The 57671-nt window shown below is 40.2% G+C and carries 56 protein-coding genes (1 of these 56 running past the window's edge); 43 read left to right on the forward strand and 13 right to left on the reverse strand.

Going from position 1 to position 57671, the window contains the following annotated elements; all coding sequences use genetic code 11:
- Positions 1–82: 82 nt before the first annotated feature.
- Positions 83–337, reverse strand: a complete 255-nt coding sequence (locus tag ESB04_RS10695) for a hypothetical protein (RefSeq protein ID WP_129027743.1) — start codon at positions 335–337, stop codon at positions 83–85.
- Positions 338–1149: 812 nt separating this feature from the next.
- On the opposite strand from ESB04_RS10695, the gene ESB04_RS10700 reads away from it, so the two are divergent.
- From ESB04_RS10700 to ESB04_RS10730, 7 genes are all read left to right on the forward strand, one after another.
- The gene (locus tag ESB04_RS10700) at positions 1150–2448 is read left to right on the forward strand and encodes a DNA recombination protein RmuC (RefSeq protein ID WP_164969648.1); all 1299 of its coding nucleotides are present in this window, start codon (positions 1150–1152) and stop codon (positions 2446–2448) included.
- Positions 2449–3487: 1039 nt separating this feature from the next.
- Positions 3488–3916: a hypothetical protein gene (locus ESB04_RS10705; protein ID WP_129027745.1), complete on the forward strand. Its 429-nt coding sequence runs from the start codon at positions 3488–3490 to the stop codon at positions 3914–3916.
- On the forward strand, positions 3904–5196 hold the full coding sequence (locus ESB04_RS10710) for a hypothetical protein (protein ID WP_129027746.1): 1293 nt from the start codon (positions 3904–3906) through the stop codon (positions 5194–5196). Before ESB04_RS10705 ends, ESB04_RS10710 begins: the two co-directional genes overlap by 13 nt.
- A gap of 231 nt (positions 5197–5427) precedes the next feature.
- On the forward strand, positions 5428–5997 hold the full coding sequence (locus ESB04_RS10715) for a hypothetical protein (RefSeq protein ID WP_129027747.1): 570 nt from the start codon (positions 5428–5430) through the stop codon (positions 5995–5997).
- Between the two features lie 2 nt (positions 5998–5999).
- Complete coding sequence (locus tag ESB04_RS10720; RefSeq protein WP_129027748.1) at positions 6000–6812, forward strand: hypothetical protein; 813 nt, start codon at positions 6000–6002, stop codon at positions 6810–6812.
- A gap of 243 nt (positions 6813–7055) precedes the next feature.
- Positions 7056–7415, forward strand: coding sequence for a type II toxin-antitoxin system RelE/ParE family toxin (locus ESB04_RS10725; protein WP_129027749.1), 360 nt, complete (start codon positions 7056–7058; stop codon positions 7413–7415).
- The gene (locus tag ESB04_RS10730) at positions 7412–7753 is read left to right on the forward strand and encodes a helix-turn-helix domain-containing protein (protein ID WP_129027750.1); all 342 of its coding nucleotides are present in this window, start codon (positions 7412–7414) and stop codon (positions 7751–7753) included. Before ESB04_RS10725 ends, ESB04_RS10730 begins: the two co-directional genes overlap by 4 nt.
- Before the next feature lies 1 nt (position 7754).
- Here the strand turns inward: ESB04_RS10730 and ESB04_RS10735 are convergent, their stop codons facing one another.
- From ESB04_RS10735 to ESB04_RS10745, 3 genes are all read right to left on the reverse strand, one after another.
- Positions 7755–7964, reverse strand: coding sequence for a zinc ribbon domain-containing protein YjdM (locus tag ESB04_RS10735; RefSeq protein WP_109322565.1), 210 nt, complete (start codon positions 7962–7964; stop codon positions 7755–7757).
- A gap of 14 nt (positions 7965–7978) precedes the next feature.
- Entirely contained in the window at positions 7979–9832 is a 1854-nt protein-coding gene (locus ESB04_RS10740; protein ID WP_129027751.1) for a YgiQ family radical SAM protein, read from the reverse strand.
- A 612-nt stretch (positions 9833–10444) separates the two neighbouring features.
- Entirely contained in the window at positions 10445–10624 is a 180-nt protein-coding gene (locus ESB04_RS10745; protein WP_129027752.1) for a hypothetical protein, read from the reverse strand.
- Positions 10625–11265: 641 nt separating this feature from the next.
- Here ESB04_RS10745 and ESB04_RS10750 point away from each other — a divergent pair.
- The 13 genes from ESB04_RS10750 to ESB04_RS10810 all read left to right on the forward strand — a co-directional run bounded on the left by ESB04_RS10750 (position 11266) and on the right by ESB04_RS10810 (position 24975).
- Complete coding sequence (locus ESB04_RS10750) at positions 11266–12255, forward strand: glycosyltransferase family 2 protein (RefSeq protein WP_129027753.1); 990 nt, start codon at positions 11266–11268, stop codon at positions 12253–12255.
- A 100-nt stretch (positions 12256–12355) separates the two neighbouring features.
- Positions 12356–13216, forward strand: coding sequence for an EboA domain-containing protein (locus tag ESB04_RS10755; RefSeq protein ID WP_129027754.1), 861 nt, complete (start codon positions 12356–12358; stop codon positions 13214–13216).
- A 64-nt stretch (positions 13217–13280) separates the two neighbouring features.
- Positions 13281–14234 carry a TatD family hydrolase gene (locus tag ESB04_RS10760; RefSeq protein ID WP_235832236.1) on the forward strand — a complete coding sequence of 318 codons (954 nt, stop codon included), beginning with the start codon at positions 13281–13283 and terminating at the stop codon, positions 14232–14234.
- Positions 14234–15115, forward strand: a complete 882-nt coding sequence (gene eboC, locus ESB04_RS10765; RefSeq protein WP_129027756.1) for a UbiA-like protein EboC — start codon at positions 14234–14236, stop codon at positions 15113–15115. Before ESB04_RS10760 ends, eboC begins: the two co-directional genes overlap by 1 nt.
- Positions 15116–15124: 9 nt before the next feature.
- Positions 15125–16270 carry a 3-dehydroquinate synthase gene (locus ESB04_RS10770; RefSeq protein ID WP_129027757.1) on the forward strand — a complete coding sequence of 382 codons (1146 nt, stop codon included), beginning with the start codon at positions 15125–15127 and terminating at the stop codon, positions 16268–16270.
- A 6-nt stretch (positions 16271–16276) separates the two neighbouring features.
- On the forward strand, positions 16277–17479 hold the full coding sequence (eboE, locus tag ESB04_RS10775; RefSeq protein WP_129027758.1) for a metabolite traffic protein EboE: 1203 nt from the start codon (positions 16277–16279) through the stop codon (positions 17477–17479).
- Between the two features lie 4 nt (positions 17480–17483).
- Entirely contained in the window at positions 17484–18851 is a 1368-nt protein-coding gene (locus ESB04_RS10780) for an alkaline phosphatase family protein (protein ID WP_129027759.1), read from the forward strand.
- 59 nt (positions 18852–18910) lie between these two features.
- Positions 18911–19267, forward strand: coding sequence for a hypothetical protein (locus tag ESB04_RS10785; RefSeq protein ID WP_129027760.1), 357 nt, complete (start codon positions 18911–18913; stop codon positions 19265–19267).
- 18 nt (positions 19268–19285) lie between these two features.
- A complete protein-coding gene (locus ESB04_RS10790; RefSeq protein WP_129027761.1) occupies positions 19286–20380 on the forward strand; it encodes a Gfo/Idh/MocA family protein in 1095 nt (364 codons plus the stop codon).
- A 1-nt stretch (position 20381) separates the two neighbouring features.
- Positions 20382–21221 carry a sugar phosphate isomerase/epimerase family protein gene (locus ESB04_RS10795; protein WP_129027762.1) on the forward strand — a complete coding sequence of 280 codons (840 nt, stop codon included), beginning with the start codon at positions 20382–20384 and terminating at the stop codon, positions 21219–21221.
- Between the two features lies 1 nt (position 21222).
- Entirely contained in the window at positions 21223–22428 is a 1206-nt protein-coding gene (locus tag ESB04_RS10800; protein WP_129027763.1) for a parallel beta-helix domain-containing protein, read from the forward strand.
- Positions 22429–22430: 2 nt separating this feature from the next.
- The gene (locus ESB04_RS10805; protein WP_129027764.1) at positions 22431–23474 is read left to right on the forward strand and encodes an SO2930 family diheme c-type cytochrome; all 1044 of its coding nucleotides are present in this window, start codon (positions 22431–22433) and stop codon (positions 23472–23474) included.
- Between the two features lie 4 nt (positions 23475–23478).
- The gene (locus ESB04_RS10810; RefSeq protein WP_129027765.1) at positions 23479–24975 is read left to right on the forward strand and encodes a sulfatase family protein; all 1497 of its coding nucleotides are present in this window, start codon (positions 23479–23481) and stop codon (positions 24973–24975) included.
- A 64-nt stretch (positions 24976–25039) separates the two neighbouring features.
- Here the strand turns inward: ESB04_RS10810 and leuS are convergent, their stop codons facing one another.
- Positions 25040–27862 (reverse strand): leucine--tRNA ligase, encoded by a 2823-nt coding sequence (gene leuS, locus ESB04_RS10815; RefSeq protein WP_129027766.1) that lies wholly within the window; start codon positions 27860–27862, stop codon positions 25040–25042.
- A 129-nt stretch (positions 27863–27991) separates the two neighbouring features.
- On the opposite strand from leuS, the gene ESB04_RS10820 reads away from it, so the two are divergent.
- On the forward strand, positions 27992–28948 hold the full coding sequence (locus ESB04_RS10820) for a sulfite exporter TauE/SafE family protein (protein WP_129027767.1): 957 nt from the start codon (positions 27992–27994) through the stop codon (positions 28946–28948).
- On the opposite strand, the gene ESB04_RS10825 is transcribed toward ESB04_RS10820, so the two are convergent.
- The gene (locus ESB04_RS10825; protein WP_129027768.1) at positions 28945–31068 is read right to left on the reverse strand and encodes an FG-GAP repeat domain-containing protein; all 2124 of its coding nucleotides are present in this window, start codon (positions 31066–31068) and stop codon (positions 28945–28947) included. The genes ESB04_RS10820 and ESB04_RS10825 overlap by 4 nt on opposite strands.
- A 38-nt stretch (positions 31069–31106) precedes the next feature.
- Between ESB04_RS10825 and ESB04_RS10830 the strand changes: the two genes are divergently transcribed.
- The 4 genes from ESB04_RS10830 (at position 31107) to purQ (ending at position 36454) form a co-directional block, all read left to right on the forward strand.
- Entirely contained in the window at positions 31107–32399 is a 1293-nt protein-coding gene (locus ESB04_RS10830) for a UDP-N-acetylmuramoyl-tripeptide--D-alanyl-D-alanine ligase (RefSeq protein WP_317127035.1), read from the forward strand.
- A 181-nt stretch (positions 32400–32580) separates the two neighbouring features.
- Positions 32581–33897 carry an adenosylhomocysteinase gene (ahcY, locus tag ESB04_RS10835; RefSeq protein ID WP_129027769.1) on the forward strand — a complete coding sequence of 439 codons (1317 nt, stop codon included), beginning with the start codon at positions 32581–32583 and terminating at the stop codon, positions 33895–33897.
- Between the two features lie 260 nt (positions 33898–34157).
- On the forward strand, positions 34158–35720 hold the full coding sequence (locus ESB04_RS10840; RefSeq protein ID WP_164969649.1) for a M1 family metallopeptidase: 1563 nt from the start codon (positions 34158–34160) through the stop codon (positions 35718–35720).
- A gap of 56 nt (positions 35721–35776) precedes the next feature.
- Complete coding sequence (gene purQ / locus ESB04_RS10845; RefSeq protein ID WP_129027771.1) at positions 35777–36454, forward strand: phosphoribosylformylglycinamidine synthase I; 678 nt, start codon at positions 35777–35779, stop codon at positions 36452–36454.
- Positions 36455–36582: 128 nt separating this feature from the next.
- Here purQ and ESB04_RS10850 read toward each other — a convergent pair whose 3' ends face one another.
- The 3 genes from ESB04_RS10850 to ESB04_RS10860 form a co-directional block, all read right to left on the reverse strand.
- Positions 36583–37191 (reverse strand): LolA family protein, encoded by a 609-nt coding sequence (locus tag ESB04_RS10850; protein WP_129027772.1) that lies wholly within the window; start codon positions 37189–37191, stop codon positions 36583–36585.
- Positions 37192–37195: 4 nt separating this feature from the next.
- Positions 37196–39673 (reverse strand): FtsK/SpoIIIE family DNA translocase, encoded by a 2478-nt coding sequence (locus tag ESB04_RS10855; RefSeq protein WP_129027773.1) that lies wholly within the window; start codon positions 39671–39673, stop codon positions 37196–37198.
- Positions 39674–39736: 63 nt separating this feature from the next.
- On the reverse strand, positions 39737–40771 hold the full coding sequence (locus tag ESB04_RS10860; protein WP_129027774.1) for a quinone-dependent dihydroorotate dehydrogenase: 1035 nt from the start codon (positions 40769–40771) through the stop codon (positions 39737–39739).
- Positions 40772–40945: 174 nt separating this feature from the next.
- Between ESB04_RS10860 and ESB04_RS10865 the strand changes: the two genes are divergently transcribed.
- The 3 genes from ESB04_RS10865 to ESB04_RS10875 are packed head-to-tail and all read left to right on the forward strand — an operon-like array spanning position 40946 to position 43548.
- Positions 40946–41908: an alpha-E domain-containing protein gene (locus ESB04_RS10865; protein ID WP_129027775.1), complete on the forward strand. Its 963-nt coding sequence runs from the start codon at positions 40946–40948 to the stop codon at positions 41906–41908.
- A 54-nt stretch (positions 41909–41962) separates the two neighbouring features.
- Complete coding sequence (locus tag ESB04_RS10870) at positions 41963–42697, forward strand: peptidase (RefSeq protein WP_129027776.1); 735 nt, start codon at positions 41963–41965, stop codon at positions 42695–42697.
- The gene (locus ESB04_RS10875; protein ID WP_129027777.1) at positions 42694–43548 is read left to right on the forward strand and encodes a transglutaminase family protein; all 855 of its coding nucleotides are present in this window, start codon (positions 42694–42696) and stop codon (positions 43546–43548) included. The genes ESB04_RS10870 and ESB04_RS10875 overlap by 4 nt, the downstream gene beginning before the upstream one ends.
- Here the strand turns inward: ESB04_RS10875 and ESB04_RS10880 are convergent.
- On the reverse strand, positions 43545–44276 hold the full coding sequence (locus tag ESB04_RS10880; protein WP_129027778.1) for an MlaE family ABC transporter permease: 732 nt from the start codon (positions 44274–44276) through the stop codon (positions 43545–43547). The genes ESB04_RS10875 and ESB04_RS10880 overlap by 4 nt on opposite strands.
- Positions 44277–44313: 37 nt before the next feature.
- On the opposite strand from ESB04_RS10880, the gene ESB04_RS10885 reads away from it, so the two are divergent.
- Genes ESB04_RS10885 through ESB04_RS10900 form a run of 4 tightly spaced genes read left to right on the forward strand, consistent with a single transcriptional unit; the run spans position 44314 to position 47078 of the window.
- Positions 44314–45018: an SDR family oxidoreductase gene (locus tag ESB04_RS10885; protein WP_129027779.1), complete on the forward strand. Its 705-nt coding sequence runs from the start codon at positions 44314–44316 to the stop codon at positions 45016–45018.
- The gene (gene tsaE / locus ESB04_RS10890) at positions 45018–45452 is read left to right on the forward strand and encodes a tRNA (adenosine(37)-N6)-threonylcarbamoyltransferase complex ATPase subunit type 1 TsaE (protein ID WP_129027780.1); all 435 of its coding nucleotides are present in this window, start codon (positions 45018–45020) and stop codon (positions 45450–45452) included. The genes ESB04_RS10885 and tsaE overlap by 1 nt, the downstream gene beginning before the upstream one ends.
- The gene (locus ESB04_RS10895) at positions 45449–46669 is read left to right on the forward strand and encodes an alanine dehydrogenase (protein ID WP_129027781.1); all 1221 of its coding nucleotides are present in this window, start codon (positions 45449–45451) and stop codon (positions 46667–46669) included. Before tsaE ends, ESB04_RS10895 begins: the two co-directional genes overlap by 4 nt.
- Before the next feature lie 4 nt (positions 46670–46673).
- Entirely contained in the window at positions 46674–47078 is a 405-nt protein-coding gene (locus ESB04_RS10900) for a hypothetical protein (RefSeq protein ID WP_129027782.1), read from the forward strand.
- Positions 47079–47163: 85 nt separating this feature from the next.
- Here the strand turns inward: ESB04_RS10900 and xerD are convergent, their stop codons facing one another.
- Positions 47164–48072, reverse strand: coding sequence for a site-specific tyrosine recombinase XerD (gene xerD / locus ESB04_RS10905; protein ID WP_129027783.1), 909 nt, complete (start codon positions 48070–48072; stop codon positions 47164–47166).
- Between the two features lie 102 nt (positions 48073–48174).
- Here xerD and aroQ point away from each other — a divergent pair, with 102 nt between their 5' ends.
- The 8 genes from aroQ to mog are packed head-to-tail and all read left to right on the forward strand — an operon-like array spanning position 48175 to position 53893.
- On the forward strand, positions 48175–48600 hold the full coding sequence (gene aroQ, locus ESB04_RS10910; protein WP_129027784.1) for a type II 3-dehydroquinate dehydratase: 426 nt from the start codon (positions 48175–48177) through the stop codon (positions 48598–48600).
- 1 nt (position 48601) lies between these two features.
- On the forward strand, positions 48602–49666 hold the full coding sequence (locus ESB04_RS10915; protein WP_129027785.1) for an aminotransferase class V-fold PLP-dependent enzyme: 1065 nt from the start codon (positions 48602–48604) through the stop codon (positions 49664–49666).
- Position 49667: 1 nt separating this feature from the next.
- Positions 49668–50237, forward strand: coding sequence for a MarC family protein (locus ESB04_RS10920; protein WP_129027786.1), 570 nt, complete (start codon positions 49668–49670; stop codon positions 50235–50237).
- Positions 50238–50239: 2 nt separating this feature from the next.
- The gene (locus tag ESB04_RS10925; RefSeq protein ID WP_129027787.1) at positions 50240–50866 is read left to right on the forward strand and encodes a ribonuclease H1 domain-containing protein; all 627 of its coding nucleotides are present in this window, start codon (positions 50240–50242) and stop codon (positions 50864–50866) included.
- Positions 50853–51569: a tRNA1(Val) (adenine(37)-N6)-methyltransferase gene (locus ESB04_RS10930; protein ID WP_129027788.1), complete on the forward strand. Its 717-nt coding sequence runs from the start codon at positions 50853–50855 to the stop codon at positions 51567–51569. The genes ESB04_RS10925 and ESB04_RS10930 overlap by 14 nt, the downstream gene beginning before the upstream one ends.
- 33 nt (positions 51570–51602) lie before the next feature.
- On the forward strand, positions 51603–52568 hold the full coding sequence (locus ESB04_RS10935) for a glycosyltransferase family 2 protein (RefSeq protein WP_129027789.1): 966 nt from the start codon (positions 51603–51605) through the stop codon (positions 52566–52568).
- A 3-nt stretch (positions 52569–52571) separates the two neighbouring features.
- Positions 52572–53369: a tRNA threonylcarbamoyladenosine dehydratase gene (locus ESB04_RS10940; protein ID WP_129027790.1), complete on the forward strand. Its 798-nt coding sequence runs from the start codon at positions 52572–52574 to the stop codon at positions 53367–53369.
- The gene (gene mog / locus ESB04_RS10945) at positions 53366–53893 is read left to right on the forward strand and encodes a molybdopterin adenylyltransferase (RefSeq protein WP_129027791.1); all 528 of its coding nucleotides are present in this window, start codon (positions 53366–53368) and stop codon (positions 53891–53893) included. The genes ESB04_RS10940 and mog overlap by 4 nt, the downstream gene beginning before the upstream one ends.
- Here the strand turns inward: mog and ESB04_RS10950 are convergent.
- Both ESB04_RS10950 and folP read right to left on the reverse strand, forming a co-directional pair.
- Entirely contained in the window at positions 53890–54705 is an 816-nt protein-coding gene (locus ESB04_RS10950) for an aminotransferase class IV (protein ID WP_129027792.1), read from the reverse strand. The genes mog and ESB04_RS10950 overlap by 4 nt on opposite strands.
- A complete protein-coding gene (folP, locus tag ESB04_RS10955; RefSeq protein ID WP_129027793.1) occupies positions 54683–55477 on the reverse strand; it encodes a dihydropteroate synthase in 795 nt (264 codons plus the stop codon). Before folP ends, ESB04_RS10950 begins: the two co-directional genes overlap by 23 nt.
- A 151-nt stretch (positions 55478–55628) precedes the next feature.
- Between folP and ESB04_RS10960 the strand changes: the two genes are divergently transcribed.
- The 3 genes in view from ESB04_RS10960 to ESB04_RS10970 are tightly spaced (at most 10 nt apart) and all read left to right on the forward strand, a layout consistent with a single transcriptional unit that may run on beyond the window.
- Positions 55629–56207, forward strand: a complete 579-nt coding sequence (locus ESB04_RS10960; RefSeq protein ID WP_129027794.1) for a DUF1599 domain-containing protein — start codon at positions 55629–55631, stop codon at positions 56205–56207.
- 10 nt (positions 56208–56217) lie between these two features.
- Positions 56218–57330 carry a BT_3928 family protein gene (locus ESB04_RS10965; protein ID WP_129027795.1) on the forward strand — a complete coding sequence of 371 codons (1113 nt, stop codon included), beginning with the start codon at positions 56218–56220 and terminating at the stop codon, positions 57328–57330.
- Between the two features lie 2 nt (positions 57331–57332).
- Positions 57333–57671, forward strand: partial view of a shikimate kinase gene (locus ESB04_RS10970; protein ID WP_129027796.1) — the 5' portion only. 183 nt of this gene lie beyond the right edge of the window; the window shows 339 of its 522 coding nt (coding positions 1–339); the start codon lies at positions 57333–57335; the stop codon falls past the right edge of the window.

Below are 57671 nucleotides of genomic sequence, written 5' to 3' on the forward strand. Positions count from 1 at the left end.
ATCTGCTGTTGGACATGTTCCGTAGGGTCATGTCGAATGACAGATAATTGGAATTTGTAATTCCATTAAATGAGTTATTATTTTAGAATAACATCACTTCATAGCTCTTCTTTAGGTATTTCTTTTTGGGGAGAAAAAAAGAAACAAAAAAATGTTTTTTGTCGTCCAGCAAAGGCGAATTATGCTGCGCAGAACCGGGATTCACTCCGCTCGCGCCTATAGTTTTGACACTGGCGCACATAGCCCTCGCTAAGGTCAAAACCCCGTCTACCGCTGCGTTCATTCCCTTTCGCTGTAGCTGAACGACACCGTTTTTCAGAATAGTTTGAAACCTCATAGCTAGAAATAAATTTAAAATTTATTGGCTTGAAAATAGCCTAACCAGCGGTTAATCCCGACGAAAGATGGAAACGCAGCATGAGCAAAGCGGCAGGCGCATTTTTGACCCAGTGCTAGGGTTATAGCTAAGCGTCAAAAATTAAAGCCGTATGCGGAGTGGACATCGGTTCCGCAACGCGGAATTCGTATTGGATTAACCGAATTGAAATAAAGTTTTTTTGTTTCTTTTTTTCTAAAAAAAGAAATGCCTAAAGAGTTAATTAATCAGAAAAATTAAATTTTTATCCCTCCAACAATTCTTTTCATCAATTACCTAGGATTTTCTTTTTTTAGAAAAAAAGAAACAAAAAAATGGTTTCTGTCGTCCAATAGCTAGAAATAAATTTAAAATTTATTGGCTTGAAAATAGCCTAACCAGCGGTTAATCCCGACGAAAGATGGAAACGCAGCATGAGCAAAGCGGCAGGCGCATTTTTGACCCAGTGCTAGGGTTATAGCTAAGCGTCAAAAATTAAAGCCGTATGCGGAGTGGACATCGGTTCCGCAAAGCGGAATTCGTATTGGATTAACCGAATTGAAATAAAGTTTTTTTGTTTCTTTTTTTCTCAAAAAAAGAAATGCCATGTGAAATGGAATTAAGAAAAGTGCATGACTAAAACCTTCGAAAATCGTAAGGAATTACAAATTCCATTTATCTTACAACCGCCATACCCTTCAGAATATGTCGATCAGCAAGTTTCAATTATACTTTATAATTCATCATTTATAATGGAACATTTACCATTCCACATTTTCCCTATCTTTGCAAGCATGATAATCCTCTACATTCTTCTCGGCATTTTGGCAGGAGCTGGTATCACCTACCTCCTACTCCAAGGTAAAATCAACATATTGGCTAACCAACTGGCCATACTCCAACAAGAACAAGTTAAATGGACTGGCACAGAAGAGGAGAACAAAAAGAAAATCCAAGACTTAGAACAAGAAAACAAAGCCCTATTTGGGAAAGTATCTTTATTAGAAGGACAAAACTCTAGCCTGCGGGAATCCCTCGATAGCCAGAAGGCCGACGAAGAAAAAATGCGGAAAATGCTGGTGGATATCAGTAATGAATCCGTACTCCGACAAGGGAAAGTACTCAGTGAACAACAACAAGTGAAACTCAACGACGTACTCAATCCACTCAAAGAAAAGCTAAAAGAGTTTGAAGAGAAAGTCAACCTGGGACAAAAGAGCAGCATTGAGCAAAATAGCGCCTTGATGGAGCAAATCAAAAACCTCACCAGCCTCAACCAAACCGTTACCCAAAAAACAGAAGATTTGACCAATGCGCTCAAAGGCTCCAATAAAACCCAAGGAAACTGGGGTGAAATGATTCTTGAACGCGTATTGGAAAGCTCTGGCCTCAAAAAAGGCTCTGAATACGAGACCCAATTCGTGACCAGAAATCAAATGAACGAAAGCATCAAACCGGATGCGGTGATTTTCTTGCCTGACAACAAAAATCTAATCATTGATAGCAAAGTATCTTTGGTGGCTTATGAACGCTATACCAGTGCCGAGGAAGGCAGTATGGAGAAGGATTTGGCACTGAAAGCCCATATTGAATCCCTCAAGAACCACATCAAAGAATTATCTGCTAAAGATTACCACACGGGTCTCAACTTGAATAGCCCGGATTTTGTCTTGCTTTTCATCCCGATTGAATCCGGGTTTGTGGCGACCATCTCTCAAGACACGACCTTGTTCAACTTTGCCTGGGAAAGAAAGATTGTGTTGGTCTCCCCTTCTACCCTATTGGCCACGCTACGGACGATTGCTTCCGTTTGGAAAACGGAATACCAAACTCGTAATGCCTTGGAGATAGCCCGACAAGCCGGAGATCTCTACGACAAATTTGTCAGCTTTACCCAAGACATGGAAGACGTAGGTAAGCACATCAAAAAGGCCGAAGATGCCCATGCCAATGCCGTTAATAAGCTTAGCACCGGAAAAGGTAACCTGGTTACCCGTGCGGAGAAACTCCACAAACTAGGCATCAAATCTACCAAAAAACTCAACCAAGGGCTGATTCAGGAGGAGGATTCTGACGAAGAAGAGGAACTGTAAATGGTAAGTGGTGAATGGTAAATGATTCATTTTGAATGAAGAAAGTAGAATTTTTGATATGAGACACCGTCGTGCAGCCCTGCGAAATGTGATGAAAGAAGCGGTAGACGAGGTTTTGACCTCAGCATAGGCTATGTGCGTCGGCGTCAAAAGTATAGGCGATAGCGGAATGAATCACGGTTCCGCGAAGCGGAATTCGCCTTGGCTGAACGACAAAAAAGATTTTTTTTGTTTCTTTTTTTATGAAAAAAAAGAAAATCCCAAGTATATGCTGAATCGTATTGTTATTTTGAAACAACATGAAAAGTCTCACAAAATAGCTTTACCGAAGATTTAATTCACATGGTATTTCTTTTTTTTCATAAAAAAAGAAACAAAAAAAACAGAGGAAATACGGTTAATCCAAAACGAATTCCGCATGCGCGGAACCGATGTTCACTCCGCATACGGCTTTAATCTTTGACGCCAACGCACATAGCCTATGCGAAAGGTCAAATATCCGCCTGCCGCTTCGCTCATGCTTCGTTCCCATCTTTCGTAAGATTAACCGTTCAATGTAGAATGAAGAAGTAGACGAGGTTTTTTATTAAAAATTCTAAATTCTTCATTTTACATTCTACATTAAGAGGTATTTTACACAAACGGTTGAATACTTTCTCTTAGCTATTTTCTTACTCCATTTTAGCCAAAATACCTCCATTTTCGTTCCAATAATGAATTAAACGGCATGTTCTCAATTTCTATGGTTCATTTTCCACAAAAATTTCAATTTGTCTTTACAACTAAGTAGGTCATTTGTACTTTATAAAATAGCCAAGAGACAGATTATTTATAAATTGAAAACATATTTTACATTAAAAACTATTCCGTTCCAACTCGTCAAAACATGAAATGCGTTATGTGTTGTGATTATTTTTTGGCACTAAACAGCCCATAAATTAAGAATGTAGGTTTCTAGGGAAACAAAAGTATTTATTTGAGTTGCGTATATTTGAAATTTAGCAAAGATTTTACGAACGACACAGACTAGCAATAAAATATGCCATATAAAGCAGACACAGAAATTGACTTGACAGCCCAGACTACAGGGAGCTATATTATTGCATCTCAGCATAGAAAAAAGGGAAACCCTAATAAAAGTATTTGGACGATAACATTTGATGAAGAAGTTAATTGCTTTATTCAAGCACTTAATGGCGACTGGAAAATAGGAAAAGAAGCATGGGGCGTTAAAGTTATTGGCGACATCCTTCAAGTGGTTGGATTAAACAATAACAGACAAGAATTGAAATTAGCTAAATTCGTTGACGGAACTAATACAAATGTTTGGCATGGTTACCCTGCTGACTATATGAGCAAAGCACAAGATAGACCTGCAACAAATATTCTAAAAGTTTGGGTAGATAATGGCTTCTTAACAAAAGCAAAAATGAGTAAAATTAGACTTGGACAATCATGCAACCTGTAAAAATCACAATAAAAGGCGACTACTATGACTGTCAAATTTACCGTGGCAGGTTATACCTATGGACTTTTGACGGAGATTTAAAAGTTTATAACTGGAATGACATTGTTCAATCCTTTATCAAAAAGGATACTGATAAAATTGCAATGACTTTTTGTTTCTTGGACGGAAACTATTTGTATAAATCATCATTGGTTGAATTATTCAAGGATGTAGATTTTAAAAAGTTACTACTTGCCAAATTCATAAAAATAGAGAAACCAGTTTTTCTATTAACAGAAAAGCAATTAGAAAAATTTCTTTTCGGACAGCAAGAAACACCAACAGGAATTTTGCCAACTGACACAGAAATTTACAGTAACAAATTATACTTCATTCATGAACAGGGACTTTTTTCTGGCCCTGCTCACCGAGCCAAATCTGACAAGTTTCCAGTTAGTTCCCGTCCTTCAAAACTTTGGGACTGTAATTTACTTTCAATTAAAGCCAACAAGTATCCTCAATTAGCTTTGTCAGGTGGCAACGAAGGTTTGTTCGAATTAAATATGGCAACAAGTCTGCCAAGCAATCTTGAAAGGGTTGAACAAAGAAGCCCAATTTTTCAGATTAGTAAAAGTCATTCTTCATTCTCAAACTACTCTTATTTGAATATTTATAATACTTCTTTAATTGAAAATTCTTTCTTAGCAATGTTCAAGTGGAATATTACAAAAGATAATAATCAAAGAGACAAACCATTAAGAGATTTCGATACAAACATTAACGATCAACAAATATTCAATGTCAAAAACAAGCAACACTTTATAAGTTGGGGAATTGAAGACAAATTATACAAAGCGACTGAAGGTGGATTTGAAGTTATCAAGTATAACAATTATGCGAACAAAGAAAAGGGTGAAGAAACATTTACACGTCTAAAAACTGTTGACCTACACGCTTGGAAAGGCAAAGTAATAAATGGTGGGACTGCATATTTTGGAAATATAGTTGAATGCGAAAATGCCTTAGTTGTAATCCAAAGTGACGGACAATATTTGACAATACCTGGACCAATAACACGTTGGCGAGTTTATCCAAGGTCTATGAATTACGAAAACCATCTTCATGTAATCTTAGACGACAAAATTGAGATTTATTCATTTAATCATGACTACTTTCTTAACCAACAAGATAAAGAAATTGGAATACAATTTACAGGAGTAAAAAACAAAAGAACACCAAGGGTAAGTTACTTTGATGACACTGACGAAAGTTTATTTGACAATGTTGATTTACCATTCTAAACTAAAAGAAAAAAACTATGCTAACAGCACCTACCCAAAAGGCAGGGTTTCTTGCTCCGCAGATACATTTGAGATAACAGAAAGTTCAGTTTTCCGGAATAAGTTTAGTGTTTAAAATCTCGCTCTTCGGGTAGCTACAAAAGATGTGTTCGCATTTCCTTCAGAAGTAAACTCTATAAGGAAATTATGACCATTTCTGAGTCCAAAAGCACCAATTGCAAAACGAAAACTATGAATAGAACAAACAAAGATATAAAAGACCAATTTGACTTCTTTACAGAATTAGTTTCTGCAGACAAAATTGTTTTAGCCAAGACGATTCAACTTGAACCGAAAAAGAGTAATGTAAAATGGTTAACTGGACAAAGCAATGTTCAACATCAAACTATAACTGACGATATTTTTTTCTTCGTTGAAAGAAGCAAACGGGATTCAAAATATGGCATAAAACTTCGTTGCCCTTCATTTACAAATGAACCCTTTTTCCGATTCGACTCTGATGGGCCAGCTCATAGAAATAATTTCCCTAACATTCCACTTGAAGAACAGTCTGTGACAACTCCTCACTTCAATTCATACAAGGAAGACGGAATGCAAATCGCATATAAGAATGAAACTTTAAGAAAAGAAGGTGAAGCAAAAATAATTGTTGAAGACATAAATTTCGGAGTCTCTCTTTTTTGTATGGAAACAAACTCAAAGTTGTCCAATGGTGAATTTCCAGCTATTGTTGATATTGCACCTGAGTTAGAATTTAATCAAATTCAAAATATTAACTTTGACAACATTACTTTTGAGTAGCAATGGATAATAATCAAATCATAGAAAGAATAAAATCTTCATTTTGTAGTCTGACCAATTTTAAAGTCAGACAAAATGCATTAGAAGTAATAACTGCTTACTCGACAATTAATAACAAATTTGTTTCTGTGTTTATTACATTTACAAATAACAAAATTGTTCTTACAGACAGTGGGTGGATAGACCAAAACTATTACGAGACACCTCTAAATGACGATTCTGAAGATATTGTGAGAAGAATAATTTCCACTTTCAAAAATTCTTTCAATGTTAAATCAACATTAGATAATTCAGGCATCGAGTTTTACTACAAAACCTGTGAAAATATTGAACAAATTCCTAGTGCCGTTTTTGACCTTGCTAACTTTATAGTTGGGGTTGTTAATTCATATTGCATTCAATACAAAGACGAGAAAGAAGAAAAAGAAAGAGAAACTTTCAGAAAAGATGCTAACGATTTTTTAAAGGTAAATTATGCTAATAATGTAAGATTACGTTATGCACTTGACGACTTCAAAGGAATTAAGTTTAATGCCATAGTAAATAAAGGTGCTGATCTTTTTATACTTACATATGTTACAGGCTCGACACAGACATATTTTGAAAATGACTTACGTAAATCCATTGTCAATTTTGAAATAGCGGTAAAGTCAAAGTATCGCGACAACATCAAAGAAAGAGTTACAATAGTTAATGACAAATCAGAAGGATATTTACCAGAAAAATCATCATATATTTTTGAGATTCTCAACGAAAAAACCACAAGGGAACCGATTAAATGGACAGAAAAAGAACGAATCCTTGAACTGATATGAAAATATTAACTGGGACTAACAGCACACACAAGAAATTGGAGGTTCAGTGGTTAAATTAAGCTTTATGATCGTATCAAGTTATATTGTTGCAGACAGTTTAGCCCTTCGACAAACTCAGGTCGAGTACATAGACATCACCACTTTCATTAGCTACCAAACAATATCAGTTTGCTCATAAATTTCACAACCCAATTATTTGTTTCCTAATAAAGAAACTTTCATCTTTGTCGAAACGTTAGTCACGTGCAGAAAGCAAAATTCGAAGTAGAATTTTTAGAAGATGCGGCCAAGTTCCTGGAGACTCTTGATGAAAAAGTCAGAGATAAAATCATTTACAACATCAATAAATCAAGATTTTCCAGCGATAAAGAGCTTTTCAAAAAATTGACTGACGAAATTTGGGAGTTTAGGACACTATATAACAAAACTCATTACCGACTTTTTGCATTTTGGGACAAATCAGAGAAAAACAATACCATCATCATTTCAACCCATGGATTAATTAAGAAAACAGGCAAAACACCTAAAGCTGATTTGGACAAAGCAGAGAAATTAAAGGCTGCATATTTTGAGCTAAAATCACCAAAAATGACCAAGAAATGAAAACTTATAGCCTAGAACACATAACCGACAAACATATTGGCAAAAAGGGTACACCCAAGAGAGATGCTTTTGAACAAGAATTGCGAATGGATTTATTAGGAGAAGCTATTCGAGAAGCTAGATTGCAACGCAATTGGACACAAGAAGAACTAGGACGATTAGTAGGTGTAAAAAAAGCTCAAATTTCTAAATTAGAAAATAGTCTAACTGATGCCAGATTTGAAACGATCCTCAAGGTATTTAAGGCACTCAACGCTAAAATAAATTTCAACGTTGAGTTGCTTGGTTCGAAACCGCAGCCTAAAAAGCCGGCTAAACAAGTAAGCGTAAAATTGTAAGCTACGCTTTCTTCAAAAACTCCGTCTTCAAGACCATCATTGTTTTTTCAACTTTGCCTTCTACTTCGCCTTCAAAATCGGTTAAGCGGATGTTGCGCACCATGGTTCCGCGTTTGATCACGCCAGATGATCCACGTACTTTTAAATCTTTGATGACTGTTACTGAATCTCCGTCGTTCAATAAATTACCGTTGCTGTCTTTAACTTCCATGTGCTATAATTTGATTAATATTTTTGGTTCCTATTTCTAAAGCCCAATAAGCGCTGCGCTAAGTCGGGCCGCTGTAATTTGGTCAAACGGTTCCGAATCCAATCCTTGAACTCGGCTTTGTACCAAAAGAAATACTTATTTTGATTTTGTTTCTCTTCCTTGGTTTTGGCCGTATAAATGGGTTGTAGGGTGTATGGGTGCACGCCGGTATAGTAAATCACCTCCGCTACCGTCATGGGCGTCGGAGTGAAATCCTGCACTTGCTCCAATTGAAAGCCTAAATCCTTAGTTTCTGCCGCTAAATTAGCCATATCCACTTCCTCACATCCTGGGTGAGAAGAAATGAAATAAGGAATCAAGGGCTGCTTTAAGCCATGCTTGGCCGAAATGGCATCGTATTTCTCTTTGAACTTCCGGAAGTATTTGAAAGATGGCTTGCGCATAACGCGTAAGGTGGCATCTGAAGTATGTTCAGGTGCAACCTTCAAACGACCCGACACATGGCGCGTAATCAATTGCTCCATGTATTCATCGTGGTTCATGTCGGCATTGTTCTTATTGAAATCATCCACCAACAAATCATAACGAACCCCTGAACCCACAAAAGCTTTTTTAACGCCCGGATGCGCATCTACCTTGCGGTAAATCTCCGTCAATGGCTTGTGGGAAGTATCCAAATTGGAACAAATCACCGGATGAATGCAGCTTGGACTAGAACAACGCGCGCAAATTGACTCGTCTTTGCCCTTCATGCGGTACATGTTGGCCGAGGGACCGCCCAAATCCGAGATATACCCCTTAAAATCCGGTGATTTCGTGATTTGATCTACCTCCTTCATGATGGATTTCTCACTCCGAGAAGCGATGAATTTCCCTTGGTGGGCCGATATGGTACAAAAACTGCAACCTCCAAAACAACCTCGGTGCATGTTGACCGAGAATTTAATCATCTCAAAAGCAGGAATAGGTCCTCTCTTCTTGTATTTAGGATGCGGTAAACGAGTATATGGCAAATCAAAAGATCGGTCCATTTCCACCTCATCCATGGTTTTGAAGGGTGGATTAATTACCAAAGTTTGATCCCCTACTCGCTGTGTAATGCGGTTTGCCTGCCATTTATTGGACTCAACTTCTACAATCTTGAAGTTGGCCGCGTATTTGATTTTATCTTGTAAACAATCCTCATGACTGCTCAGCTCCACTGTCTCCCAATCTTCGATATTCGGTAATGCCTGAGTCGCGGGCTGCAAAAAAGCCACCTGTTTGATATGCGTCAAATCTTTGAACGGAATTCCACTTTTCACCCCACGAATAATTTCGCGTAAAGGCTGTTCACCCATGCCATAGACCAGCATGTCGGCTTGTGAATCCACCAAAATGGAGGGGAATAATTTATCTGCCCAGTAATCATAATGCGTCACTCGGCGCAAAGAAGCCTCAATGCCGCCAATCAAGACAGGCACATCGGGATAAATTTCTTTGAGTATCTTGGAATAGACCGTCGTGGCATAATCGGGTCTAAAACCCGCTTCGCCACCTGGGGTATAGGAATCATTGGAACGCAAACGACGATTGGCCGTATAATGATTCACCATGGAATCCATACAACCGGCTGTCACCCCAAAGAAATACTTGGGTTTCCCCAATTTCTTAAAATCCCGCAAATCATCTTGCCAATTGGGCTGCGCCACAATTCCCACCTTCAAGCCCTCACTTTCCATGATTCTACCAATCACTGCCGTGCCAAAAGAGGGATGGTCTACGTAGGCATCGCCTGATATTAAAATAACATCTAGCTCGTCCCAGCCGCGTTTTTCCACTTCTTTTTTTGTCAAGGGTAACCAGTCGGTGATCGGTCTTTCTTCCATTCTACAAAATTAATTGAATTTGCTTGGTTTACCTAGTTTGGTTAAAGTGGAATGGTAGAATGTAGAATGGTAAATGGTGAATGGTGAATTATAAATTATAAATGATGGTGGAATCCTAATACCAAATAAAAAACGGTTAATCCCGAACGAAAGATGGGAACGAAGCATGAAAATAAATTATAAATGATAAAGTATAAATGGATTTAGCTTCAATTTACCAGCCTTATAACTAAACACTAATAACCAATCCCTAAACAGGTTAATCCCGACGAAAGATGGGAACGGAGCATGAGCGAAGCGGTAGGCGCATTTTTGACCTGTGCGCTAGACTTAGATAAGCGTCAAAAATTAAAGCCGTATGTGGAGTGAACATCGGTTCCGCAACGCGGAATTCGTGTTAGATTAACCGAATTTAAATAAAGTTTTTTTGTTTCTTTTTTTCTCCAAAAAAAGAAATGCCTAATGAGTTAATTAATCAGAAAAATTAAATTTTTATCCCTCCAACTTTTCTTTTCATCCATAACCTAGGATTTTCTTTTTTTTCAAAAAAAGAAATGCCATAGGAGTTAATTACTCCGGATAATTAAAATCTAATCCCTCCAACATTTCTTTTTATCCAATATCTAGGATTTTCTTTTTTAGAAAAAAAGAAACAAAAAAATGGTTTCTGTCGTCCAGCAAAGGCGAATTCTGCTGCGCAGAACCGGGATTCACTCCGCTCGCGCCTATAGTTTTGACGCTGGCACACATAGCCATTGCTAAGGTCAAAACCCCGTCTACCGCTGCGTTCATTACCTTTCGCTGTTGCTGAACGACGCCGTTTTTTAGAACAATTTAACATGCTTTAGCTAGAAATATTTAAACTTTATTGGCTCGAAAGGTAGCATGACCAACGGTTAATCCCGACGAAAGATGGGAACGGAGCATGAGCGAAGCGGCAGGCGTATTTTTGACCTGTGCGCTGGACTTAGCCAAGCGTCAAAAATTAAAGCCGTATGTGGAGTGAACATCGCTTCCGCAACGCGGAATTCGTGTTGGATTAACCGAATTTAAATAAAGTTTTTTTGTTTCTTTTTTTCTCCAAAAAAAGAAATGCCATAAGAATAACTTTGAAGTGATGTTAGCCTAAAAACAATAAATCATTTGATGGAATTACAAATTCTCAATATCTGTCATTCGACATGACCCTGCGGAACATGTCGAACAGCACGTTTTTTTGTTTCTTTTTCTCCAAAAAAAGAAATGCCTAAAGAAGAGATTTGAAGTGATGTTAGTCTAAAACAATAAGTAATTTGATGAAATAACAAATTCCTTTATCTGTCATTCGACATGACCCTGCAGAACATGTCGAACAGCAGGGACAGAATTGACATCCACTATCCTTATGAAATTTAAGGATGATTATTTCCCAATCTATCCTATTTTTGTAAGATATGCAGCTTTCCATCATTTTTGTCAACTACCAAAGTGAAGATCTTTTACTGAATTGCTTCCGAAGCATTTACCAGTACACCACTGGGCTTGACTTTGAATGCATTGTGGTGGATAATAAGTATCAAGCTGGGGCCAATGAGGCCATTCTCCAAGAATTTCCAGCTACTCAATGGATTGACTTGGGCTATAATGCCGGATTTTCCAAAGCCAATAATGCAGGTTTAGCCGCAGCAAAAGCACCTCATGTCTTATTCATGAATGCAGACACCCTGGTTACCGACAATGCCATTGGCAAGGCCTACCAATACCTCATCGAAAAGCCAGATTTAGCCGCAGTGGGAGCTATTCAAGTGGATTCGACAGGTAAACCTATCCCCTATTATCGGACACTAAACGACATCCGCATTGATTTATACATTTTGCCCAATATCCCAACTTGGAAACGATTCGTGTATAATTGTTTTCCCAAATTTGTCCCTGAACAAAGCTATGAAACCAATAATTTGGTTGGCTTTTTCTTGATGACGAGTAAAGAGGTAATTCGGAAAGTAGGTGCTTGGGATGAGGATTTTTTCATGTATGCCGAAGATGCCGAATGGTGCACTCGATTGATTAAAGCGGGTAAATTGGTCTATTTTGAGGATATCCGAGTGACCCATTTATTGGGCCATAATCCCTTCCGAAGGGCGAAAACCTCCTGGGTCAATCGTTTTTCGGTACAAATCCAGGTATCCAATTTGCTCTGGATTCGGAAAAGTTATGGACTGGGAGCCTATTTCTTGATTTTATTGAACTATGCGGCTATCGTGCCCTTATTTTGGACTTGGAAGATTCTATTGAACCTGCTGAAAATGAGGCATTGGAAGCACAATACCGAAAATCAGGTACTTTTCACGCAGAAAACTCGGATGCTGTTTCGATACTTTTGGCAGACTGTTTTTTTACAGAAGAAATCCTACCAGATAAAAGCCGCAGAAAATATACAATAATTGGCATTGCTGATAAATATCATGCACAATTCATGTCACCAATCTAAGGATTATGTAGTAAATTCGTTTTTAGCCTAATAACACCCAAAAATAGTAAATTTTGAATATCTCGGAGCAATTATTTCAAGCCTTATCGAAGCAATGCCAACCCAAAGAATTGGATTGGTTGAAGGACAAATCATCGAAAGACGCCAATTCCTTGTCGCTCAGCTTTGTCATGGTTCCTCGTTTTATTGAAAAACAAGAGCTAGAAAAGAGTGTATTGGACGATACTGCCAAGATCCTACCTGACTGGAACTGGGATGGCTGGACTTTGGACCGTTTGGCAAGGGTCTATTTACTGAGTTTATGCCAAGAGCGTGGATTAGATCAGGAGGCTTACATCAAAAAAATCAATCTACTTTTTGATACGGCGGAAATGAATGAAGCCGTAGCCCTGTACTCTGCCATGCCCATTTTGGCCTATCCCGAAGCATGGATGAACCGTGCCACGGATGCCGTGCGTTCCAATGTAGGACTCATCTTTGATGCTATTGCCTTTGGTAATCCCTACCCTAAAAATCATTTCTCGGAATTAGCTTGGAACCAATTGGTCTTGAAATGTATTTTCAACGATAAGCCCATTCACCAGATTGAAGGATTGGAAGCCAGAAATAACGAGGCTTTAATTGCTACTTTGGTTGATTTCGCCCATGAGCGTTGGGCAGCGAACCGCCGTGTACCTTCTCAAGTTTGGCGTTTGTTGGTGCCATATTTAACTGTAGCTATGTTGAGCGATATCGAGAAATTGATTCAGTCCGACAAAGAATCGGATCGTATAGCTGCCAGCTTAGTGCTTGACCAAAGTCATTTAGCTGAGGCCAAGGCCTTGGCAGAAAAATATAAAAATCAGCTTCCTGCTGTTCCTGCGGAATCTTGGGGAGCCTTAGAGAAACCAGAACCCATTTACCAACCAGCCTAAGATTATGTGCCAGAATCCACACCAATCGAACCCATCCCATTTTCAAGGTTCTGCTGAAGAAGCCATGACGGCGAGTACGGTAGAACAAAGCTTTGAGCAGTATATCCAAGGCATGAAGTTTTTTGATCCTCATGTGCACATGACGGCCAGAACCACGGATGATTACCAAGCTTTAGCTGATGCAGGTGTCGTGGCGATCATTGAACCGGCCTTTTGGCTAGGTCAACCGAGAACAGGCTTATCGTCCTTTAAAGACTATTTTGCCACCTTGGTCGGTTGGGAGCGTTTTCGTTCTTCGCAGTTTGGCATTAAGCATTATTGTACTATTGGATTGAACTCCCGTGAGGCCAATAACGAAGCTTTGGCGGAGGAAGTTATGGAGATTTTACCTTTGTTCTTACAAAAAGAAGGCGTAGTAGGTGTTGGGGAAATTGGTTTTGATGACCAAACGGCTCTCGAAGAAAAATACTACCGTGCCCAATTGGAATTGGCCAAAGAAATGAATTTACCTGTGCAAGTTCATACGCCCCACCGCGACAAGAAAAAAGGAACGGAAAGAAGTATGGCCATTGCATTGGAACATGGTTTAGACCCGAAAATGGTCATCATAGATCATAACAATGAAGAAACCGTTAAGTCTGTGTTAGACCAAGGATTCTACGCGGCCTTTACCATTTATCCATTCACGAAAATGGGCAATGAGCGCATGGTGGAAATTGTAAAACAATATGGACCATCCATGATCATGATTAATTCCGCTGCCGATTGGGGTATCTCCGATCCCTTAGCAATTCCTAAAACAGCGGCTTTGATGAAAATGAAAGGCATTTCGGATGAAGATATTCGTTTAGTCACCTATCAAAATGCTTTGGATGCTTTTGCACAAAGTGGACAAATTAAGGAGTCAGACTTCATTCATGGCATGGAAATTGACCAGTCCTTGAAGTTCAATGGCAACACCGTTTTACGTGGTGGACAAGCTCCAAGAGTCAACAAAAACTCTTTGATCATTAGCTAATGAGTCAGATTAGGGCATTTTTGGAATTAACCCGACCGGCCAATGTCATCACCGCTTTGACGGATGTGATGGCAGGCATGGCCATCGTGGGCTTCCTCTTTGTCTGGAAGGATTATTCCATTCAGCCCTTGGTTTTATTAGGTTTGTCAACCATGTGTCTGTATGCGGGTGGAGTGGTGTTCAATGATGTCTTTGATCGTGAGTTGGACAGCGTAGAACGACCAGAAAGAGCCTTGCCCAGTGGACGAATTTCCTTGACAGCTGCCGTAACCGGTGGCTTATTGCTTTTAACCCTAGGCATTTTCTTAGCCTTCAAACAAAGTTTATTGAGTGGCTACGTGGCTATCATCATCACGCTATTGGCTCTTTTCTACGATTGGAAAGGAAAACACATGACTTATTTCGGTCCCATCAACATGGGGCTTTGTCGGGCCTTTAACCTTCTCTTAGGCATGTCAGTCTACGAATTTGGTCTCATAGAACAAGGTCAATGGATGATACTTCCCTTGATTTACATTGCGGCCATCACCATGGTGAGTCGGGGTGAAGTGCATGGAAGCACCCCCTGGCCCATTGCCGCAGCAGCCTTTTTCTTTTTAATTATTCATGCGGCCCAACTTTCCATTGCGATAAAATCGGAACAATGGATTGCCATACCTTTCATTATCTTACATATCACTCTTATATTTAAACCTTTAATACGAGCGTATCAAAACCCCATTGGTCCTAATATCGGAAAAACCGTGAAAGCAGGAGTCTTATCACTCATTGTGATGAACGCTGCTTGGGTGAGCCTGAGTGGACAATGGATGATCGCTTTGGCAGTATTGGCCCTCTTGCCCATTTCCATACGGGTAGGGAAATTCTTTGCCGTTACGTAATTTTATAGCATGCAGTCATTAGAACAATATTTTCAGGTACCCTTCCGCTATCAAGTCATTTTTTCCAAAGGCTTATTTCATGCCGATAATCCCGTTTTTAAGGATTTCATATTGAACTTTGGATTGGCTGATTTTAGAAAGAGAATTGTGTTTGTCATCGACAAAGGAGTAGCTGATGCACATCCGAAGCTCACCAAGCAAATCGTCCAGTATTTTGACAAGTATCCCGTGGCCGATTTAGCCCCTGAAATACTAATTTTGCCAGGGGGTGAAGTATGTAAAAATGACCCTCGGTATTACGAAGAGGTAGTTCGCGCTATAGATGAGCACCGCATTGATCGTCATTCCTTTGTAGCTTGTATTGGTGGTGGAGCATTTTTGGATATGAGCGGTTATGCCGCAGCCATTTCGCACCGAGGAGTGAAATTCATCCGTATTCCCAGTACCGTTTTATCTCAAAATGATTCGGGAGTAGGTGTAAAGAACGGGGTGAATTATCAGGGCAAAAAAAACTTTTTAGGCACATTCGCTCCGCCCGTTGCGGTATTCAATGACGTGGATCTTTTAGCTACTCTACATGATCGTGATTGGAGATCAGGTATAGCTGAAGCCATCAAAGTGGCTTTAATCAAGGATTTGACTTTCTTCCAATGGTTGGAAGCCAATGCTCAAGCCATGAATGAGCGTAATGAAGCGGTCATGATTGAGCAAATTTACCGTTGTGCCGAATTACATATGCAGCATATTTCCAGCGGAGATCCTTTTGAATTAGGTTCAGCTAGGCCTTTGGACTTCGGTCACTGGGCAGCGCATAAATTGGAATATTTAAGCAATTTCGAGATTCGTCACGGAGAAGCAGTGGCCATTGGCATTGCTTTGGATACGGCTTATTCCCATGAAATAGGCTATTTAACAGCAGAGGAAAGAGACCGTGTTATTGGGGTCATCCGAGCTTTAGGTTTTGATACTTACCATCCTGCATTGGCAGAAAATGATAAAGCCAATTTGTTTAAAGGCTTGCAAGAATTCCAAGAACATTTGGGGGGACAGCTTTGCATCACCCTATTGGAAAAATTAGGAAAAGGAAAAGAAGTGCATGAAATGAATTTCGATTTGATAAAAAAATCGGTTGATTTCTTGGCTCAATTAGGCTAGATCCATATGAAAACAGCACACGGACTTTTAAGTTATTGTTCCAATATTCATCCCGGTGAAATCTGGTCGGAGCATTTTGCTAACCTACAAAAAAACATCCCAGCCGTGAAAGCCGCGGTAAGTCCTGATGCTCCCATGGGCTTGGGTCTGCGAATAGCGGATTTGGCAAGCAAGGATTTACAGGATGAACAAACTTGGAAAGCCTTGGTGGATTGGTTGAAAGCCGAAGACTTATATGTGTTTACCTTGAATGGATTTCCTTTCGGGGGCTTCCATGGGGTAGTGGTGAAAGATGATGTGCATACGCCCGACTGGACTACACCTGAGCGATATGAATACACGCTACGCTTGGCGCATATATTAGTAAAATTATTGCCCAAAGATCAAACTTCAGGTGGAATATCCACCTCGCCACTCTCCTACCGTTTTTGGTGGAAAAGCCCTGAGGCATTGCAAGAAGCCACTGAAAAAGGTACCATCGCCTTAGTGAACTTGGTAGATCAATTGGCACAGATAGAAAAAACGACAGGTAAAAATATACACATCGACATAGAACCAGAGCCAGATGGTATTCTAGAGAATCATCGGGAATTTGTCGATTGGTTTGATCAATGCCTATTGCCTTTGGGTAAAGCACATTTACAAGCCAAAGGGTACACAGCAGAAAAAGCAGAAGAGTTGATTCGTCGACATATCCAAATCTGCTTTGACATTTGTCATTTTGGGGTAAGCTATGATCATCCAGCTACCTGCATTGCCGAGTTAGAAAGCAAAGGAATTGGTGTTGGAAAAATTCAGGTAAGTTCTGCCTTGCGATTGGATTTCCGTCAGGATGCGGAAGAAAAATTAGCCTTGCTCAAGAAATACCAAGAGCCGGTGTATTTGCATCAAGTAAAAGCCAAAAAAGCAGATGGCAGTTACATCCAATACCCAGATTTGGATCAGGCATTTGCCGCCTATGAGTCCGGAGCCTTTTTGGAATGGCGCATTCATTATCATGTGCCTCTATTCTTAGAGTCTTATGGTTTATTGGGCTCTACACAAAAAGAAATCAGAGAAACCTTGGCTATCCAAAAGCAAAAAGCCTTTACGGGACAAATGGAAATAGAAACCTATACTTGGGGAGTATTACCTGAGGAACATCAAATTCCTATTCATGAATCCATCATTCGGGAGATTCAATGGGTACAAGAACAATTAAACGCCTAATATTATGCAAAAAACGGTTGTCATTGATGTAGTCGGTTTAAGTCAAAGCGTGCTTTGCGAGCATACTCCTTTTTTTAATCAATTCATTGCTGCGAGGCAATTGAGCCTTATTAAGCCCGTTTTGCCAGCGGTAACGACCACTTCTCAAAGTTGTTATGTCACCGGAAAATACCCGAACGAAAACGGCATAGTGGGCAATGGCTGGTATGACCGAGAAGATGCCGAAGTGAAGTATTGGAAACAGTCCAATCATTTGGTACAAGGAGAGAAAATTTGGGATGCGGCTAAAAGAGAAAATCCGAATTTCACTTGCGCTAAAATGTTCTGGTGGTACAACATGTATTCCACAGCAGATTATTCGGTAACGCCTCGCCCGCAGTACCATGCCGATGGTGTCAAAGCACCCGATTGTTATTCTCATCCCGCATCTCTTCGAGATGAATTGCAGGCGGAATTAGGCACATTTCCTTTGTTTAATTTTTGGGGACCCAATGCCAATATTAAATCGACCCGCTGGATAGCCGATGCTTCCATTTGGGTAGATAAGAAATATAATCCTACGCTGAATCTGATTTATTTACCTCATTTGGACTATTGCCTACAAAAATTTGGCCCAGATCTTCCCAAGATTGCGAAGGAATTGCAGGAAATCGATGAGGTAGTCAAAGACTTGGTGACCCATTTTGAAAGTACGGGGGCTAAGGTCATTCTTTTGTCGGAATACGGCATCAATGAAGTGAATCAGCCGATTTACATCAATCGCATTTTACGCGAGAAGGGTTTGATTAGTGTGCGGGTAGAAAGAGGCTTAGAACTCTTAGATGCAGGAGCTAGTGCGGCATTTGCTACGGCAGATCATCAGATTGCCCATGTCTACATTCAAGATGCGAATAAAATAGCCGCATTGAAGGCAGATTTAGAAAAAGTTCCAGGCATAGCCAAGGTATTAAATAGGGAAGAACAAAAAGCCTACCACATAGACCATGCTCGCAGTGGGGAATTGGTATTAATTGCTGAGCCACAAGCCTGGTTTGTCTATTATTTCTGGATGGATGATGCCAAAGCTCCTGATTATGCGCGTTTGGTCGATATTCATCGTAAGCCAGGGTATGACCCGGTAGAGATGTTCATGGACCCTAAAAACCCTTTCATTAAACTAAGAGCAGCCTATAAATTAGCCAGAAAACTGAGTGGATTCCGTTATTTAATGGATGTGATTCCATTGGATGCGACCTTAATCAAAGGTTCACATGGGGGTATTTTTTGCGAGCCCGACTATTACCCAGTGTACATTTCGGATCAAAAAGAGCTTCCTAATCAAGTAGAGGCACCTGAAGTATATGATTTAATTTGGAAAAGTATTTTTCAATAAAAATTTAATTAGAAAAATTTGCACTATATTTAGCCATTAAATCAATAAAATACTTTACCATGAAAAAGTTATTTGCCCTTTGCGCCATGATGGCGTTGTTCCTTGGCCTGAGTACCCAAGCTACTGCACAAGACTTTGATCCACAAGCGATGGTTCAGCGTCAACTTGACCGTATTTCTACGGAATTAAGCCTAAACAAAGATCAGGTTAAAAAACTAGAACCGATCATCACGGCTCGCATGCAAAAAATGATGGAGTTCCGTCAGGCAGGTATGGAGCGTGAGCAAATGATGGCTGAAATGAAGAAAATCAATGATAGCCAATTGGAATCATTGAAAGCCATTTTAACTCCAGAGCAATTGGAGAAATATAAAACGATGCAAAGTCAAATGCGTCAGGGTGGACCTCGAAACTAATCAAGGCTTCATTTCGCCATGAAAACGAAATTATTTTTCTTAATGGGGCTGATTTTCATCAGCCCTATCTTTTTATCTGCTAATCCAGTTCGAGTAGGCATAGCGGGCATGACCCATGACCATGTAGGACAGGCATTGGAAGCTGCAAAAAAAAATACGGATGTGCAAATTGTGGGTTTTGCGGAGAAAAACAAAGACCTCGCCCTGCGATTACTAAAACAATACCAATTACCAGAATCCCTTTGGTTCCCAGATTTAGAAACTCTCATTTCCAAAACTAAACCAGAAGCTATATGTGCTTTTAATAGCATTTATGAACATTTGGAAGTAGTTCAAACTTGTGCCCCCAAGGGAATCCATGTGATGGTAGAAAAACCTTTGGCTGTGAATATGGACCATTTGAAGCAAATGAAAGCTTTGGTCAAAAAACATCCCATCGCCCTACTAACCAATTTTGAAACCACTTGGTACCCTTCTCATGCGAAAATGTGGGACATGTTGAAAGTAGAAAAATCATTGGGAGATTTACGCAAGGTAGTCATCATGGATGGACACAATGGCCCCGTCGAAATTGGTTGTTCCCAAGAATTTTTATCCTGGCTCACTGATCCAAAAATGAATGGCGGTGGAGCATTGATAGATTTTGGGTGCTACGGAGCCAACATCATGACTTGGCTCATGGAAGGCCAAAAGCCTATTTCTGTTACAGCAGTCAGTCAACATTTGAAACCACACATCTATCCTAAAGTAGATGATGAAACCACCATTATTTTAAACTACCCAAGCTGTCAAGCCATCATTCAAGGTTCATGGAATTGGCCATTTGACCGTAAAGACACGGAATTATATGCCAGCAAAGGTATTTTAGTAGCCAATAAATCCAAGCAAATGCGCTATGTTTCCGACGGTCGATATGGTAAAGAAAGTATGATTTCTCTACCCCCATTAGCCCCAGAAAGAGCCAATGTATTTGCCTATTTGGCGGCCGTAGTACAAGGCAAAATAGATCCACAAAAGGATTTATCCTCCTTGCCCATTAATGAAATTGTAGTAGAAATATTATCTGCTGCTACTGAATCTGCAAAAACACACAAAACCATATTTTTACCATAACATGAAAGCAATATTACTCCTTCTATTATTACCCCTATTGGCCCAAGCCCAGAAACCCATGAAAATCAATGGTAAAGACATTGGCATGGTGTCTTATACCTATCGCAACAGTTTCTCCAAAGACATGGCTAAGACCTTGGATACCTTGAAAAATCAAGGCATTACCGACATGGAATTCTCCAGTTTATTCAGTAAAACGGCCCAAGAAATTCGTACTTTGTTGGATGAAAGAGGTATGAAATGTTCATCATTCGGAGTAAGCATGGGAGATGCTCTCAATAAAACCGATCAAGTGGGAGAAAATGCGAAAACGCTAGGTGCTTCCTTTGTCCGTGTAGCCTGGATTCCTCACAATGGACCATTTACCCTAGAATTAGCCCAAAAGACCGTGCAAGAATTTAATCAAATTGGTAAGGCTTTGAAGGAAAAATACAACCTTACTTTTTGCTACCATAACCATGGTTTTGAATTTGAACCTTATGAAAATGGTAATTTGTTTGATTACATCGTTCAAAATACCGACCCTAAATATGTGAGCTTTGAAATGGATATACTTTGGACATTCTTTCCTGGTCAAAATCCAGCTGCCTTACTCAATAAATACGGAAGCCGATTTAAGCTCATGCACCTGAAAGATTTGAAAAAAGGGGTACAAGGAAATATGTCGGGTGGCACTTCTGTAGAAAATGATGTAGCTTTAGGAACTGGACAGTTGAACATTCCAGAAATCATGAAGGCGGCTAAAAAAGCCAAGATTCAACACTATTATTTGGAAGATGAAAGTTCAAGATATCCTGTTCAGACCCGACAAAGCAGAACCTATTTATCGAATTTAAAATAATATGACCCAGCGTTTTCTTTACCTAGTAATCTTACAGATAGCTATTGTTGCACAGGTTGTAGGGCAACAAGCGATTGAAAAGAAAATCCAAACGGATTTGATTTTAGCGGAAGATGGAAGTACCATACAATTAGAAGAAGGTACCTTCCAAATATCGCAAAGTCTGTCGATGGATGGTAAAAAGAACATGATCATTCGGGGTAAAGGAATCGATAAAACCATCCTTTCATTTAAAAATCAGGCAGGAGGTGCGGAAGGGATTAAAATCACCAATTGTGAAAACATCATATTGGAGGACATGACGGTACAAGATTCCAAAGGAGATTTAATCAAAACCATGCATGTCAAAGGGATTACCTTCCGCAGAATCAAAGCCGAATGGACAGGTAAACCCTCGCCTACCAATGGCAGCTATGCCTTGTATCCGGTACTTTGTGAAAATGTCATCATCGATAACTGCACGGCGATCGGAGCATCAGATGCGGGTATTTATGTGGGTCAATCCAAATACATTGAAGTGAAAAATTGTACCGCCTTTCAAAACGTGGCAGGCATTGAGATTGAAAACTCTCAATATGCCGAAGTACATCACAATAAGGCCCATGGCAATACAGGCGGCATATTGGTTTTTGACTTACCTGATTTAGTGCAGAAAAAAGGAGGCCATGTGAAAGTTTACCAGAATGAAGTCATTGAAAACAATTTATCTAATTTTGCCCCCAAGGGAAATATCGTAGCGCGTGTGCCCAAAGGTACGGGGATGCTAGTCTTGGCGACTAGTCAAGTCGAAATTTTCAACAATAAGATTCATCAAAATAGAACCATGGGGGTAGGCATTATTTCTTACCACATGACGGAAAATAAAATTAATGATGCCGAATATGATCCCTACCCTACGGCCATTGAAATTAGAGATAATGATTTCCAAAGAAAGCCCGGTCGAGTACCTGCTCAAGGACGATTTGGACAGATGTATCGCTTTAAATTGAAGTTTGGCAGAAAGGTCCCTAACATCATTTACGATGGTATTTTAGACGCTAAACGCCTAGATTCGAGTGGTGAATATTTCCCTTCTTATCGGATTTGTATCCGCAACAATACCAATCAAAGTTTCGCCAACTTGGATGCGGAACATGATTTCAAAAATGTCAAGCGCGACGTGAGTCTGTATGATTGTCATTTACAAGAATTTAAAACGCTTCGTTAGGCATGAGTAAGTTTGTTCGATTGAGCTTGGTCCTATTCGTATTTTTGAGTTTTGTCAATGCCAGCAGCGTTCAAAAAAATGCTTCTGGCTACGTCATGAAATTGTCAGACTATGGCTTTTTCCTAGGTGATATCAAGGATCAAATCCCGCAGGAGGGTGTGATTCCTTACCAATTAAATGCCCCTTTATTTTCAGATTATGCCCAGAAACTGCGCTTTATTCGTATTCCACAGGGAACACAAGTAGCCTATAATGCTGATTCTGTTTTACAATTTCCTGTAGGCACGGCCATCATCAAGACCTTTTATTATCCCAAAGAAGAAGCCAATCCTACGGCTGGTAGAAGGATTATGGAGACACGGGTGTTGATTCGTCAAGAGAAGTCGTGGGTGGCCCTACCCTACATTTGGGATGAAGCTCAAACCGAAGCCACCTTGGAAGTTGCAGGCGGTTCATCTCCTGTTAGTTGGAAAGACAAACAAGGCATCCTAAAACAAGTGAATTATCAGGTTCCCAACATGAACCAATGCAAAGGCTGTCATGAACGCAGTGGTAAAATGACGCCCATTGGTCCTTCGGCCCGACAATTAAACGGCGATTTTCCCTACACCACCGGCAAACAAAATCAATTGGTTCATTGGGCTCAAGTGGGTGTACTCAGCGGCCTTCCAGATCTGAAAACTATTCCTAGTCTGGTAGATTATAATGATGAAAGTAAGCCATTACAAGATAGGGCCTTGGCCTATTTGGATATTAATTGTGCCCATTGCCACAATCCAACCGGACCAGCGCGGTCTTCGGGCTTATATCTCAACTGGGATTCAAAAGATCAAACAGCCTATGGAATTATGAAAACTCCCGTGGCAGCAGGTAGAGGATCGGGCAATTTGAAATACGATATAGTTCCAGGCAAAGCGAAGGAAAGTATTTTGGCATACCGTATTGATTCCGTTGACCCAGGTGTCATGATGCCCGAATTAGGCCGAAAAATGAAGCATACTGAAGGTATCAAACTCATTCAGGATTGGATAAACTCACTAAAGTAATCACATGAAAAGCCGAATATTACTTCTCCTTTGGCTCCTTGTTTGGGTGGCATACCCAGGCCTAGCGCAAAAAAACAAACAGGTAAAACCCAACATCATCTACATTTTAGCTGATGATTTAGGCTACGGGGATATTTCAATTTACAATCCCAAAGGAGATAAAATTGCCACCCCTTATATAGATCAATTGGCCAAAGAAGGCATGCGATTTCTAGATGCCCATTCGGCCTCAGGAGTTTGTACTCCATCACGTTATGCCATTATGACGGGACAATACCCTTTTCGGAGTAAATTACCCGTAGGAGTTTTGAGGGGATATAGTAGAAGTTTGATTGAAAAAGATCGAGTGACTGTTGCCTCTTTTTTAAAAAGCCAGGGTTACCAAACGGGAGTGGTGGGCAAATGGCATTTGGGCTTGGATTGGGCCGTCAAAGCTGGATTTGAGGGGAATTTAACGCAAGTGAATTATGGTATCCAGGAAGAAATGAAGCCAGAGCATATTGATTTTGACCAAGACCCCCAAGGAGGACCTGCCGCAGTGGGCTTCGATTATTCCTATATTTTACCTGCTTCCTTGGACATGCCACCCTATTGCTATTTGGAAAATCAGCATTTGGTAGAAAAACCAACCGGCTATACAGATGGAAATAAATTGACTTCAGGCTATACAGGTCCTTTTTGGAGAGAAGGAAAAATGGCTCCTAATTTTGACTTCTATGGAGTCATGCCGCGCTTTATCGATAAATCCAAGGAGTTCTTGAGTCGGCAAAAGCCCAACAAACCCTTCTTCTTGTACATCCCTTTCTCGGGACCACATACACCTTGGGTACCTCAAAATCAATTCAAGGGAAGTTCAAAAGCTGGTGAATATGGTGATTTTGTTCAACAGGTGGATGCATCCGTGGGTCAACTCATGAAAACTTTGGATAGCCTAGGTTTAAAAGAAAATACCATCGTCATCTTCACAAGTGATAATGGCCCATATTGGCGAGAAAATTTTGTCAAAGAATTTCAGCATCAAGCCGCTGGAGAATGGAGGGGAATGAAAGGAGATGCATTCGAGGCAGGACATCGGGTACCATTTATTGTTCGCTGGCCGAAGAAAGTAAAAGCAAAAAGCACATCCAATGCTTTAATTTCCCAGACAAGCTTATTGGCCACCTGCCAACAAATCTTAGGTCAAGAAACCAGTAAAAACGACAGTTATAGCATTTATCCTTTGTTGACACAAAAAAGTCAAAGCATCCCTGAGCAAGAAGCATTAATTTTCACCACATCCATAGGGTATTTGGTTGTCCGTCAGGGCGATTGGAAATGGGTAGATGGTTTGGGATCTGGTGGATTTACTGATCCTAGAAATGTGAAAGCTAGCAATCACATCACTGGGCAATTATTTAACCTGAAAATAGACCCTAATGAATCTGAAAATCTATTTGAAAAATATCCTGATAAGGTCAGGGAGATGAAGGAGCTGTTGGAGAGAATGAAGCATGTAGAATGAAGTTGGGTTCCAGGAAAACTAGCTCCTAAAAAAATCTTCATTCTACATTCTACATTAAACCTCCTTATTTCCCCAATACGATATTCACAATTCGCTTAGGTACCACAATAATCTTACTTGGTGTTTGACCATCCAATACCTTTTGAACCTGCATATTGGCTAATACACCAACTTCTACTTCAGCTGGAGTAGCCGTCGCCGAGAAAGATAAAGTCAACTTCACTTTACCATTGAAAGAGATGGGGTAATTAAATTCATCTTCTACCAAATAGGCAGGATTAAATACTGGGAAAGCTGCCGTGGAAATACTTCCTGCCTCCTCGCCCAAAGCTACCCAAAGCTCTTCCGCCATGTGTGGTGCATAAGGAGAAAGTAAAATAACTAAATCCTTCAAAATGGCTTTTTTATGGCATTTCAATTGTGTCAAATCATTCACACAAATCATTAATGTAGAAACTACTGTATTGAAAGAATAACGCTCTAAATCCTCTTGAACTTTACGAATGGCCGTATGTAAAACTTTCAATTCCTCTGGTTTAGCAGGACTGTCTTCCAATTTCACTTTTTGGCTAGTTTCATCAAAGAACAAACGCCAAACCTTGCGCAAAAAATTATGAGAACCTGAAATACTGTTGGTATTCCATGGTTTAAACTGCTCCAATGGACCCAAGAACATTTCATACACGCGCAAAGTATCTGCACCAAATTTGGCAATCAAATCATCCGGATTGACCACATTGTACTTGGATTTGGACATTTTTTCTACTTCCCATCCGCACAGGTATTTACCATCTTCTAACACAAATACAGCATCTTCTGGCACATCGTTTCGTGATGATTTAAATGCCTCCAAGTTTAAAATATCATTCTCAACAATGTTTACATCTACATGCAGGGCCGCAACATCGTATTGATCCTTTAATCCATGAGAGACAAATGTGGCAGGACTAACATTTTTCACCCGGTAAACAAAGTTGGAACGACCTTGAATCATTCCTTGATTAATCAATTTTTTGGCAAATTCCTCTTCCTGCACATAGCCTAAATCTTTCAAGAATTTATTCCAAAAACGAGAATACAACAAGTGTCCTGTCGCATGCTCAGAGCCTCCAATGTATAAATCTACCGCCTTCCAATAGTCGACCGCTTCTTTGGAAGCAAATTCCTGCTCGTTTTGCGCATCCATATAACGGTACCAGTACCAAGAGGAACCTGCCCAACCTGGCATGGTTGACCATTCATAATCGTATTTTCCTTGGTATTTCCAAGCATCAGCCGCACGACCTAATGGTGGCTCACCTGTTTCTGTAGGTAGATATTTATCTATTTTAGGGAGCTCTAAAGGCAATTCGCTTTCCTCAATTAAATAAGGTAACAGCTCTCCTTTGGAATTCGGCTTGAAATATACTGGTACGGGTTCTCCCCAATATCGTTGACGAGAGAATACTGCATTGCGCATGCGATACTGTATTTTAGCCTTACCGATACCCCTTTCCTCCAACCAAGTCGTTAGGATAGAAACCGCTTCTTTATAAGTCTTTCCATTAATCAACTCGGAATTGATATAATGTCCCTCCTTGGTTGCATCAGCCTGCTTATCAATATCTTTTTGGGCATCCAAAATCGGAATAATAGGAAGATTAAAATGCTTGGCAAAGTTCCAATCGCGCTGATCACCCGAAGGCACACCCATCACCGCTCCGGTACCATAACCCGCCAATACATAATCTGCTAAGTAAATAGGCACACGCACACCATTGAATGGATTGATAACATAGGAGCCAGTAAATACACCACTCACTTGCTTCACTTCCGACATGCGATCCAGCTCTGAGCGGGATTTAGCCCAAGTCACATAAGCATCTACCGCTTCTTGTTGATCTGGTGTTGTCAACTCTCCTACCCATTCATGTTCTGGTGCCAATACCATAAAGGAAACCCCATAAATGGTATCCACACGAGTAGTAAATACTTTGATTTTTTTATGTGCCAAAGCAGGATTATCGATCTCAAAATCTACTTCCGCACCTATGGATTTACCTATCCAATTTCGTTGTTGCTCCTTCAATGAATCTGACCAATCCACCTCATCCAATCCACGTAATAGTCGGTCAGCATAGGCAGTAATGCGCATGGACCATTGACGCATTTTCTTTTGCTCTACAGGAAATCCACCTCGTTCAGACACCCCATCTTTAACCTCATCATTCGCCAAAACAGTACCCAAAGCTGGACACCAGTTCACCACAGAATCATCCAAAAATGCTAAGCGGAAAGATAATAAGTAGGCATATTTTTCTTCCTCTGAATAAGATTGCCATTCCAAGGCTGAAATACGCTTAACTTCCTCATCACAAACAGCCTGTAGTCCAATAGAACCCGATTGATTCAAGATTTCTATCAAAGTCTCGATAGGTTCTGCTTTATCCGAAACCTGGTTGTACCAGGAATTAAACAATTGCATGAATATCCACTGAGTCCACTTATAATAGGCTGGATCAGAAGTTCTTACCTCTCGCGTCCAGTCAAAAGAAAAACCCATATTTTTCAATTGCTCAATGTAGCGATTGATATTTTGTTCCGTAGTAATGGCTGGGTGCTGGCCCGTTTGTATGGCATACTGCTCAGCAGGCAATCCAAACGAATCAAATCCCATAGGGTGCAAGACCTCAAAACCTTGCAAACGCTTATAGCGTGAGATGATGTCAGAAGCGATATAACCTAGTGGATGACCTACGTGCAAGCCCGCCCCAGAAGGATAAGGAAACATGTCTAGGACATAATATTTAGGCTTGTTCGGATTTATTTGGGCCTTGAAGGTATGATTAGCCTCCCAAAAAGACTGCCACTGCTTTTCAATCTCTCGGAACTGATACTCTGTACGCATATTTTATAAGCATTTTAAAAAAGGAATGCAAATTACGGCTTTTTTATGAAAAAATATTTACTCTACTTTGTTGGTAGATTAGATGAAGTCTACTATTTTTGTAGGCATATTACCTTAGAGTAAGTTTATATGTCTTCAAATACTCCCTCGAGTCCAGAAACCAATAGAAAATTCCCCAGCATCTTTCATGCGGTACAAACCATTTGGAAAAGGGAAAGAAGTATCACGGAAGTGATAATTCACATCAGCAATGCCTTGGCCTTGATGATAGTGGGACATTTACTGTTTACTTACCTGACCATTGAAAAAATCCAAGCAGGCTTCTCGGCAGTTAATTCGGAAATTCTCTATTATGTTTTGGGTGGTTTTATTGCCCAAATGATTGATGGTGCCCTAGGCATGGCATATGGCGTAACGGCTACCACCTTTTTACTATCGGTAGGGATTTCTCCTGCTGCGGCCTCTGCCAGTGTACATGCATCGGAGGTATTTACCTCTGGAGTTTCAGGCTATATGCACTTGAAATTTGGCAATGTCAATTCCAAACTGTTTAAAACCTTAGTCATCCCAGGAATCATTGGCGCTATTTTAGGAGCTTATGTGTTATCTAGTCTAGAGAATTATGCGGGTTACATCAAACCGATTGTTTCCATTTATACCCTTTTCTTAGGAGCCATCATCATTAAAAAGGCTTTGATTAAAAGACAGGAAAAGCGCCAATTGAAAAAAGTGGGACTTTTAGCTCTTTTGGGGGGATACTTGGACTCGATTGGTGGAGGTGGCTGGGGACCCATTGTTTCCTCGACCTTAATTGCCTCGGGTAGACATCCCAAATACACCATTGGTAGTGTAAATTTAACCGAGTTTTTTGTATCTCTAGCTTCTTCTTTGACCTTCTTTACAGTAATTGGATTAGGTTACTGGCAGGTAATCATTGGCCTTATTTTAGGAGGTGTCATTGCTGCCCCAATAGCTGCACGTTTAGCGAATAAACTTCCTGTTAAAACGATGATGATTTTGGTGGGAATGGTGATTATCATCGTCAGTCTACGTCAGATTATTATGGGTGCTGACAAATTCTTTTAATCTATTAGCAATCGCTTTATCTTCATTTGCCCTGCCTTTGATTGCCATCGGATGAACAAACTTCCTTGATAATTAACAGGCGGTTGAATCTGAAGCATTTCTTTGGCTTGAATGTTTCTGGATGCAGACATAAGCTTTCCTTGCATATCCACTAAACTAATTTCACCGGCTTCCTCCGTCATAACATACCATGGTCCTTTGCTAGGATTAGGCCAAACTTGTAAACCTTCCACATCTAAAGCATTCAATCTGGACGATTGATGAATATTTTCCAACAATTGTACTCCACCTGCGCCCAAGCCCAAACTTAGGTCTAGCCTTCCATCACCATTCCAATCAGCAGCATGTGGCCATACCCTCTCCCCATAATTGGCAGTCCAGGTAAATGCTGGACTCATGGTTGAACTTTTACCATCATGGGAATAGGAAACCAACATCGCTTTACCTTGTCGATCAAATACGACACATTCCCATTGACCATCTCCATCCACATCCAAAAAACTTAAGCTCTTGGGTACATAATCAATATCCCTACTCAAATTAGCCCAATTGACATTTTCTATTTGAAGACTCAGGTCTTTAGAGTATTGATAAGAACGAACCTTACCCGACTTCTCGACAATCAACAAATCCAACCTTCCATCTTGGTTCCAATCTACCCATAGTGGAATTTCACTAGCTTGTAAGGGAGGTACTGAAATTTCTTGCCATTGTTGCTCAGCACTTAAGCGCGAAACTTTGGTCCCTAGAAATGTCTGATAACTGACAATCAGCTCTTTTTTGCCATCTCCATCCCAATCCAGCACTTGAGGAATCAATTCAGTTGCTTGAATTTTCACACTGAAATCTGCCCAATCTTTAGTTTTTAATTGCAAAGTGGGTTGCTGGGCGCTCCCCACATTTTCATACAAAGTCAAGCTAGCTCGAACTCCCAAAGCCCCCCGAATGCCTGCATTTCCAATCAATAAATCCAAATCCCCATCTCCATCGAAATCCCACCAAACTGGAGCTGCATTTTCTCCTACATCCAGCATTTGATCTTGCAAATAGGCAGAAGTCTGTAAAAGCCAGGCATCTCCTTCCTTTTTGTAATAAGCCAATGATTGTTGATAATCTTGGGTAAACAGGACATTATCATAGGTATTACTGGATACCAAAACATCCAACTTCCCATCCAAGTTCACATCCGTGGTAAAGGCAGAGGCAAAAGCCCCTACTTGAACTGGATTAGCAGTGGGGAATTTATAATTCAATTGAGAAAACCGCGGTCGGCCAGGACTACCTGTATTGATCAAATGAATCAAATTCTGACAAGTCACATGACCAAATAAAAGATCAAAAGTTCCATTGGCATTGGGCAATAAGGCCAAGCTGTTTCCTGAGTGTAAGACTTTATTGGGACCTTTCACCTGAAAAGGCACATAGCTAGAGCTACATGATGTACCCAATAATACATCCTCACAGTCATTGTGAATAAAATCACCCCAACAATCTACTGTTTTCCTAAATTGAATTTGTCCAGAACCCGGCAATGCCACATTTTCATGAAACTCCACATAATGTCCTGCTGGCTCAAAAGCCAAAACATCCACATCTCCATCCCCATCGATATCTCCAATGGCCGGAATATCCGCTGCGGCCACGTATAAATTAATTTTTCCCGAAAATCCCTCGGAAAAGACGGGATCAGCTATTATTCGAAAGCTCAGTTTGTCCACCGAGGTGTTTTGGTAAATTTTCATACCCGCAGGGGCAGAACAAAACAAATCCTTTTTCCCATCACGGTTATAATCCACCAAATGAAACCAGTTCTCTATTTTAGGAAATTGTGATTCATATTCAGGAGCATAGATATTCCCCGATGTTCCATCTGATTTCTTTTGACGTAAAAAGGTACTCAGCTTTTGGGTACTTCGATCAAAAACCACCCAATCCTCTATTCCGTCTAAGTTTAAATCCATACTGCCAACTTGCACTGAATTAAAACCTCCTGCCCATGGATTTGATAAAATACTTTGGTTTGACTTTACAGGAATGGATGAATTTACTTTCCAAGAGGGAACCTGTGCGATAATTTCTGAGCTTAGAAATCCAAAAAATAAGAATAGTAAAAATTTCATTCGATATTTGTAGTCCAATAGCCCTTTTATTTTTGCAAATGATGAAGACCTCTAATGTAACACTTTTAGAAAGATTTTTACAAAGCACGGGTATATCTACCGACACACGTAAGATAGTTCTGGGGAATCTTTTCTTTGCATTAAAAGGTCCTAATTTCAATGCCAATTCCTTGGCAGAGGAGGCACTAGCTAAAGGTGCAGCCTACGCCGTCATTGACGATGAGGCTTACGCCCACATACCTAAAACTCTTCTGGTGGAAGATGGTTTGAAAGCCTTGCAGGATTTAGCCAGGCTGTACCGACAAAGCTTACAGATACCGATTATAGGCTTGACTGGATCCAATGGCAAAACGACAACTAAAGAATTATTATTTTCCGTCTTGTCGCAAAAATTTCACTGCTTTGCGACTAGTGGGAATTTAAACAACCACATTGGTGTACCACTTTCCATTTTATCCATCCAAGCCCAGCACGAAATAGCCGTGATTGAAATGGGGGCTAATAAACAGGGGGATATAAAAGAATTAGTAGAGATAGCCTTACCCACCCATGGATTAATCACCAATATCGGGAAAGCTCATTTAGAGGGTTTTGGAGGAATCGAAGGTATCAAGAAAGGAAAAGGAGAGCTATTCGACTTCCTATCCCATCATCAGGGAACAGTTTTTTTACCTAAAGATAAAAATGTGGTACATGAGATGCATGCAGCTAGGAAATTCTTGCATACGGTCATAGCCAATGAAGCTTTATATACCGAATTGGTAGAAGCTAAGCCGACTGTCGTTTATCGCACCCAGTTAGGAGAAGAAGTGAAATCTCATTTGCCAGGTATTTACAATTTTGAAAACATTCAGATGGCTTTGGCCGTAGGTAAGTATTTTGGATTATCTGATGAACAATGTCATGAGGGAATCAGGTCATATGTACCCAATAATCATCGTTCCCAATTTATCCATATCGGAAGTAATCAGGTGCTGATGGATGCATACAATGCCAATCCTTCCTCCATGGCTGCAGCTATTCAGCATTTTGCTGAGACTGAAAACAATCCAAAAATTGTGATATTGGGAGATATGTTTGAATTGGGAGATGCTTCGGCGGAGGAACATGCTTCCTTGGGTGCTTTGATTGCTCAACTGGGTTTTGAAAAAGTGCTGTTAGTGGGCAAACACATGCAGCATGCACTAGCACATTTACCTAGAGCCTTTTATTTCCCGGATAAATTTGGCCTTCACGTTTGGCTGCAAGATCATCCTATTCGAGATAGTTATTTATTAGTAAAAGGTTCCAGGGGGATTTCCTTGGAAAGTGTACTTCCATTTTTGGAATAGACCATAAGGGCACAAGGCCGATCCATATTTGGATGATTTATCCTTACAGAATTAATCCTTTCAAATTCAAAGTTTTTGTGCATTTGGACGTACAAATCATTTAAAAAAAGACATTTTCTCTTTAGCCAAAAAAGAACTAATTTTGCACTTTATTTAGAAATTCAATTCAACAACATACACAATGGCATCACATTCAGGTACCTATGTACCATTTAAAGTTAAAGACATTGCATTGGCCGACTGGGGTCGTAAAGAAATTCAATTAGCAGAAGCCGAAATGCCTGGCTTAATGGCATTACGTGCAGAGTTTGGTAAAGCCCAACCCTTGAAAGGAGCGCGCATTGCAGGTTGTTTGCACATGACGATTCAAACAGCCGTTTTGATTGAAACATTAACGGCTTTAGGAGCAGAGGTAACTTGGTCTTCATGTAATATTTTCTCCACACAGGATCACGCAGCAGCGGCCATCGCAGCAGCAGGAATCCCAGTTTATGCTTGGAAAGGTATGAACGAGGAAGAGTTCAACTGGTGTATAGAACAAACATTATTTTTTGGGGAAGAAAGACAACCATTAAATATGATTTTGGATGATGGTGGAGACTTAACCAACATGGTATTTGATGAGTATCCAGAGTTAATTCCAGGTATCAAAGGTCTTTCTGAAGAAACTACCACGGGAGTTCACCGCCTATATGAGCGCATGAAAAATGGCACTTTGTTCTTGCCAGCTATCAACGTGAACGATTCGGTAACTAAATCGAAGTTTGACAACAAATATGGTTGTAAAGAGTCTTTGGTAGATGCGATTCGTCGTGCTACCGACTTAATGTTAGCCGGTAAAGTAGCCGTAGTCGCAGGATATGGTGATGTAGGAAAAGGTAGTGCAGAATCATTGCGTGGAGCAGGCTGCCGCGTTTTGGTTACTGAAATAGACCCAATTTGTGCTTTACAAGCAGCCATGGATGGCTATGAAGTAGTCACGATGGATGAGGCTGCTACCCGAGCAAACATCTTTGTAACGGCAACAGGAAATGTAAAAATCATCCGTGACCGTCATTTCAAAGCCATGAAAGACAAGGCGATTGTATGTAACATTGGACACTTCGACAATGAAATAGACATGGCTTGGTTGAACGAAAACTACGGTTCAACGAAAAACCAAATCAAGCCTCAAGTGGATATGTACACCATCGATGGGAAAAACATTATCGTATTGGCAGAAGGCCGTTTAGTGAACTTAGGGTGCGCTATGGGTCACCCATCCTTCGTGATGTCGAACTCATTCTGTAATCAAACTTTAGCTCAGTTGGAGCTTTGGGCTAATTCAGCGAATTATGAGAACAAAGTATACATCCTTCCAAAGCATTTGGATGAGAAAGTAGCCTTCTTACACTTAGCGCACATTGGTGCTAAATTAGAGAAATTAGAAAAAGATCAGGCGGAATACATTGGTGTACCACAAAATGGTCCATTCAAGCCAGAGCATTACCGTTACTAGTCTTTTTTAGACAAAATGACCAAGCCATCTTCGAAAGAGGATGGCTTTTTTATGCCTTGAGCTTCATAAAGGAACGGCTTTCAACCCATGTATATTTATTCATGAAAAGAATTTTCTTTAGGTTTTAAATAAAGGCGTAATTTTAAATTCAAATTCATGAATCAATCATTTTGATGAACCATACACTTTATTTACAATTCCGAAATTTATTCAATTTTCAGAGGTATGCATGGCTAATAGTCTTTTTGGTTAGCTCAAACATGCTCTTATCCCAAAAAACGTTCACTCATGCCGATAGCTTGAGAGGGAGTTTAAGGCCTGCTCGTACCTCCTACGATGTATGGCATTATGATTTGAAAGTCAAGGTAGACCCGGAAAAAACGTACATCACGGGCTCCAATACCATTCAATTCCTAGTAAAAGAAAAAACTAGTCAAATACAGGTTGACTTATTCCAAAACTTGGCCATCGACCAAATACTTTTTGAAAACAAAGCCTTGAAGTACCATCGCGATGGAAATGCCATTTTTATTGATTTTCCGAGGGTTTTATCAGTTAAACAAAAACATCAAGTTCAAATATCCTACCAAGGTCAACCGCGGAAAGCCGTCAGGCCACCTTGGGATGGCGGTTTCTCCTGGACTAAAGACCCATCGGGTAAGCCATGGATAACTGTTTCCTGTGAAGGTCTGGGAGCCTCAGTATGGTGGCCATGTAAAGATCATCCGGGTGATGAACCTGAGTCCATGGATATTAGGATTGAAGCACCCAAAGGACTTATGGCTGTTTCCAATGGCAATTTGATTAGCTCTACACCTACCACCTTTGGTACAGAATACCATTGGAAAGTGCAGTACCCCATTAATACGTACAATGTCTCCATCAACATTGCTGACTATGCACATTGGTCTGAAAAAATGGTCCAATTGAACGGAAAGCCCTTGGATTTGGATTTTTATGTATTGAAAAATAACGAGGAAGTAGCAAAAAAACATTTTCAGCAGAGTCAGGAAATGCTACGAATTTTTGAAAAATACTTTGGCCCCTACCCTTTTCCTAAAGATGGTTATGCTTTGGTAGAGACGGATTATTGGGGTATGGAGCATCAAAGTGCTGTGGCTTATGGCAACCATTACAAAAACAATGCTTTTGGTTTTGATTTCATCATCGTGCATGAGTCGGCCCATGAGTGGTTCGGCAATTCCATTTCTTGTACTGACCATGCCGACCTCTGGATTCATGAGGCCTTGGGTACTTATGCGGAAGCTATTTATTTGGAGGAGAAGTCGGGTAAGGAAGCAGCACAATTGTATTTGAATGGGCAAAAAAACAATATCCGTAACCGCTTCCCCATTATTGGACCTTATGGCGTAAACTATCAAAGTCCAGACTCTGATATGTATTTTAAGGGGACATGGATGTTCCATACCTTGCGCTCCATCGTGGCAGACGATAAACTTTGGTTTAGCACCATCAAAGACTTTTGTTTGAGTTTTTACCATAAAAATACCAATGCCGAGGAAGTGTTGAATTTCTTTGAAAAGAAGCTCAAAAGAAATGTGAAGGCCATCATGAGTTTTTACTTGAACCATGCTGAAATCCCAACCTTAGTGTATCAATTAAGAGAGGTCAATGGAGGATATAACCTTCGCTACAAATGGAAAAATGTACCAGGAGACATAGACCTACCCATTGAAATTAAGCATGATCAAGGGCTTGGGGAACGTATACATCCAACAGACACCTGGCAGCAAATAAGGTTGACCGAGGCACCTCAATGGGACTTTGAACATTTTTTATTCCAAGTAGAAAAGCAGAATTAATCAGAAAATTCTGAACAAAAACCGCTATTTTTGCACTTGAAATTTAATAGCATCTTATGAAATTTGGCGTAGTAGTATTCCCTGGTTCTAATTGTGACGATGATACCGTTGGGGTTATTGAAAGTTTAGGTCATCAAGCCGTTAAACTTTGGCATAAAGAAACCAGTCTTGAAAATTCTGATTTCATTATTCTACCTGGTGGTTTCTCATATGGAGATTATTTACGTTCAGGTGCTATTGCCCGTTTTTCACCCATCATGGATAATGTGATTAAACATGCACAAGAGGGGGGATATTTGATGGGTATTTGCAATGGATTTCAGGTATTGGTGGAGGCGCATTTATTGCCTGGAGTTTTATTGAGAAACAATTCCCAAAAATTCATTTCCAAGAATGTTTATTTAAAAGCTGCTACCAATCAGTCCCTGATCACACAATCTTTGGACTTAAACAAAGCTTATAAAATCCCAATTGCACATGCAGAAGGAAGGTATTTCGCAGATGAAAAGACATTAGACGAATTAAAATCCAATGACCAGATTTTATTTTATTACTGCGATGAAAACGGCCAGATAAACGATGCTTCCAACCCAAATGGCAGTTTGTTCAACATCGCTGGTATTTGCAATGCAGGTCGTAATGTGATCGGTATGATGCCTCACCCAGAACGCGCTGCGGATCCAGATTTATCTAATACTGATGGTTTGGAAATTTTGAAGCAATTGGTGCTTTAGATTATAAATTATAGATTATAAAAGTTAAAAGCCCTGAAATTCAGGGCTTTTAACTTTTATAATGAAGAGAAGAATATACTTCAAACCAAAATTATTTATAATTCATAATTTACAATTCATTCAAATCCCTATCTCAAATCATTCACCTCTACCCCAGGATATTGTTTCTTATCAAAAGTGAAGAATTTATCATCCAAGGATTTAGATTCGATTTTAAGCACTTTAAAGTTTTGTTTCTTACCTGCTTTGTTGATAATAGTCCATTCTTTCACGGCATGATCCGCCTTATTGATTTTAATGCTTATCTTCTGCATTTGGGAATTCTTGGAGTTGGGTACCAATTCTACCGTGGCAGTTGAGCCTTCCTCCCCAGCCAAATTAATCTTATACGCTTTTTTGTCGAACGAATAAATCTTTGCCGGATTCAAATCATTTTCAGCAGGATCAAAGGCAGAAACGTTAACCTCATTGATTTCCTTGATATAAGTGGCTACTTCCTTCCCATTATTGAATATCTCCTGTCCAGCGGTCTTTAATCGAAACTTAGTTCCTTTGACCGAAATAGATCCATTCATAGGAGCCGCTCCTTCCGTCGCATAACTGAAACTAGCAGCAAAGGATGACATAGCTTTGTATTTCTTTTGCATCGCATCAATGTATCCTACTGCTTTAGCAGATTGTGCATAAATAAATGTATTACAACATACTAAGGCAATAATGGCTATAATTTTCTTCATGGTTTTATGATAAATTTTTCAAAATCTCTTCTAATTCTGTTTCACTCTTTACTAATACATCTCGAGCCTTGGATCCTCCAAAAGAACCTACAATTCCGGCCGCCTCTAACTGATCTATTAATCTTCCAGCCCGATTATATCCTAATTTTAATTTACGCTGAATTAAGGACGTAGATCCCTGCTGATGCATCACCACTAATCGGGCTGCTTCATCAAAAAAGGAATCACGATTACTCAAATCCAGATCTCCACGCTCCTGTCCACCCGTCTCCTCCGAATCTGGCTCTGGCAGTAAGTACGCCGATGCATATCCTTGCTGATTGCCAATAAATTCACATATTTCCTCCACCTCTGGTGTATCCACAAAAGCACATTGTAAACGAATCACCTCAGAACCTAGGGACAATAACATGTCTCCTTGACCCACCAACTGATCCGCTCCTCCCGCATCTAAAATAGTTCGAGAGTCAATCTTCGACATAACTTTGAAAGACAATCGAGCTGGGAAGTTTGCTTTAATAGTACCCGTAATGACATTCACAGATGGTCTTTGCGTTGCCACCACCAAGTGAATACCAATAGCACGTGCTAATTGAGCCAATCGGGCAATTGGGTGTTCAACCTCTTTACCAGCAGTCAACATCAAATCGGCCAACTCGTCAATCACCAAGACAATGTAGGGCATGAAATCGTGCTCATTGGGATTCAAACGACGATTAATGAATTTTTGATTGTACTCTTTGATATTTCTACAACCCGCGTCTTTCAACTTATCATAACGCAAATCCATTTCCTTACACAAGGAATTCAACGTATTCACCACCTTTTTGGTGTCTGTAATAATCGCCTCCTCTGAGTCTGGCAAACAAGCTAAAAAGTGCCTTTCCAACTTATTGAACAAAGATAACTCGACCTTCTTCGGATCTACCAAAACAAACTTTAAAGTAGCTGGATGCTTTTTATAAATCAATGAAGTCAGGAGCATATTGAGACCTACCGACTTCCCTTGACCCGTAGCACCAGCCATCAACAAGTGTGGCATCTTGGCTAAATCTGCTACAAAAATCTCATTAGAGATGGTTTTGCCTAAAGTAACCGGTAAATCAAAGTTAGACTTTTGGAATTTCTCCGAACCTATCACCGCCCTAACTGGCACCATCTCCCGATTCTTATTCGCTACCTCAATACCTATGGTATTTTTACCTGGCATTTGACCAATAATACGAACTCCCATAGCCGCAAGGGAAAGCGATAAATCATCCTCAAGGGAAGTAATTTTACTTACTCGGACTCCAGCCTTTGGAACAATTTCATATAAAGTTACCGTTGGACCAATGGTCGCTTCAATCTTAGAAATACCAATGCCGTAATATTGAAGCGTCTCAACAATCTTCTCTTTATTTTCCTTCAACTCATCCATGGTCACTTGAGTTGTTTGATTTTTTACATCATACTCCTTCAATAAATCCAAGGTTGGGTATTGGTATTTAGGTAAATCGGCCGTTGGGTCATACAATCCAAATTGAGCTACCAAATCATTCGCCTTCGTTTCAGTAGTAGTCTCCTCTTGCTCATCCACTGGGGCATTAGGCTCTACCTCTGCCACTTTATAGGTAAAGGTCAAATCGTCTTCTACCGGAGCTTCAGGTATCTCATGATTCGATAGCTCCTCATCTATGTCAATTTCTTCAGTAGCGACGCTCGACTTCAAAGGTGGCACGATGGGCCTAAACTCCTCTAAATCATCATTATCCACATGAATACTTGGTTCCTCATCAAATAAATCTTCCTCAAACAAAGCATCCTCAGCAGCAGCTGTGGCTCCTTCCACTGGCGCTTCTGTACCAGGAAGCACTTCCTTTACAGCCTGAACCTTTGGTTTAGGATTTAATTGATAGAATAAAATAATGAAAACTAAGCCTACGAATAGGATGACAAAAATTGACATGTAGCCAATCAACTGATGTAGCTTTTCATTCAGAAAATAACCAACGCCACCACCTAAAGAATGAGGTAAATCTAACTGATAGGATAGAAATCCTAAAACTAAACTTCCCCAAATCACATAAAAAAGCACCTGCCAGGACAGTCGGTCCACCGAATAAATTTCCTTTCTAAAACCCACTTTTAAGGCAGACAATAAAAATAGAGGAACTAATAAAACGGATGACCATCCAAATGTCCTAAACAAAAAGAAATGGGCGATTTTGGCGCCTAAAAGTCCTGCCAAATTTTTAACAGGTATATCTGATCCGTCAATCACTTCCAAGGCGTTTCGCTCTACTTCACTTTGATCCGCTACACCTACAAAAAAACTAGAAGCAAATGATATCAGTAATAACAAACCCGTTAAAACTAAAAAAAGAGCCAAGATTAAACGAATTCTAGCTGTCAATTCTCCTCTCTTAACAGACTCTTTGTGGCTATCTTTTTCAAAGTTCAGTTGTAGAGTATTGCTAGGACTAGTAATCTTTTTGGCCATAGAGGTGTGGAATGATTGCTTTACGTAAATTTCGCTTTTTTGATTCGATTTACAAAATCATTTTTATAGTCCTGAATGAATGATCCTTTGATTGATTTCCTTAATCAAACCAGGGCCTTCATAGATGAAACCCGTATATACCTGAACCAAACTAGCGCCGGCCTTGAGCTTGTCCAATGCATCCTCTGCCGAGTGTATTCCTCCTACTCCAATGATGGGTATTTTCCCGTCGGAATGTTGATGTAAATAAGCAATTACCTCCGTAGAACGCTGGGTCAATGGCTTTCCACTTAAACCTCCTGCTTCTTGTTTCAAACTCTCGATGGAACTCAACCCTTCCCTTGAAAGTGTAGTATTGGTGGCAATGATACCTGCCAAATGTGTCTCCTGAACGATTTCCAATACATCGTCTAATTGCTCATTGGTCAAATCGGGTGCAATTTTCAACAATATTGGCTTAGGTATGGACTTGGCAGCATTCAAATCCTGCAAGCGACTCAGTAATTTTTTCAGAGGTTCTTTCTCCTGCAAATCACGCAAATTGGGAGTATTGGGAGAACTTACATTAACCACAAAGTAATCCACCACATCAAATAGCGCCTCAAAACCCAAGCAATAATCCTCCTCCGCTAACTCATTGGGGGTAAGTTTGTTCTTTCCTAAATTCCCTCCGATAATCACCTTTGAAGTACGTCGCTGCAATCGAGCTTTCATCGCTTCCAATCCTTCATTATTAAAACCCATACGGTTGATTAATGCATGATCTGCTGGCAAACGAAATAGCCTGGGTTTCGGATTACCATCCTGTGGCTTGGGTGTAACTGTCCCCACTTCTATGAATCCAAAACCCAGATTAGCCAATTCATCCACCATGGAGGCATTTTTATCAAAGCCTGCTGCTAGACCTACTGGATTGGGAAATTGAATACCAAATACGGTCCTCGACAAACGAGGATCTTCCACCTGATACCAAGAGCGAACCAAGGATTTGACACCAGGAATCTTCATCAAAAAACGTAAGCTGTCGGCTACCCAATAGTGAGCTTTTTCCGGGCTCATTAAAAACAACAGAGGTTTAAGGATGTATTGGTATAGCATAGAAGAAGAATTTCAGGCAAAAATACAAAAATTGAACTAGATAGCGGAATGCATTTGGGCTTTAATCCCAATTTGATTTTTGTTACAATTTTCAGCTTGGGACGATGCATACTTCCAAAAAAAACTTAAATTTAATATCATTCCCACAATCAAGCATTTAAAATCAAATAGCCTATGTTAAGTCGTGTAGCCAATTCCATTTACTGGATGAATCGATATATAGAGAGGGCAGACAATTACGCTCGCTTTATTTCAGTCAATTTCAACCTTGCGCTGGACCTTCCTCCCAATGTTCCAGAACAATGGGAGCCTCTCATAGTGGCTACTGCCGACCACTTTAATTTCTTTGAACATTATTCGGAGGCCAATCGAGAGAACGTATTGCACTACATGACTTTTGATATTAAAAATCCAAATTCCATCATTTCTTGCCTCTATTGTGCTCGGGAAAATGCCCGAACCATTCGTGAAAGTATTTCCAAAGAGATGTGGGAATATGTCAACCAAATTTATTGGAAGGTCAAAGACAAAGTAGAAGGAAGTAAAAATTGGGAAATTTCTCGCTATCAAGGCTTTCTGGAAGAAATCAAATCTGGTAGCCAATTGTTTTATGGTATTGTGGACTCAACCATTACGCGAGGAGAGGCTTGGCACTTCGGACAGTTGGGTAAACTATTAGAAAGGGCAGACAAAACCACTCGATTTCTAGACGTTAAATACTTCACCTTACTTCCCGATGTCAATGAAATAGGTTCTCCCTTAGACCTATTGCTTTGGTCTGCCGTATTAAAATCAGTCTCAGCCTATAATATGTTCCGTCAGCAATACAAGGTGGTGAACCCAACTCATATCGTTGAATTTTTGATTTTGGATAAAAACTTTCCAAGGTCCGTTGTGCATTGCCTGAAAGAAGCTCAAGCATCCCTATACGCTATTTCAGGCACATCTTCTGAAAATGGATTCTCCAATTTGGCCGAGAAAAAACTATCCAAACTGCTCTCAGAGGTAGAATTCACAGAAATAGATGATATTCTCAGTACAGGTTTACATCAATACCTAGATAATTTTCAAATTAGAAATAATCAGGTAGGTGAAGCCATATTCAATACCTATTTCGACCTAAAACCAGTTAGCTAAGCCCAGGCTTGATTTAAAATTTGTATTTTTGCGCACATTTTTGATTTGCATCTCATGACATTTTGCCTAGGAATAAAAGTGAAAGAAGGCTTGGTGGCCATCGCTGATACCCGGATAACAGCTGGAAACGAAGTTTATTCCAATAAGAAAATATCCATCCACGAAGTTCAAAATCATAGTCTTTTCATCATGACTGCGGGATTGCGCTCCGTACGTGATAAAGCTGTAACCTATTTTAACCAAGCTATTGAAAAAGAGGAAGCCAATTATGATTTTATGTTTGAAGCAGCTACGGCCTTTGGCAATATGCTAAAGAAAGTAGCAGCAGAGGACCGAGATAACTTGGAAAAAGAAGGATACCATTTCAACTTACATGCATTAGTTGGCGGACAAATGTCCAAAGACCCTGAACATAAATTGTTCTTAATTTTCCCAGAAGGCAATTGGATTGAAATAAATGAAGGATTAAAATATCAAATCATTGGTAATTCGAATTACGGTAAACCTCTACTAAATCGAAACTTGACGGCAGAAACTTCCTTAAAAGATGCACTCAAAATGGGCTTTCTATCCTTTGACGCTACTCAAGTTAGTTCAAATGACGTGGATTATCCCATTGACGTGGTTGTTTATGAAAAGAACAGCTTTCATGCCAAAGAGATCAGACTGACGAAAGCAGATATGCAAAATATTTCAGATGATTGGAATCTAGCCTTACGCAAATCATTGGAGGGAATCGATGAAAAATGGATGGAAAGTCTTATATCGCTTAATTCTTCCGAGGCATGATCGCACATATACTGCATCGCTTGTCATACCAATACAGTGATTTTGTCACGCTGGATCCGCACACTTTGTACTTGCATCCTAGAAAGAGTTCCATGTTGACAATCAATTCCTTCAGCTTGGAAATTCAGCCTTGGCCTGTGCAGATTTCGAAGAATTTGGACCCTGAGGGAAACATTCAAAATATCCTGTTTTTCAAAGAACCTACTCGGCATTTGGACATTTACATGGAAGCGGTAGTGGAAACCACAGAATTTAATCCGTTCGATTTTGTCTATTTCCCATTTGAAAGTCAAAAACTTCCCCTACAATATACTCCTAGCTACCAGAGAACCTTAAGTCCTTATTTATCTCAAGAAACTGTTCACCCTACTATTTATACTTTTGCCCAGCAATTGGCACAAGAAGCCCAGTCAGACACCCCCACTTTTTTAGCCTCCTTAAATGAATTCATTTTCCAAAATTTCGAATATGAAATCCGTGAAGAAGGGGCGCCTCACAGTCCTGAAATTACCCTTTCGCAAAGAAAAGGTTCTTGCAGAGATTATGCTGTACTTTTTGCGGCAATCTGTCGAGCCATGGGCTTAGCTACGCGCTTTGTATCAGGTTATTACATTGGACCAGCTCCCGTAGATATGCCCAATCAAACGCACCATTTGCATGCTTGGGTGGAAGTTTATTTACCGGGAGGTGGTTGGCGTGGCTATGACCCTACCCAGCATGAGGTAGTATCTGGGAATCACATACCTTTGGCGGCTTCTTGCTTACCTGAGGAAATCACACCAGTTTATGGCACATACCGCGGTATTGCCTTGTCAAATTTGAGCACGGATGTGAAAATTGAGCGAATTTAACCTACCAATAATTGGGCTAATAAATAATCAGCTATGAGCACTGCGATACAGGAATTTGTTACGGCAGCTGTGCTAGCCTTTCCCACCTCATAAGCTCCTCCTTTGGTATAAAAACCTTGAAAAGAGGCAATAGAAGCAATTAAAAAGGCAAAGACCACCGATTTCACGAGGGCAAAGAACATATAATTCCCTTTAAACTGAAATTGGATTCCATGAATGTACTCTTGCGGTGAGATAGCACCTGTTAGCCAACCTGCAATGTAACCGCCATAAATACCTAGGAAACATGCTAAGGTTACCAACATCGGAAAGGTGATGATGGAAGCCAAAATTTTAGGCAATACCAAATAGGATTGAGAATTTATTCCCATCACTTCCAAAGCATCAATCTGCTCCGTGATACGCATGGTACCTAATTGTCCTGCTATACTCGAACCCACTTTACCACTCAATACCACACAGGTAATGGTAGGTCCTAACTCCAACAGTGTGGAATCACGAACAATCAAACTAATGATATACTGCGGTACAAAAGGATTATCCATGTTGGCTGCCGTTTGTACGCAAGTCACTGCCCCCAAGAAGGAGGCCACGATGGTCACAATCAACAAAGAATTGATACCAATATCCATGCACTCCTGAAAAACCAAGGACACATATACCCTAAATTTCTCAGGATTTGTAAAAAGCTTACCTAGGAAGATTAAATATTTACCTAATTTTGACATGCGTAGGAATGATGGTGCGCAATAAGACTCAAATATAATGAACAAAACGGTAGTAATCAGTGGGGGAAGTCAGGGAATTGGCAAAGCTTTGGTGAAAAAATTCATTTCGGAAGGATTCAATACCTTCACCTGCTCCAGAAAGGCAGGCAATCTAGCCGCTTTACAGGAGGAAATAAATAACTCATTGCTCCATACCTTCGTGGCAGATTTGAGCCAAAAAGAACAAACAAAAGCCTTTGCAGAATTCGTTCTGGGGCATACTCAACAAATTGACGTTTTAATCAACAATGCAGGTTTTTTCTTGCCAGGTCAAATACAAAACGAGGAAGATCAGGTATTGGAACGTCAAATCGAAACCAATGTTTATTCAGCTTATCATTTGACAAGAGCCCTTTTGCCCAGTTTCCAAGCCAGAAAAGCAGGGCATATTTTTACGATTTGCTCTACTGCCTCTATCACTGCATACACGCAAGGTGGCTCATATTGTATTAGTAAATATGCCTTATTGGGATTTACTAAAGTACTTCGTGAAGAATTAAAAACCCAAGGTATCAAAGTAACGGCCGTGCTTCCAGGGGCAACGCTTACACCTTCCTGGGATGGTGTCAACTTACCTGCCAGTCGATTTATCCCCGCTGAAGACATCGCTTCCACTATTTGGGCCGCTTACCAAATGGCACCATCTACTGTATTAGAAGAGATATTAATTCGTCCCCAATTAGGAGATATAGATTTAGACTAATGAAAGAAGTTTTTAGCGCGACCTATGCCCTCGAGGAGCTACCAAGTGTTGTGAAGCAATGCTGGACCGCCAGTCAAAATCTTCCACATGTGTACCTATTCCGAGGACAAATGGGGGCTGGAAAAACGACATTCATTAAAGAATGGGGGAAGCAAGCTGGTGTGATGCAATCTGTGCAAAGCCCTACTTTCTCTTTGGTGAACGAATATCAAACAAAGGATGGAGATATCATTTACCATTTTGACCTATACCGACTTAAAAATGTTCAGGAAGCATTGGACATTGGTATTGAAGAATACCTAGATTCTGGGCATCTTTGTTTCATAGAATGGCCGGAGCAAGCAGAGGAGCTATGGGATTTTCCCCACCTAGAGTTCAATATTAGCACCCAAGAAGATGGGCAGCGGCATCTTACAGTGAATTGGCAAGCATGATGATGGAAACAAACCCTTTTCAAGAATTATTAGCCCAACAAGGCATCATGCCCATGGAGGCGATGGCCTGGACCAAACAAAATGCCCGTAGCATTCTGATTGGAATACCCAAAGAACATTCCAAATTCGAAAACCGCGTGGCACTGAGTCCACATGCAGTTCAATTATTAGTTGCCAATGGCCATGAAATTCTAGTTGAAAAATCAGCTGGTGAACGCTCAGGATTCTTAGACGCCGATTATTTATTAGCAGGGGCTTCAATCACTGAGGATATTTCCCAAGTTTGGCAATCACCCCTGGTCATTAAAATTAATCCTCCCAGTGAAAAGGAAGTAGAATTAATGAAAGTGGGAAATTGCCTGATTTCCTGTGCCTCTTACCATCACCTAAGTGTGGAGATAATTGATAAACTCATTCAAAAGAAAATTCTGGCTATCGGCTTAGAATATGCAGAAGATAATGGTGGAGGATTTCCTTTCGTAAAAATCATGGCAGAAATAGCAGGTCAACTCATCCTACCGATCGCATCGGAGATTTTACGAAAAGAGCATCAGCCAGGTATTTTTTTGGGTAATGTGACGGGAGTGCCTCCTAGTAAAATGGTCTTGTTGGGGGCAGGTCATGTGGTAGAGCAGGCTGCCAGGGCCGCTTGGCATGCAGGAATTCAAGTGCAGGTTTTCGATAAAGACATTTATAAACTTCAGCGCTTAAAACAAAGTTTAGGCTTCCCTCTCATCACGCAAGTGATAGATTCGGAAAACTTACCTAAAGCACTACAAGAAGCCCAAGTCATTGTAGGTGCATTACGCTCGGATAGCGGCATTACTCCTTGCATTGTGACAGAAGAAATGGTGAGCAAATTAAAGGAAGGAACCCTCATCATGGATGTTTGCATCGACCAAGGTGGTTGCTTTGAGACATCCTCCACTACCCATTTAGGTAATCCTACTTTCATTAAATATGGGATTATTCACTATTGTGTCCCCAATATACCTTCACAGGTGGGACAAACAGCCAGCTTGGCCATTAGTAATTTGATAACCTCCTTTTTACTAAAAGCCGGTAAAACAGGAGGAGTAGAAGAAATGCTGTGGCAGGGAAAATCCTTTATGAAAGGAGTTTACGCTTACAAAGGCTATATCACTCATCCGATGATCGGAAAGTTATTTCACAAATCTGTCAAAGATATTCAGTTGCTACTACTAAGTAAGAGTTAATACTATGATTGAAGATTATCAAGCCCTTTCCAACGCTCCCAATTCCCCAGACCTGAATGGTAAATACTTGGGACTCATTTCCAGTGATTTTATCTTGGTTTCAGAACTATTAAAAGAAGCTTCCTATCAGATCAAGAAAAGAGGATTTTCTGACTACCCTCTTTTTGTTACGTCCCAAAGACCTGTTGAAATCGGTCAAAAACTGATTGGGGTCAATGAAATGAATGGCAACAAATGGAATTACCATGCCTCCACCTTGGAAGAGTTTTTACAGCGTGGTTTAGTGGCTGAAGAGAACAAAGAGTTATTTATTCAAAACTACAAGGACATTGAGGAATTTGCTTGCCTTTTCGTGGTCGATGGACAGTTTACCAATTTTGTGTTTATCCCCTTTCCGGAGGAAATGTAATTAAGGTAGAAGGTAGAATTAGGAATGTAGAATTTATTTCAAATTCCATTCAGGATGAATCAACCTACTATCAGGACAAGACATTCTACATCCTCTTATTCAGCGGATGAAAATCCCGTACCATCTGACTCAAGTAGGCCCGATCAAGGTGGGTATAAATTTCAGTGGTTAAAATGGATTCATGCCCAAGCATCTCCTGAACAGCCCGTAAATCTGCTCCTCCCTCTATCAAATGCGTGGCAAAAGAATGTCGAAATGTATGTGGACTAATTGATTTGGTTATCCCGGCTTTTGCGGCTAAGTCTTTGCAAATAATAAAAACCATGACCCGACTCAAGGAGCCTCCTCTCCTGTTTAAGAACACATAATTCAAAGCTTCCTTCTTCACAGGTATTTGTGACCGAACTGATTCTAAGTATATTTTCAGATAACGAAAAGCATCCTTCCCGGCAGGAACTAGCCTTTCCTTATCCCCTTTTCCACGTACTTTCAAGAAACCAATATCTTCATATACATCCGTCAATTTCAATTGTGTTAATTCTGAAACTCGCATTCCTGCGCCATACAACATTTCCAACATAGCCCGATTGCGCACGCCTTCGGGAGTTGACATATCATTTTGCTCCAAGATTTGATTGATTTCATCCAATGAAAGCGTGTCTGGAAGTTTACGTCCTTGTTGAGGACTCTTGATATGCCAAGTAGGATCCTGTTCAATATGTCCATCAAAAGTGAGGTAATGAAAAAAGGAACGCAAACCCGAAAGACACCGAGCCTGAGTACTGGCTTCAATACCCAGGCTATGCAGATCTTTCAAAAATGATAAAATATGCTCTTCCTTCAAATCCGTCAAAGGCCACTTCTCTCCTAGGATTGGTGCTAGGTAAGCGGCCAGCTTCCTCACATCCCGCAAATAGGCCTCATGCGAGTGCCCAGATAAACCTCGTTCTATCTTTAAATAATTCCCAAAGGATTGGATTTCCTTTTCCCACATGGCCTTTTTATTAAAACTAACATGTAAATTTAGAAGAAATACGTAATTTTAAACCTTGACGAACGTTTTAAACTCCTTGAAAGTTAAGTAAATCCCGTTTTTATGGTCAGAAAAAAAATATTAATTCTCAATGGCCCCAATTTAAATTTATTAGGTACGAGAGAACCTGAAATTTATGGTCATCAGACCTTTGAACAATACTTAGAGGTTTTAAAAGACAAATTCGAAAAGGAATTGGATTTGGAATATTTCCAATCCAACAGCGAGGGTGCCATAATCAGCAAATTACATGAGGTTGGCTTTTCCTATGACGGTATTTTATTAAATGCAGGCGGATATACCCATACTTCCATTGCCATAGCTGATGCCGTTTCCGCCATTTCTACTCCAGTCATTGAAGTCCATATTTCTAATGTGCATGCCCGGGAATCTTTCCGTGCACATTCTTACTTAAGTCCAAAATGCAAAGGAACCATCATCGGTTTTGGATTGAGAAGTTATGATTTAGGCCTGTATTCCTTTATTTAACATGCTTTCTTTTTACCCTGGTCCATCCAAAGTCTATCCTCAAACTTTGGGCTTCATCCAAGAAGCGTATGAGCAAGGTATTGTAAGCATTAACCATCGGAGTGCCCGCTTTGAGAGACTTTTAAAAGAAACTTTAGAAAATCTGCACCAGAAATGGGATATTCCCAGTGAATACACCATTTATTTTATTTCCTCTGCCACAGAAGCTTGGGAAATAGTCGCAGAGTCATTAATAGAACAAAAAAGTATGCACCTCTATAATGGTGCTTTTGGTAAAAAATGGAGCCATTATGTGGCGCAAATCATTCCACAGGCCCAAAGTAAAGAATTTGCTTTAAATGAATCCTTGGTTGAATGTGCCGAGTCTATTACTCCGCAACAAAAATCATCCATTGACACCCTTTGTCTGGTACAAAGCGAAACCTCCAATGGCACTGGACAAGTAATCAATCGAAAGGACTTAGGTTTTTCGGATGATTGCCTGATTGCTGTAGATGCCACTTCCTCCATGGGGGGCATCCAATTACCTTGGTCTGAAGCAGATGTATGGTTGGCCTCCTGCCAAAAATGCATGGGTATTCCAGCAGGATTGGGTGTACTCATTTGTTCCCCAAAAGCTTTAGCACGTGCAGAGAAATTACAACATAAAGGACATTATAACAGCATTTTGTTGATGGAACAAAATCGAAAATTGTTCCAAACGCACTATACGCCCAATGTGCTGGGCATTTACCTTTTAAACCGTTTGAGTCAAACGTTGCCATCTATCCAAGAGATTCAACAAAGCACCTTGGAAAAAATGGCGATCTGGGAGGATTTTTGGCAACATCAATCACAATTCCAATTTGATTTTTTAATCGATAAAAAAGAACTTCGCTTACCTACTGTCTTAGCCCTACAAGGAGAAGCGTCGGAAGTTCATCGAATTTTACGACTAGCGGAACAAAACCACGTGGACTTAGGAAAAGGTTATGGAGTTTGGAAGGAAAATACCTTTCGAATTGCCAATTTCCCAAGTCATACGCTAGAAGATATCCATTCTTTGATTCAAATCATACAAGCTTAACATGCACTTCGACCTAAAAGAAATTATATCATCAAGCCTCATACTCTTTTCCGTGATTGATATCTTGGGATCTATTCCCATCATCATCGATCTGAGAAAGAAAAATGGCAGTATTCATGCGGAGCAAGCCACTTTAGTCTCTGGGGCCATCATGATAGGTTTCTTTTTTGCAGGTAAATTTATACTACATCTCTTGGGTGTTGACACCAACTCATTCGCTGTAGCCGGTGCTTTAATCATATTTCTTATAGGCCTAGAAATGACTCTTGGCAGAAATATTTTCAAGGCGGAAGAAATGCAAGGAGGAACCCACTCCATAGTTCCCTTGGCTTTTCCGGTCATCGCTGGTGCAGGTACTATGACCACCTTGATTTCTCTGAAATCACAGTTTGAGGAGGAAAACATCATCATCAGCATACTTATTAACCTCATCTTTATCTATTTAGTCCTTCGTAGCAGTGTTTGGATAGAAAAGAAATTAGGTAATGTGGGCACGCAAATTTTACGAAAGGTATTTGGAGTAATTCTAATTGCCATCGCCATAAAAATCATTAAAACCCGTCTATTTTAGGCATGAGTAAAAAACAAAAATATTATGTCATTTGGGCGGGACATGAGACTGGCATTTTTGACTCTTGGGCCAAAGTGGAAAAACTGATTAAAAATTTTCCTGGGGCACAGTATAAATCCTTTGAAAGTCAGGCGGCAGCCGAAGATGCCTACAAAAAAAATTATTGGGCAAGTGTCAATTCAAGCAAAAATTCCAGTCCCAAAAAGCCCCTTCAAAATCAAAATATCATCATTCCCAGTATTTCTGTAGATGCTGCCTGCTCAGGAAACCCCGGAGTGTTGGAATACCAAGGGGTCAATACCGCAACAAAAGAAGTTCTTTTTGCACAAGGTCCATATCCCGTAGGCACGGTAAATTTGGGAGAATTTCTAGCCATCGTTCACGGATTAGCCTACCTCAAAAAAATTGATAGCCCCTATCCATTGTACTCGGATTCTAGAACGGCCATAGCTTGGGTCAGAAATAAAGCCATCAAGACCAATTTGGAAAGAAATGCCCAAACGGAAGAACTATTTGAACGAGTAGACAAGGCATTGGCTTGGTTAAAAAGTAATTTTTACCAAACCCAAATTCTAAAGTGGGAGACTGAGCATTGGGGTGAAAATCCAGCGGATTATGGCAGAAAGTAGATCCCTCTTTCAGTTTAAACAATTTCAATTAGCCCACGGAAATCCTGGACTTAAAATCAGTACGGAAGCTTGTCTTTTGGGTGCTTGGATTCCCACCGCCAACGCACATCATGCCTTAGACATAGGTACAGGCTCGGGATTATTGGCGCATATGATTTGTCAAAAGTCGACCGAACTTCATATAGATGCCTTAGAAATTCATCCGGAAGTGGCTGCATTGGCTCAAGAAAATGTCAATCAAAGCCCGTTCAAAGAACGTATCCATATTTTTCAGGGAGATATCAAGGAATGGAATCCCAATCAAACATATGATTTGGTCATCTGCAATCCTCCCTTTTTTACTCAGCACTTAGCAGCTACTGATCCATCGAAACAAATGGCCATTCATGCTGATCATCTGAGTGCGGAAGCATTAGTAGATGCCATTGATCGACATCTATCAGAGGAAGGAAAATTTGCCGTTTTGTATCCCCCCTATGAAATGGCTTTATTTATAGAAATCGCCAAAAAAAGAGGCCTTTTTGCTCAAAGACTAGCAGAAATGATACCCAAGCCAGGGGCTAAAGTATTGCGAAAAATGCTGGTGGGAGCCCGACAAAAAACGGAAGTAAAGCTGGAACAAATCCATATTCGAGATGCGCAAGGCAAGTATCATCCTGACTTTCAAGAATTATTAAGACCTTACTATTTAATCTTCCCTTAAAATAATAACGCAGGTTTTTGTATTTTTGTCAACATGCAAGATTCCACGCTACAAATTTCCATCGTCGTTCCTCTCTTCAATGAGGCCGAATCTCTCCCAGAGTTATGTGCTTGGATTGACCGCGTCATGAGAGCCAATCATTTTACTTATGAAATGATTTTTGTGAATGATGGAAGTCGAGATGAATCTTGGGAGGTTTTGAAATCCTTATCGGTGCAATACCCTAGCCTCAAAGCGAGTTCTTTTGCCCGCAATTACGGTAAATCTGCCGCTTTGCATGAAGGATTTTCCAAAGCACAAGGAGACGTAGTCATAACCATGGATGCAGACTTACAGGATTCTCCAGACGAGATTCCCGCATTATATCAAATGATTAGCGAAGAAGGATACGATTTAGTGTCAGGTTGGAAGCAAAAGCGTTTTGATCCTTTATCCAAAACCATCCCTACGAAATTGTACAATGCAGCTACTCGTGCCCTTTCCGGTGTCTATTTGCATGATTTCAATTGTGGATTAAAAGCCTATAGAAAAGAGGTTATTAAGACCATTCGATTATATGGTGAAATGCACCGATATATCCCCGTACAAGCCAAATGGAATGGATTTTCCAAGATTGGAGAAAAAGTGGTACAACACCAAGCTAGAAAATATGGTGTCACTAAATTTGGTCTGGAACGATTTTTATATGGTTTTTTGGACTTACTCTCCATCACCTTTGTTCAGACCTTTGGTAAAAGACCCATGCACCTCTTTGGTAGCCTAGGTATATTGTCTTTCTTTTCTGGAAGCATCATTACCTTATGGCTGATTGGAGAAAAACTTTACAACATTACCCAGCACCTAAAATACCGCAACGTTACCGATAACCCCTTGTTCTTTTTAGCACTAGTGGCTATCATCTTAGGGGTTCAGTTATTTCTAGCAGGATTTATTGGAGAACTAATGGTAACGAATTCCGACAAAACTACTGATTATCAAATCAAGGAAGAATTATCCTAATCTATGAGTACAAAAGACCTTCGTTGGCTTAGTCGCTCTGAACTTCTCATTGGGGAACATGGCATTGAGCAATTACAAAATTCCCATGTCTTAATCGTTGGATTAGGAGGAGTAGGCTCCTTCGCAGCCGAGTTTATTGCCAGAGCCGGCGTGGGAACCATGACCATTGTAGATGGTGATGTAGTGGACCCGACCAACAGAAATCGACAGTTACCTGCATTAGCTACTAATCACGGTGTAGCCAAGGTAAAAATCATGGCGGAGCGTTTAAAAGCCATCAATCCGGATTTAGCATTGCATGAGCACGAAACATTTTTGAGCCCAGAGGCAGCTAAAGAAATTCTTGAAAAAACGAAGTACGATTATGTCATGGATTGCATCGATTCAGTTACTCCGAAACTGACTTTATTGAAGACAGCTTATGACCTAGGACTAAAAATAGTCAGTTCCATGGGTGCGGGAGGTAAGCTTGACCCTACCAAATTACGAACTGCTGATTTACTTGATACTAGGGAATGTTACTTAGCTTCTTTGGTTAGAAAAAGAATCCGTAAAATGGGAGTCGGCAGAGGTATCAAGGCAGTTTATTCTCAAGAAAAAGTGAAGGATGATTCCCTTATTTTAACGGATGGTTCTAACTTTAAAAAATCAGCTTATGGAACCATTTCCTATTTACCAGCCGCCTTTGGGGGCGTTTGCGCGTCGGTAGTTATTCGAGATTTATTGAATGAACCTATTCCTATGGAAAAAAAGCTTAAAGCTTTTATTCGAATGGAACAAAAAAATAAGCAAAAGAAATGATTAAAATAGGGGTAATCAATGTGTCAGATAGAGCCAGTGCCGGCATTTACGAGGATATTCCTGGCAAAGCGGTGGTTGAATTGTTAAAAGAATATTTAATCTCAGAATTTGAAGTAATTTATGCCGTGATTCCAGATGAGCAGCCTTTGTTGGAAAAGGCCATGTGCCAAATGGCAGATGAGCAAGGCGCCTGTCTAATTGTCACCACTGGAGGCACCGGACCAGCCCTGCGAGATGTTACTCCAGAAGCCACAGAAGCTGTTTGTCAAAAGATGATGCCTGGTTTCGGAGAATTAATGCGGCAAGTAAGTTTACAATATGTACCGACAGCTATCTTAAGTCGTCAAACGGCAGGCATACGAGGTAAATCCTTGATTGTCAACTTACCCGGTAAGCCCAAGGCTATCCGTCAATGCTTGGAAGCCGTATTTCCTGCCATCCCCTATTGTATTGATTTGATTGGTGGTCCTTATTTGGTTTGCAATGAAAGCAACATGAAGGCATTCAGACCTCCTTCCAATTAATTTTCGTGCTGGACTAGCAAGTCATACAATTGCCGGGTATAGATTCCTTTTTTACCACTTCCAATCCAGGTATCATCTATACGGTTCACGGGAACTACACGCTTGGTACTACCCGTGGTGAAAACCTCATCAGCTAGCATAAACTCCTCCAAACTGACATCCTGCACCCTTACCTCCATGATGTTTGCAGCCAAATCAATCACATGTTTTCGAGTGATGCCCTCTAATATATGTTGAGCTGGAGTGTACAAGACACCCGATTTAACACAAAACAAATTACTCCTGGAAGATTCAGAAACACCCGTTTCGCGGCTAAAATATATAAAATCATCAAAGCCTTGAGATTTGATAATAGGCCAATTTCGCACTGCAAAAGAATAATTTAAGGTTTTAATATCTGCCATTTCACGAACAAAATCTCTGCTTGCCAAAGCCACCCCCCGATGAGGATCCATGAATTGAAATTCATTGGGAATAATGAATAGCTGACTTTTACCCAATGGCTCAAAACCATTCATGGAATCTCCACCCGATAATATCATTTTAACTCCCAAGCATTCAACTTCAGACCTGCTTGCAATTTCATGAATGAGACCTGCCAATTGTTCCTTCGTGTAGGAATGCGGAATACCCATTTTTTGCGCAGAAGCTAAAAAACGATCTAGATGATCTGATAAAAAAACAGGGCTTCCATGCATGATTCGAAAAAAATCGAAAATACCATATCCCCGTAAAAAACCTACATCTTGAATACTTACTTTCACTTGATCTGGATCTAACCAGTCGTGATTATGATAAATTGGATAAACCATTTTCTTGTAATTTCTGAACTAAACAAAGTACCTCATGGGCTTCTTTCACATCATGTACACGTAAAATATGGGCCCCTTGTAGCAAAGCAACCGTATGTAAAACAGAAGTCCCATTTAAAGCATTTTCCGAATTAACTCCCAGCACTTTTTGAATCATGGATTTTCTGGACACACCCACCAAAACAGGTACACCCAAGGTCATCAGTTGGTTCAAACCTGCCAATAGTTGATAATTTTGGTCCAGCGACTTCGAAAAACCAAATCCAGGGTCAAGGATGACATCTTTGGCTCCCAAGGCTCGTAGTTCTTGTAACTTTTTTGCCATATCTAGCCAAACATCTTCTACGACATCCTGATAATTTGGCACTTGATGCACTTGGGAAAATGCACCCACACTATGAGTTAAAATATAAGGGACTTGATTTTCAGCTACCCAAGGAAAAATCCCTTCATCCATTTGACCGCCACCTACGTCATTGAACCAATCTGCTCCTGCCTGAATGGCTGCTTGAGCAACAGACAAGCGATACGTATCTACGGATATACAAACCTGAGGAAAGGCTTTTCTCAATGCCTCCACAATGGGCAACACTCGATCTTGCTCTTCTTGCGCACTAACTTCCTGAGCGTCAGGACGTGTAGAGTGTCCGCCAATATCCAGTATGCTTGCACCTTCCTCTAGCATTTGGGCAGCCATTTCCATACAGGTATCTACCTGATTAACTCTGCTTCCCGAAAAAAAAGAATCAGGAGTAGCATTAATAATGGCCATGATTTGAGGAGTTTGAAGATGAATCAAACCTGCCTGATATCGAATTGTCTGAAAAGATGGAAAAAGACCTTCCAAATGAGCTGAAATTTAGATAATTTAAATAATTTTGTAGTCTGAAAAAATAAAGAGATTTGTAAACTAATCCTCTCCTATGAACAGGGACAATGCGCCTTCCCAAACTGAAATCGAATATCGACAAGTAATTTCACACTGCAAAGCCTTGTTTGATAAAAAAAACAAAGATTATGGTACTTCTTGGCGAATTTTACGATTGCCCAGTTTAACGGATCAAATTTTCATTAAAGCGCAGCGCATTCGCAGCATTCAAGAAAAAGGAGAGCAGAAAATACAAGATGGTATTGAAGGTGAATTCATTGGAATCATCAATTATTGCATCATTGCACTCATTCAAAAGTCTTTAGAAAATTCAGACCAAATGGAATTCAGTGCAGAAGAACTCAGCCTGTTTTACGACCATCAAGTAGATATCACTTTAGAGCTTTTACGTAACAAAAACCATGATTATGGTGAAGCTTGGCGCGATATGCGCGTGAGTAGTATGACAGATCTGATTTTAATGAAGATATTCCGAACCAAACAAATTGAAAATAACCAAGGTATTACCCTTGTTTCGGAAGGAGTTGAGGCTAATTACCAAGATATGCTCAATTATGCTGTCTTCTGTTTGATTAAAATCAAGGAAGAACAAATGCAAATTCAACAACAATAATTTACCAATAATGATGAGGCAATATAGCAAAATCGCTACCTTTTTATTGGTTTTTATCTTCCTTTTCTCCGGGCTAATCAAACTGAATGACCCGATTGGAACTCAGTTAAAATTGGAAGAATATTTCGATGTATTTTCACAAGACTTTCCTGCCATGGAAGGCTTTTGGAAATTCTGGATTCCTTATGCCCTACCTCTTTCCATCTTATTAAGTAGTCTGGAGGTGGTTTTAGGAATAGCCCTGTGGACCAACTACCGAACCCAACAGGTACTTTGGACATTTTTAGGCCTACTCACCTTCTTTGGTTTCCTAACATTTTATTCAGCCTACTTTAATAAAGTAACTGATTGTGGATGTTTCGGAGAAACGATTAAATTAACGCCATGGACCTCCTTTTTTAAGGATGTATTTTTATTCCTTTTAGCGCTGAGTCTATTATTTACCGATAAAATAAAAGAATTTAATACGCGTATGTTACCTGTAGGTATCAGTGCCCTACTAAGTATATTGTTAGGCGTATATACCTATTTTTATTTACCAATTCACGACGGACTTCCTTATGCAGTAGGAGAAAATATCCCCCAAAATATGAAATCCAGAGAGGCCCTACGCTTTTCTTACGTTTACAAAATACAAGGTAAGGAAGTGACTTTGACTGAAATGCCTACAGATTCCCAAGCGGTTTTCGTATCCATGCAAGCTTTAAATGAAAAGGAGGCTCGGCCATTGATTACTGATTACCGAATTTGGGTGGATAATGATACTACCGACTATACCGCTGAGAGTTTTAAGGGGAAAAAACTACTGGTGATTATTCCCAATGTGCATCACTCCCATCTGGAAGCGCTGAAAGATATCTCCCAGTTAGCCCATGAGGCCAACAAAAAAGGTATTATTGTCTGGTTACTAAGTGCCTCCTCGGATGATGAAGTGAATGCCATCCGACATGAATACCAATTAAATTTTCCCGCCTTATCGGCTGATAGCAAAGTTTTAAAAACCATGATTCGATCCAGCCCAGGTCTTTGGGTACTCAACCAAGGAACTGTTCGTGGTAAATGGTCTGCCTACCACTTGCCTAGTATCGATGAAATTGATCAAAGTTTATTAACACTAGATTAAGAATGAAAAATATTTATTTAATAGGAATGCCCTCCTCGGGTAAAAGTACCCTCGGAAAAGAATTAGCCAGGAGCCTAGGTTTTAGTTTTACAGATATGGATAAGCTGATTGAAACCAGAGAGCAAAAAACTATTTCAGAAATTTTTTCAACCTATGGTGAAGCTCATTTCCGTGAATTAGAACGTAAGACTTTACATGGTTTCCAGCCGGATCAATCCATGGTAATTGCAACAGGAGGTGGCGTTCCCTGTTTTTTTGATAATATGGATTACATGAAGAAAAATGGCATCAGTATTTTTCTCAATGTAGAACTAGATGACTTAGCCAAAAGATTATATAAA

The sequence above is a fragment of the Aquirufa rosea genome, from assembly GCF_004118285.1.
GTDB classification, from domain to species: domain Bacteria; phylum Bacteroidota; class Bacteroidia; order Cytophagales; family Spirosomataceae; genus Aquirufa; species Aquirufa rosea.

Bases quoted from the DNA above. Each gene is read 5' to 3' on its own strand.
- ESB04_RS10695 (WP_129027743.1), bottom strand. From the start codon at position 337: ATGAGGTTTCAAACTATTCTGAAAAACGGTGTCGTTCAGCTACAGCGA.
- ESB04_RS10700 (WP_164969648.1), top strand. From the start codon at position 1,150: ATGATAATCCTCTACATTCTTCTCGGCATTTTGGCAGGAGCTGGTATC.
- ESB04_RS10705 (WP_129027745.1), top strand. From the start codon at position 3,488: ATGCCATATAAAGCAGACACAGAAATTGACTTGACAGCCCAGACTACA.
- ESB04_RS10710 (WP_129027746.1), top strand. From the start codon at position 3,904: ATGCAACCTGTAAAAATCACAATAAAAGGCGACTACTATGACTGTCAA.
- ESB04_RS10715 (WP_129027747.1), top strand. From the start codon at position 5,428: ATGAATAGAACAAACAAAGATATAAAAGACCAATTTGACTTCTTTACA.
- ESB04_RS10720 (WP_129027748.1), top strand. From the start codon at position 6,000: ATGGATAATAATCAAATCATAGAAAGAATAAAATCTTCATTTTGTAGT.
- ESB04_RS10730 (WP_129027750.1), top strand. From the start codon at position 7,412: ATGAAAACTTATAGCCTAGAACACATAACCGACAAACATATTGGCAAA.
- ESB04_RS10735 (WP_109322565.1), bottom strand. From the start codon at position 7,964: ATGGAAGTTAAAGACAGCAACGGTAATTTATTGAACGACGGAGATTCA.
- ESB04_RS10740 (WP_129027751.1), bottom strand. From the start codon at position 9,832: ATGGAAGAAAGACCGATCACCGACTGGTTACCCTTGACAAAAAAAGAA.
- ESB04_RS10745 (WP_129027752.1), bottom strand. From the start codon at position 10,624: ATGAACGCAGCGGTAGACGGGGTTTTGACCTTAGCAATGGCTATGTGT.
- ESB04_RS10750 (WP_129027753.1), top strand. From the start codon at position 11,266: ATGCAGCTTTCCATCATTTTTGTCAACTACCAAAGTGAAGATCTTTTA.
- ESB04_RS10760 (WP_235832236.1), top strand. From the start codon at position 13,281: ATGACGGCGAGTACGGTAGAACAAAGCTTTGAGCAGTATATCCAAGGC.
- eboC (WP_129027756.1), top strand. From the start codon at position 14,234: ATGAGTCAGATTAGGGCATTTTTGGAATTAACCCGACCGGCCAATGTC.
- ESB04_RS10770 (WP_129027757.1), top strand. From the start codon at position 15,125: ATGCAGTCATTAGAACAATATTTTCAGGTACCCTTCCGCTATCAAGTC.
- eboE (WP_129027758.1), top strand. From the start codon at position 16,277: ATGAAAACAGCACACGGACTTTTAAGTTATTGTTCCAATATTCATCCC.
- ESB04_RS10780 (WP_129027759.1), top strand. From the start codon at position 17,484: ATGCAAAAAACGGTTGTCATTGATGTAGTCGGTTTAAGTCAAAGCGTG.
- ESB04_RS10785 (WP_129027760.1), top strand. From the start codon at position 18,911: ATGAAAAAGTTATTTGCCCTTTGCGCCATGATGGCGTTGTTCCTTGGC.
- ESB04_RS10790 (WP_129027761.1), top strand. From the start codon at position 19,286: ATGAAAACGAAATTATTTTTCTTAATGGGGCTGATTTTCATCAGCCCT.
- ESB04_RS10795 (WP_129027762.1), top strand. From the start codon at position 20,382: ATGAAAGCAATATTACTCCTTCTATTATTACCCCTATTGGCCCAAGCC.
- ESB04_RS10800 (WP_129027763.1), top strand. From the start codon at position 21,223: ATGACCCAGCGTTTTCTTTACCTAGTAATCTTACAGATAGCTATTGTT.
- ESB04_RS10805 (WP_129027764.1), top strand. From the start codon at position 22,431: ATGAGTAAGTTTGTTCGATTGAGCTTGGTCCTATTCGTATTTTTGAGT.
- ESB04_RS10810 (WP_129027765.1), top strand. From the start codon at position 23,479: ATGAAAAGCCGAATATTACTTCTCCTTTGGCTCCTTGTTTGGGTGGCA.
- leuS (WP_129027766.1), bottom strand. From the start codon at position 27,862: ATGCGTACAGAGTATCAGTTCCGAGAGATTGAAAAGCAGTGGCAGTCT.
- ESB04_RS10820 (WP_129027767.1), top strand. From the start codon at position 27,992: ATGTCTTCAAATACTCCCTCGAGTCCAGAAACCAATAGAAAATTCCCC.
- ESB04_RS10825 (WP_129027768.1), bottom strand. From the start codon at position 31,068: ATGAAATTTTTACTATTCTTATTTTTTGGATTTCTAAGCTCAGAAATT.
- ESB04_RS10830 (WP_317127035.1), top strand. From the start codon at position 31,107: ATGATGAAGACCTCTAATGTAACACTTTTAGAAAGATTTTTACAAAGC.
- ahcY (WP_129027769.1), top strand. From the start codon at position 32,581: ATGGCATCACATTCAGGTACCTATGTACCATTTAAAGTTAAAGACATT.
- ESB04_RS10840 (WP_164969649.1), top strand. From the start codon at position 34,158: ATGCTCTTATCCCAAAAAACGTTCACTCATGCCGATAGCTTGAGAGGG.
- purQ (WP_129027771.1), top strand. From the start codon at position 35,777: ATGAAATTTGGCGTAGTAGTATTCCCTGGTTCTAATTGTGACGATGAT.
- ESB04_RS10850 (WP_129027772.1), bottom strand. From the start codon at position 37,191: ATGAAGAAAATTATAGCCATTATTGCCTTAGTATGTTGTAATACATTT.
- ESB04_RS10855 (WP_129027773.1), bottom strand. From the start codon at position 39,673: ATGGCCAAAAAGATTACTAGTCCTAGCAATACTCTACAACTGAACTTT.
- ESB04_RS10860 (WP_129027774.1), bottom strand. From the start codon at position 40,771: ATGCTATACCAATACATCCTTAAACCTCTGTTGTTTTTAATGAGCCCG.
- ESB04_RS10865 (WP_129027775.1), top strand. From the start codon at position 40,946: ATGTTAAGTCGTGTAGCCAATTCCATTTACTGGATGAATCGATATATA.
- ESB04_RS10870 (WP_129027776.1), top strand. From the start codon at position 41,963: ATGACATTTTGCCTAGGAATAAAAGTGAAAGAAGGCTTGGTGGCCATC.
- ESB04_RS10875 (WP_129027777.1), top strand. From the start codon at position 42,694: ATGATCGCACATATACTGCATCGCTTGTCATACCAATACAGTGATTTT.
- ESB04_RS10880 (WP_129027778.1), bottom strand. From the start codon at position 44,276: ATGTCAAAATTAGGTAAATATTTAATCTTCCTAGGTAAGCTTTTTACA.
- ESB04_RS10885 (WP_129027779.1), top strand. From the start codon at position 44,314: ATGAACAAAACGGTAGTAATCAGTGGGGGAAGTCAGGGAATTGGCAAA.
- tsaE (WP_129027780.1), top strand. From the start codon at position 45,018: ATGAAAGAAGTTTTTAGCGCGACCTATGCCCTCGAGGAGCTACCAAGT.
- ESB04_RS10895 (WP_129027781.1), top strand. From the start codon at position 45,449: ATGATGATGGAAACAAACCCTTTTCAAGAATTATTAGCCCAACAAGGC.
- ESB04_RS10900 (WP_129027782.1), top strand. From the start codon at position 46,674: ATGATTGAAGATTATCAAGCCCTTTCCAACGCTCCCAATTCCCCAGAC.
- xerD (WP_129027783.1), bottom strand. From the start codon at position 48,072: ATGTGGGAAAAGGAAATCCAATCCTTTGGGAATTATTTAAAGATAGAA.
- aroQ (WP_129027784.1), top strand. From the start codon at position 48,175: ATGGTCAGAAAAAAAATATTAATTCTCAATGGCCCCAATTTAAATTTA.
- ESB04_RS10915 (WP_129027785.1), top strand. From the start codon at position 48,602: ATGCTTTCTTTTTACCCTGGTCCATCCAAAGTCTATCCTCAAACTTTG.
- ESB04_RS10920 (WP_129027786.1), top strand. From the start codon at position 49,668: ATGCACTTCGACCTAAAAGAAATTATATCATCAAGCCTCATACTCTTT.
- ESB04_RS10925 (WP_129027787.1), top strand. From the start codon at position 50,240: ATGAGTAAAAAACAAAAATATTATGTCATTTGGGCGGGACATGAGACT.
- ESB04_RS10930 (WP_129027788.1), top strand. From the start codon at position 50,853: ATGGCAGAAAGTAGATCCCTCTTTCAGTTTAAACAATTTCAATTAGCC.
- ESB04_RS10935 (WP_129027789.1), top strand. From the start codon at position 51,603: ATGCAAGATTCCACGCTACAAATTTCCATCGTCGTTCCTCTCTTCAAT.
- ESB04_RS10940 (WP_129027790.1), top strand. From the start codon at position 52,572: ATGAGTACAAAAGACCTTCGTTGGCTTAGTCGCTCTGAACTTCTCATT.
- mog (WP_129027791.1), top strand. From the start codon at position 53,366: ATGATTAAAATAGGGGTAATCAATGTGTCAGATAGAGCCAGTGCCGGC.
- ESB04_RS10950 (WP_129027792.1), bottom strand. From the start codon at position 54,705: ATGGTTTATCCAATTTATCATAATCACGACTGGTTAGATCCAGATCAA.
- folP (WP_129027793.1), bottom strand. From the start codon at position 55,477: ATGGCCATTATTAATGCTACTCCTGATTCTTTTTTTTCGGGAAGCAGA.
- ESB04_RS10960 (WP_129027794.1), top strand. From the start codon at position 55,629: ATGAACAGGGACAATGCGCCTTCCCAAACTGAAATCGAATATCGACAA.
- ESB04_RS10965 (WP_129027795.1), top strand. From the start codon at position 56,218: ATGATGAGGCAATATAGCAAAATCGCTACCTTTTTATTGGTTTTTATC.